The following is a 55,981-nucleotide window of genomic DNA, read 5'->3' as shown; positions in this document are numbered from 1 at the left end:
CGACGGGTCGGACGGCGTGCTGCCGACGCCCGGTACCCCGGTGCTGCTCGACGACAAGCCCGTCGGTCGGCTGTCGGCGTCCGCGATCCACCACGAGCTCGGTCCGATCGGGCTCGCCGTGGTGAAGCGCTCCCTCGACCCCGCCGCGACCCTGCGGCTCGAGGCCGACGACGTCGTGGTGACGGCGGCGCAGGAGACCATCGTCCCGCCCGAGGCCGGTGCGACGGCGAACGTCCCGCGCCTTCCCCGCCTCGGAGCCGTGAAGCGCTCCTAGCCTGCGCGTTGACGATCGCAAAACACCGGTGTTCGCTGGTCGCACCGCGGTTCGCGGGTGTTCGGAGCGCGAACACCGGTGTTTTGCGGCGCGGGGCCTAGGCGGGGGCGACGGCCGACCACGGCACGCTGAGCTCACCGAGTCGCCAGCGCGGTACACCGTGCAGCACCGGCCACCCGCGGTCCCGCATGCCGCGGACCGTGGCGATCCACCGCTGCCGGGGCCCGTACGTCCCGAGCGGTGCGGCGACCGCCCACGACAGGTCGAGGTCGCGCAGGAACGTGTGCACCCGCTCGCCCGGCACGTTGCGGTGGATCAGGGCCTTCGGCAGGCGCTCGGCGACGATGCTCGGCACGTCGAGGCCGGCGAGCCGGAGCGACACCGTGAAGGTCCGTGGTGCGACGTCGTCGAGCGTCACCCACGAGGCGACCCGTCCGACCTCGTTGCAGGTCCCCTCGACGAGTGCGCCGCCGGGTTGCAGCCGGTCCTGCATGATCCGCCACGACCCGACCACCGCGGCCTCGTCGTACTGCCGCAACACGTTGAACGCGCGGATCACGGCGGGACGCCGCTGCCCGGGCGTCGGGGTCTCGAAGCCGCCCAGACGGAAGGTCACGCCGTCGCGGGTGCCGGCGTTCGCCAGGGCCACCCGCGACGGCTCGATCTCGATGCCGGTGACCTCGACGTCCGGTCGGACCGCTGCCAGGCGGTCCCGGAGCTCGAGGGTGGTGGTCGGGGAGGCCCCGTAGCCGACGTCGGCGACGAGCGGGTCGTCCGTCCGGCGCAGCACCGGCAGGGTCGCGATCCACCGGTCGACACGGCGGAGCCGGTTGTACCCGGTCGTCCCGCGCGTCACGTTCCCGATGGGCATGCGTCCAAGGGTACGGGGCCGGTACCGCTCGGTAGACTCGCAGGCATGACCTCCACGCTCGTCCTGCTCCGTCACGGCAACAGTGACTGGAACCAGAAGAACCTGTTCACCGGTTGGGTCGACGTCCGGCTCAGCGAGCTGGGCGAGAAGGAGGCGAAGCGTGCCGGCGACCTCATCGCCGAGTCCGGCATCGTCCCCGACGTCCTGTACACCTCGCTCCTGACCCGTGCGATCCAGACGGCGGACATCGCGCTGCTGCAGGCCGACCTGGCCTGGCTGCCGGTGAAGCGCGACTGGCGCCTCAACGAGCGCCACTACGGCGACCTGCAGGGCAAGGACAAGGCCCAGACCCTGGCCGAGTACGGCGAGCAGCAGTTCATGGAGTGGCGCCGTTCGTTCGACGTCCCGCCGCCCCCCATCGCCGACGACGCCGAGTGGTCGCAGTTCGGTGACCGCCGCTACGCCGAGCTCGGTGACCGGCTGCCCCGCACCGAGTCGCTCAAGCTCGTGATCGACCGTCTGCTGCCGTACTGGGAGTCCGACATCACGAAGGACCTCGCCGCCGGCAAGACCGTCCTGGTGACGGCGCACGGCAACTCGCTCCGTGCGCTCGTGAAGCACCTCGACGGCATCTCCGACGACGACATCGCCGGCCTGAACATCCCGACGGGCATCCCGCTGGTGTACGAGCTCGACGACGACTTCACGCCGACGAAGCCCGCCTACTACCTCGACCCCGAGGCCGCCGCAGCCGGTGCCGCCGCCGTGGCTGCCCAGGGCGCCAAGAAGTAGCAGTACCCCCGAAGAGCGCCCCGTCCGGCATCCGGGCGGGGCGTTCGTGCGTGAGCGGGCCTTCGCGAAAGCGACAGTGTGCCGCGAACGTTCCGCCGACTTCTGTCGCTCCGCCGGGAGGAACGGATCGCCGTTCCGACGACCTGTCGCTTCGGCAGCATGGTCGGCTCGACGACCGGCGGGCGCTCACACGAAGTGCGACGCGATCTCCTGCACCAGGGCTCCGACGTCGTACGGCTTCGTGGTGTCGACGCGGATCACCGGGACGCCGGGCAGCCCGACGGGCCGGGCGTCGTCGCCGTGCTCGTCCCAGAAGGCGAGCACCTCGGCCAGGTCCCCGTGTACCTCGTGGCGCACCGGCACGGTGCCCGGTTCGTACCGGTCGCGCAGTCGCTCCTCGGCGGTGGCGCGGTCCGTGTCGCACCACACCTCGACGGCGCGGGGCGACCCTGCGGACGCGAGCCCGGCCTCCAGGCGGTCCCGGTCTCGGGACGGCAGCCAGACGGCGTCGAGGACGACCCCGTTCTCGACGGCCCGCGCCATGGACCACATCGTGTCCATCGCGATCCCGCCGAGCGGACGCGAGGCGATCATCGGGCCGACGACGTCGGCGAGGGGCTCCTTGATGCGGTCCTTCGACAGGAACGGGCAGCCGAGCACCTCGGCGAGTGCCGTGCCGATCGTGCTCTTGCCGGAACCGGGCATGCCGTTGACGATGATCGCGACCTGGGCCATGCCACGATCCTCGCAGACCGATCGGGTCGGGTCAGACCGCCGCGGTCGAGGTGGACGCGCCGGTCCAGTCGCCGGTCGCCAGGTACTCGACCTTCTTCGCGATCGACACCGCGTGGTCGGCGAAGCGCTCGTGGTAGCGGGAGGCCAGGGTGGCGTCGACGGTGTCGACCGGCCCGCCCTTCCAGGCCTCACCGAGCACGAAGTCGAAGACGCTGGCGTGCAGCTCGTCGACGGCGTCGTCCTCGTCGCGGATCTCCGCGGCCAGGGCGATGTCCTCGGAGGCGAGCAGGCGCGTGAGCTTCTGCGCCATCGCGACGTCGTGCGCGCCCATCTTCTTGAACGTGCCGCGCAGCCCCTTCGGCACCACCTTCTCGGGGAAGCGCTGGCGGGCGAGCTGCGCGATGTGCTCGGCCATGTCGCCCATGCGCTCGAGCGAGGAGCTGACGCGCAGGGCGGTGACGACGACGCGGAGGTCGCGGGCGACGGGCGCCTGGCGGGCGAGGATGTCGATCGCGATCTCGTCGAGGCTGTTCGCCGCGAGGTCGATCTTCTCGTCGTCGGCGATCACCTCTTCGGCGAGGGCCACGTCGGACTCGCTGAAGGCCTGCGTGGCCCGGGTGATGGCGGACTCGACGAGCCCGGCGATCTCGGTCAGTCGCTCCTGGACGTCCTGGAGTTCCTGCTGGAAGACTTCGCGCATGGGGGAGTACCTCTCTCTGCGTACCGGACGAGTGTCGTCAGCCCAGGTGAACGAACGGTGACGCGGGGCTGAACGCTTCGCGATCTGGCCTTCCGCGGACGGTGAACGGTACCGGAACCCCGCATGACCATCCCTACACTGGCCGCATGGACAACGCGTGGCTCGTGCCACTGTCGATGCTCCTCGGCGGGGTCTTCGGCGCGGGCGTCGTGGTGCTGATCATCACCGCCGAGCGCACGGCACGTGCTGCCGACGTGGCGGAGCGCACCCTGCCGGACGGCGTCGCAGCGGTCATCGCGACGATGCACAACCCGGCGGTCGTCATCGACCCGTCGAACACCGTCGTCGCAGCGTCGCCCCAGGCACTCACCGCCGGGCTCGTCGTGCGCCGGCGGCTGGTGCACCACGAACTGCTCGACCTGATCGACCGGGTGCGCAAGAGCGGCGAGATGGGGTCGGAGGACCTCGAGCTGCCGCGCGGCCGCCACGGGGAGCTCATCGGCTACCTCAGCTTCCGTGCCGCCCAGCTCGGCAACCGCTACGTCCTGCTCACCGCGGACGACCTGACCGAGAGCCGGCGCATCGACGAGGTCCGGCGCGACTTCGTCGCCAACATCTCGCACGAGTTGAAGACCCCGATCGGCGCCATCGGCCTGCTGTCCGAGACCCTCGTCATCGCGGCCGACGACCCCGCGCACGTGAAGAAGTTCGCCGCGCAGCTCATCACCGAGTCCGAGCGGCTCGGTGCGTTGACGAAGGACATCATCGAGCTGTCGCGCCTGCAGTCGGTCGACGCGTTGGAGAACAGCGAGGAGACCGGGATCGACAAGATCGTGCAGGCCGCGATCGACGCGAACGAGGTCGTCGCCCGGGCCCGCTCGATCGAGATCATCCGCGCCAAGAAGTCGAAGCTGCGGGTGATGGGTGACCCGGGCCTGCTGCAGGTCGCGGTGTCGAACCTCATCGCCAACGCGGTCAAGTACTCGCCGGACAACACCCGCGTCGGTGTGGGCGTCCGGTCGGCGAAGGGCTTCGTCGAGATCGCGATCACGGACCAGGGCGTCGGCATCCCCGAGGCCGACCTCGACCGCGTCTTCGAACGCTTCTACCGTGTCGATCCCGCACGGTCGCGCGCCACCGGTGGCACCGGCCTCGGGCTCGCGATCGTCAAGCACGTCGTCGGCAACCACGGCGGCGACGTGCGCGTCTGGTCGCAGCCCGGCAAGGGCTCGACCTTCACCATCCGTCTGCCCGAGGCGGATCCCGAACTGACCACAGCCCTCGAAGAGCAACTGGAAGAGCAGCCATCGTGACCAAGATCCTCATCGTCGACGACGAGCCGGCCCTGAGCGAGCCCCTGGAGTTCCTGCTGCAGCGTGAGGGGTACGAGACCTCCGTCGCTGCCGACGGCGTGACCGCGCTGTCGAAGTTCGACGCGGAGAACCCCGACCTGGTGCTCCTCGACCTCATGCTGCCGGGCCTGAGCGGCACCGAGGTGTGCCGGCAGATCCGGACCCGGTCGAACGCGCCGATCATCATGCTGACCGCGAAGGACTCGGAGGTGGACATCGTCGTCGGGCTGGAGCTCGGCGCCGACGACTACGTGACGAAGCCGTACTCGACCCGCGAGCTCCTGGCCCGGATCCGCGCCGTGCTCCGCCGTCGTACCGAGGACGACCCGGCGGACAGCGGCATCCTGCAGGTCGGCGGCATCCGGATGGACGTCGAGCGGCACACGGTGTCGGTCGACGGGTCCGAGACCCCGATGCCGCTCAAGGAGTTCGAGCTGCTCGAGCTGCTGCTCCGGAACGCCGGTCGCGTGCTCACCCGCGGGCAGCTCATCGACCGGGTGTGGGGCTCCGACTACTTCGGCGACACGAAGACCCTCGACGTGCACATCAAGCGCATCCGCTCGAAGATCGAGCGGGTCCCGTCGACCCCCGAGATCCTGGTCACGGTCCGCGGTCTCGGGTACCGCATCGAGGCCTGAGGCGCACGGACAGGAGGCCCGGTGCGAGTCCCTGGGACTCGCACCGGGCCTCCTGTGCGAACGATCCGGGTGCGGTGTCAGCCGCGCCCGATGGCGTCAGTTCGTGCCGTTGTCGCCCTCGGACGAGTCCGTCTGGGAGTCACCCGGCTGCGTGCCGGGCGGCACGGCCTCGCCGGTCGGCTGCGAGCCGCTCTCGGACGGGGACGTCGAGGTGGGCGTCGGGGTCGGGGTCGGCGCGAGGGTCTGGTACTCCTCCTGCGCGCTGGTGAGCACCGGCACGTTCGCCGAGACGCCCTCGGCGTCGGGGTAGCTGAAGTACACCTTGACGAGCGAACCCGGGGTGGCGTCCGCGTCGTCGAACAGGACCGGCTCGGCGTCGGCGGCGGTCGTGCCCTGGGTGGTGTCGCCCTCTTGCACGCTCGACTCGTCGTCGCTGCCGGCACCAGCGGCCATGGCGAGGTCCACGTGGGTGTTCGCCGGGACCTCGACGGTCTGGGTGTCGCCGCCGATCTCGATCGAGACCGTGTAGTCGTCCTGGTCGTCGTTGTTCACGAGCGTGCCGATGAAGCGGGCGCTGGCACCGTCGTCGGAGATCAGGAGTGCGTTCCGCACGTCGACCTTGCCGGTCGAGACGTCCACGCCGTCGGTGATCTGCTTGATGTCGACGGTGTGGGCCGGCGACATGAACTCGCACCCGGTGGCGCCGAGCGCGATGGTTGCCGCAACGGCGACGGACACGAGTACCCGAGGTCGCAAGAGATTCCTCCGTAAGTCACGATGGGGACCGGGCGGTCCCCGCGTCCATCCTAGCGATCACCTGACAGTGCGAGCGTTGAGGGTCCCCTTACCCGAACGGCCCCTGTGGTAAACTGGATGTCTGGGAACGGAGCCTGATACATGCAATTCGAGGTCGGCGAGACCGTCGTCTACCCCCATCACGGGGCGGCAACCATCTCTGAAGTCAAGACTCGCGTCATCAAGGGCGAGGAAAAGGTCTACCTGAAGCTTCGGGTGACGCAGGGCGACCTGACGATCGAGGTCCCGGCGGACAACGTCGACCTGGTCGGCGTCCGCGACGTGATCGGCAAGGAAGGTCTCGACAAGGTGTTCGAGGTCCTCCGGGCACCGTTCACGGAAGAGCCCACCAACTGGTCGCGCCGGTACAAGGCGAACCTCGAGAAGCTCGCTTCCGGTGACGTCATCAAGGTGTCCGAGGTCGTCCGCGACCTCTGGCGACGCGACCAGGACCGCGGGCTCTCCGCGGGTGAGAAGCGGATGCTGGCCAAGGCCCGGCAGATCCTGATCTCCGAGCTCGCGCTGGCCGAGAAGACCGACGAGGACAAGGCATCGACCGTCCTCGACGAGGTCCTCGCTTCCTGAGCCTGACGACAGCGCACTGAACGCGACAGCACGAACGACGACCGCGCGGTTCCCCGAGGGGGTGGACCGGGCGGTCGTCGTCGTTGCGGCGGGGTCCGGCACCCGGCTCGGCATCGGGACCGCGAAGGCGTTCGTGCCCGTCGCCGGATCGCTGATGCTCGCCCGGGCGCTGGAACCCCTGTTCGCGTTGCCGTCGCCGACGCTCGTCGTCGTGGTCGCACCGGCGTCGCACCTCGACGAGTGCCGGCGGGTGGTCGCCTCCGTCGCCGGTGCCGCGGTCGCGTACACGGCCGTCGTGCCGGGAGGTGCGGATCGCCACGGTTCGGTCGAGTCCGGCCTGGCCGTGCTGCCGGACTCCGTCACCACGGTGCTCGTGCACGACGCGGCGCGCTGCCTCACGCCGACGGCACAGTTCTCGCGGGTGTTCGACGCCGTCGCCGCCGGGGACGGTGCGGGCTTCGTGCCGGCGCTCCCCGTCACGGACACCGTGAAGCGGGTCGACGGCGACGTCGTCGTGGAGACCGTCGACCGCGCCGCGCTCGTCGGGGTGCAGACGCCGCAGGGCTTCCCGCTTGCCGCGCTCCGGCGTGCGTACGCGGTGGCGTCGCAGTCCGAGACGGACGACGCCGGGGTGTTCCAGGCCGCCGGCGGCACGGTCCGGTTCGTCCCGGGTGACGCCGACGGCTTCAAGATCACGACGCCGTGGGACCTCGGTCGGGCCGAGTCGGTCGTGCGGGCGCGGACCGAGGCTGGTGCTGGTGCTGGTGCTGGTGCTGGTGCTGGTACTGGTACTGGCGCGGCGGACGCTGTCGCCGCGGTCCGGCTCGGACTCGGTGTGGACGTGCACGCCTTCGACGACGTCTCGCCCTGCCGCGTCGGGCTGCTCGACTTCCCCGGCGAACCCGGGCTCTCCGGGCACAGCGACGGTGACGCGGTGGCACACGCGGTGTGTGACGCCCTGCTCTCCGCGGGGGGCCTCGGTGACATCGGTGGCCGCTTCGGCACCGCCGACCCGCAGTACGCCGGTGCCACGGGCGACGTCTTCGTCCGGGGTGCCGTCGCGCTGCTCGCCGAAGCCGGGCTCGTGCCGGTGTCCGTGACCGTGCAGGTCATCGGCAACCGGCCGCGCATCGGTCGTCGTCGTGACGAGATGCAGGACGCCCTGTCCGCCGTCGTCGGAGCACCCGTGGCGGTGTCCGGCACCACGACCGACGGGCTCGGGTTCACCGGCCGTGGCGAGGGGCTCGCGGCGATCGCCACGGCACTCGTGCGTCCCTCCTGAAACCGGGCGTGCCTGCCGATTAGGGTTGAGGCGTGACCGTTCGCCTCCACGACTCCCGCGCCGCAGCCGTCGTCGACCTCGTGCCCCTGGTCGACGGACACGTGAGCGTCTACGTCTGTGGACCGACGGTGCAGTCGTCGCCGCACATCGGGCACCTGCGCTCCGCGCTCGTCTACGACATCTGGCGCCGGTGGCTCACCCACCGCGGGTACCGGGTGACCCTGGTGCGCAACGTCACGGACATCGACGACAAGGTCCTCGACCTCGCGGCCGGTACCGACGAGGAGTGGTTCGCCCGCGCCTACCGCGTCGAGCTCGAGTTCACGGCCGCGTACAACGCCCTCGGGATCCTGCCGCCGACGTACGAGCCCCGGGCGACCGCGAGCGTGCCGCAGATGCACGAGATCATCCAGCGCCTCATCGACCGCGGGCACGCCTACGCCGCCGACGACGGCTCGGGTGACGTCTACTTCGACACCGGCAGCTGGGCAGAGTACGGCGTGCTCACCCGCCAGCGCCGCGAGGACATGGTCGAGGCGTCCGACGCCGACCCCCGCGGCAAGCGCGACCCCCGCGACTTCGCGCTGTGGAAGGGTGCGAAGCCCGGCGAGCCGTCGACCGCCAACTGGGACTCCCCGTGGGGCGCCGGCCGCCCGGGTTGGCACATCGAGTGCTCGGCGATGTCACGCCGGTACCTCGGCCCCGCGTTCGACATCCACGGCGGCGGGCTCGACCTGCGCTTCCCGCACCACGAGAACGAGCTCGCGCAGTCCACGGCCGCCGGTGACCCGTTCGCGTCCTACTGGCTGCACAACGGCCTCGTGACGGTCGACGGGCAGAAGATGTCGAAGTCGCTCGGCAACTCGATCTTCGCCGCGGACTTCCTCGGCGCCGCCCGTCCCGCCGTCGTCCGCTACTTCCTCGGCGCCGCCCACTACCGCTCGTCGATCGACCACCACGAGGGGTCCCTCGCCGAGGCCGAGGCGGCGTACGACCGCATCGCCGGGTTCCTCGAGCGCGCGGAGACCCGGCTCGCCGGCGTCCACCTCGCCGACGCCCCGGCCGTGCCCGAGGCCTTCGCGGCTGCCATGGACGACGACCTCTCCGTGCCCCAGGCCCTCGCCGTGCTGCACGAGACCGTCCGCACCGGGAACGCCGCCCTCGACGCCGACGATGCGGAAACGCTCGGGACCGCGTACCATCAGGTGGCTGCGATGGTGGAGGTGCTCGGCATCGACCCGCGAGCCGCCCACTGGTCGGGCGGCGGCCACGACACCTCGGCAGGCCCGCTCGCCGCCCTCGTCGAACGCCTCGTGCAGGAGCGCGCGGACGCCAGGGCAGCACGGGACTTCACCGCGGCCGACCGCGTGCGCGACGACCTCGCCGCCGCGGGCATCACGATCGAGGACACGCCGTCCGGAACACGCTGGAGCATCGCCTGAACACGGCAGTGCCGAACAGGAGCTACGCATGAAGAACGTCTCGGGAAACAAGAAGGGCCGGCCCGGCGCCGTCCGTTCCGGTCGCAAGGGCAACAAGCAGGTCGGTTCCGGCGGTCAGGGCGCGCAGGCGCTCGAAGGGCGCAAGCCGACCCCGAAGGCCGAGGACCGGCCGTACCACCCCGCCGGCAAGCGCAAGGCCGCGAAGGACCGCTTCGAGGCGGCCAAGGGTCGTCACGGTTCCTCGAGCACCCCGCAGGGCCGCACGGGCCGTCCGCCGGCACGCAAGACCGACGACTCCGAGCTCGTGACCGGGCGCAACTCCGTGCTCGAGGCGCTGCGCACGAAGACCCCCTCGTCGACGCTCTACATCGCGTCTCGCATCGAGGTCGACGACCGCGTGAAGGAGATCCTCACGCTGGCCAACCACCGCGGGGTGCCGATCATCGAGCTCATGCGTCCCGAGCTCGACCGCATCACGGGCCACGACAGCGTGCACCAGGGCGTCGCGCTCAAGGTGCCGGCGTACCAGTACGCGGTGTCCGAGGACATCGTCGAGCAGGCGTTCTCGCGCGACCAGGTCCCGCTGCTCGTCGCGCTCGACGGCATCACGGACCCCCGCAACCTCGGTGCGATCATCCGCTCGACCGCGGCCTTCGGTGGACACGGCGTCATCGTGCCGCAGCGTCGCTCGGTCGGCGTGACGGCCTCGGCGTGGAAGACCTCCGCCGGTGCCGCGGCCCGCACGCCCGTCGCGATGGCCCCGAACCTCACGCAGACCCTGAAGTCGCTCAAGTCGATGGGCCTGTTCGTCCTCGGGCTCGACGGCGACGGTGACGTGGAGCTCGACGGCCTCGAGCTGGCCGACCGTCCGATCGTGATCGTCGTCGGTTCCGAGGGCAAGGGCCTGTCGCGCCTGGTCACCGAGACCTGCGACGCCATCGTCTCGATCCCGATCTCGAGCGCCACCGAGTCCCTGAACGCCGGCATCGCCGCCAGCGTCACCCTGTGGGAGGTCGCGCGGCGCCGTCGCAGCGCGTAGCCCCCAGGGCTCGCTCACTTCGTGAGCAGGAACGGTCGCCTCCCCACCCGGGAGGCGACCGTTCCTGCTCACGGTGCTGGCCGGGCGGGCCCGAAGGGTCAGGACACGTCGGACGGTGCCTGCCGTGTGGTCACGAGTCGTCGCTGCGCGACGCCGCAGGCGACGGTGCGTGACCGGTCGACGTTCGCTGGCGGGGCGTCGTGACCGCTCGACATGCAGCGTCACCATCGGCGGTGTCGGCGTGACGGTCTGGAGGGCCGGCGCCGGTCTCCGGGACGCGGGCCGGGCCTCCAGGCGGTCGCGTTCTCGATCCCCGAACGATCAGGACACGTCGGATGGTGCCCGCCGTGTGGTCACGAGTCGTCGCTGCGCGACGCCGCAGGCGACGGTTTGCGACCAGTCGGCGCCCACCTGGCGGGGTGTCCTGACCGAGCGGGGACCGCGTCAGACCGTGGCGCGCCAGTCGTCCACGTCGTCGGACTCGTCGGCGTCGTCGTCGTCGTCCCCGACCGGGATCGGCACGGTGATCGACGAGGTCGGCGGGTTGATGAGCAGGCGCTCGTCGCGACGGTGACGCAGCACGTCGTTGATGTAGGCGGTGGTGGCCTCGGGCAGGGAGACGGAACGCTCCTCCTGCTGGGACATGAACCAGCGGTGCTCGAGCAGCTCGTGGAAGACCTCGGCGGGTTCGAGCCGCCCGCGCAGGTCACGGGGGATCGAGCGGACGACGGGCTCGAAGACCCGCGACACCCACTCGTGCGCCACCATCTCCTCGTCGAGTTCGTCACGGCCGTTGCGGGCGCGGTACGAGTCGAGGTCGTTGAGCAGGCGGCGGGCCTGGTTCTCGCCGGCATCGAGTCCGGTGAGTCGCAGCAGTCGGCGCTGGTGGTGCCCGGCGTCGACGACCTTCGGCTGGATCCGCACCTGCGAGCCGCCCTCGGTCGTGTGGATCGACAGCTCCTCGATGTCGAAGCCGAGCTCGTTCAGGCGCTCGACGCGGTCGTTGATGCGCCAGCGTTCCTTGATGTCGAACTGCTCGGTGCCGGTGAGCTCTGTCCAGAGCGTCCGGTACTGGGCGACGATGCGGTTCGAGACGTCGACGGGGTCGGCGTTCTCGTCGAGCCGGCCGCCGGCTTCGAGGTCGAGGAGTTCGCCGGCGATGTTCACGCGGGCGACCTCGAGGTCGTTCTCGCGCTGGCCGTTCGACAGGCCGCCCGGGTAGAGCTTGCCGGTCTCGGCGTCGACCAGGTACGCGGCGAAGGCTCCGGCGTCTCGGCGGAACAGTGTGTTCGACAGGGACACGTCGCCCCAGTAGAAGCCGATGACGTGCAGGCGGACGAGCAGCAGCGCGAGCGCGTCGACGAGACGGGTGGCGGTCTCGGGGCGCAGCGTCTGCGAGTAGAGCGCGCGGTAGGGCAGGGAGAACCGCAGGTGGCGCGTCACGAGCACCGGGTGCAGCGGTTCACCGTCGGCGTCGACGCGGTTCGTGATGACCGCGACCGGGTCCACGCACGGCACGTCCATGCGCTGCAGGGTCCGGAGCATCTCGTACTCGGAGCGGGCGACCTCTTCGCCGGTCTCCTTCACGGCGGCGACGTACCCGCTCAGGTGCACGAACCGCACGAGGTGCCGCGAGATGCCCTTCGGCAGCGCGACGATCGTGTCGTCGGGCCAGTCGGCGAGGGGCAGGTCCCACGGCAGGTCGAGCAGGCCGGGGTCGACGGTGGCGGCGGTGATGGACATCGAGTCGGGCACGGTGGTTCCTCTGGTGTCGGGGACAGCCGAGAGCCCGCGTCCGCCCTTGTGAGGCGGGCGCGGGCTCTCGGGGAGTGCGCTGGTTACGCGCTGACGACGGCCTTGTCGTCGAGACGCTCGCCCGACTCGGTGTCGAAGGCGTGCACGTGGCCCTGCTTCGGCGTGATGACGATGGTGTCACCGATCGACGGGTGCGCACGACCGTCGACACGGGCGACGATGTCGGCGCGCTGGCCGTTCACGTCGGCGTGACCGTAGAGGTAGCCGTCGGCGCCGAGCTCCTCGACCACGTCGACCGTGACGGGCAGGCCCTCACCCGTCTGCGAGACGATGACGTCCTCGGGGCGGATGCCGACCGTGATCTGGGCGGAACGGGCGTTCGACAGGGTGTCGCGGTCGATCGGGTGGTTGAGCGTCCCGAACTTGATGCCGCCCTCGATCACGTCGGCCGGCAGCAGGTTCATGGCCGGCGAACCGATGAAGCCGGCGACGAACACGTTGTTCGGCTTCTCGTACAGGTCGCGCGGGGTGCCGACCTGCTGCAGGATGCCGTCCTTGAGCACCGCGATGCGGTCACCCATCGTGAGGGCTTCGGTCTGGTCGTGCGTGACGTAGACCGTGGTGACGCCGAGACGACGCTGCAGCGAGGCGATCTGCGTGCGGGTCTGGACGCGGAGCTTGGCGTCGAGGTTCGACAGCGGCTCGTCCATGAGGAACACCTGCGGCTGGCGGACGATCGCACGGCCCATCGCGACGCGCTGACGCTGACCACCGGAGAGGGCCTTCGGCTTGCGGCCGAGGTAGTCCTCGAGGTCGAGGAGCTTGGCGGCTTCCTGCACGCGGGTGGCGCGCTCTTCCTTGCCGACGCCGGCGATCTTGAGCGCGAAGCCCATGTTCTCGGCGACGGTCATGTGCGGGTACAGCGCGTAGTTCTGGAACACCATCGCGATGTCGCGGTCCTTCGGCGGGACGTCCGTGACGTCGCGGTCGCCGATGCGGATCTGGCCGGAGTTGACCTCTTCGAGGCCGGCCAGCATGCGGAGGGAGGTGGACTTGCCGCAACCCGAGGGGCCGACGAGGACGAGGAACTCGCCGTCGGCGACGTCCAGGTCGAGGGAGTCGACCGCGGGACGGTTGCCTCCGGGGTAGAGACGGGTTGCCTTGTCATAGGTGACGGACGCCATGAGCGTTCGGTCCTTCCTTCACCGGCAGGTACGTGCCGGACGATCCGAGTGAAGCGGTGTGCCCGTACGGGCCCCGGACAGTCGCCGTCGACTGTCGAGGTTCATACAACACGAGTTCACCCGGGTGCGCCAGTGTTTTCCCCCTGGTCGGCAGCTTCCCAGAGCGCCCCACTACAATCGCCGGGTCCGTCCGCCGAGCAGGGGAACGCCGAGCGGACACCGATCAGGAGGACGACGCACCGATGACCAACCGCCCCGAGGGTGACGCCCGCGCCGCGCGGAACGCACGCCGTGAAGCCGCCCGCCAACGAGCACAGCGTGCCCGGACCCAGCAGAAGCGCCGTCAGCGCGGCGTCCGACTCGGCCTGCAGATCGGGCTCGGGGTCGTGCTGCTCGCCGCGGCGACGATCGTCACGCTCGTCCTCGTCGACTCCGTGAAGCCCGCGGGCCCCGGCCCGTCGACCATGTCGCAGGGCGGCATCACGATCGGGCAGGACCTGAAGCCCGTCACGGCTGCCGCGTCCGGTTCCACCTCGGCATCCGCGTCGCCGGACAGCGCCGCGACGGCCGGTGCCGGCACCGTCCGTATCACCCTGTACGTCGACTACCTCTGCCCCGGCTGCGGGCAGTTCGAGCAGGCGAACGGTGACTACATCGAGGACCTGGTCGACTCCGGCGCCGCCACCGTGGACATCCACCCCGTCGCGATCCTGTCGAACCGGTCGCAGGGCACGAAGTACTCGCTCCGCGCCGCGAACGCCGCGGCCTGCGTCGCCGAGCACTCGCCGAACCAGTTCTACGCGGTGAACCAGGCGCTCTTCGCGAAGCAGCCGGACGAGGGCACCCCTGGTCTGACGGACGCGGAGCTCACCGACGTCGTCACCGGCGTGCAGGGGCTCTCGGAACGCAGCGCCGTCCGGAGCTGCATCGCGGACCAGGACTACGCCAAGTGGGTGGACGAGCAGACGACCGCGGTGTCCGAGGGCACGATCCCCGGATCGACGCTGAAGGAGTTCCCCGGCACACCGCTCGTGCTCGTCAACGGTCAGCGGTACGAGCTGACCTCCCCGGTCACGAACGACGACTTCCGCACGTTCGTGGTGACGGCAGCCGGGGCGACCGACGCCACCCCGACGCCCACGCCGAGCGCGACCCCGTCACCCACGCCGACCAAGCGCTGACCTCCGGACGAGCGCTGACGCGCTGACCACGGACGGGAGGCCCGGTGCCAGCTGGCACCCCTCCCTCGCAGGCTCGGTCGGCGCGCCCCGCGCGACGCTTCGCGTCGCCGCTGAGCGGGTCGCGCCCGTCCGTCAGCGGTCCGACTACAGGGCCGAACCCGGGATGCTCAGGGTGTCGCAGCTCGTCGCGCCCTGCTGGTAGCCCCGCAGGAACCAGCGCTGTCGCTGCTCGCTCGACCCGTGCGTGAACGAGTCCGGGTCGACGCGGCCGGTCGCACGCTCCTGGATGCTGTCGTCACCCACGGCGCTCGCGGCCGACAGGGCGTCGGTGATCTGGGCGCGGGTGATCGGCTCGAAGAAGGTCTCGCCGTTCGCGTCCTCGGTCGTCGCGGCGTCCCCGACCCAGGCCCCGGCGTAGCAGTCCGCCTGCAGCTCGACGCGGACACTGCCCGACGACGCACCCGTGCCGGAGCGGTCGGTGCTCGCGAAGGAGCCCTGCAGCTGCTGCACGTGGTGGCCCCACTCGTGTGCGACGACGTACATCTGCGCGAGCGGACCACCGGACGAGCCGTACTGCGACTGCAGGTCGTCGTAGAACGCGGTGTCCAGGAAGATCGCACGGTCCGGCGGGCAGTAGAACGGGCCGGTCGCGGCGGAGGCCTGCCCGCACGCGGTGTCGGTGGAGTCCTGGAACAGGAAGAACTCGGGCCCCGAGTACGTGATGCCGAGCGACCGGGCCTCAGACGTCCAGTAGGCGTCGAGCGACTCGGCCGCACCCTCCATCCGGCACTCGACGCGCAGGTTGGCGTCGCGCCCGGTCCGGCACTCGGGGGCGGCGTCGGGCGACTCGCCCTCCTGCTGGATCGTCGTCAGGCCGTTGCCGCCGCCGACGATCCCGCTCAGGTCGACGCCGGTGAACTGCATGATCAGGAACACCACGATGGCGCCGACACCCACGGCGCCTCCGCCGATCGCTGCGGTGCGACCCCGCCGCTTGACCTTGCCACCCCGGAGTTGCGAGTCGTCGTTGAACGTCATGGTCCCGAACCTACCGATCAGCACCTACTGATCAGCGGCCCCGCGTACCGTCGGCGGCGTCGGTCACCCCCGACACCTGTCGTACACCTGTCGTACAACCGGAAGGAACCGCACAATGGCCACTCCCATCAGCACCGTGATGAGTCCCGCGCGCTACGTCCAGGGCAAGGACGCGATCACCCGCGTCGGCGAGTTCGTCGCCCCGATCGGCACGCGGCCCCTGATCGTCGCCGACGACGTCGTCTGGGGCATCGTCGAGACCGCCGTCACCGAGAGCTTCCGGTCCGCCGACCTGCCCGTCGAGCGCGTCGGGTTCGGTCGCTTCGCCACCCCCGAGGCTGTCGACGAGCTCGTCGAGCACATCGCCGCGAAGGACGCCGACGTCATCGTGGGGCTCGGCGGCGGATCCGCGATCGACGCCGCGAAGGCCGCCGGGCACCTCGCCGGCATCCGCTGGGCCAGCGTCCCCACGGCCGCGTCCACCGACGCCCCGACCTCGGCGCTCGCCGTCATCTACACCGCCGAGGGTGAGTTCATCGAGTACCGGTTCTTCCCGCACAACCCGGACCTCGTGCTCATCGACACCCGACTCGTCGCAAACGCGCCCGTGCAGTTCCTGGTCGCGGGCATCGGCGACGCCCTCGCCACCTGGGTCGAGGCCCGTGCCGCGAAGCGTGCCAACGCCGACACCATGGCCGGCGGGCTGCAGACCGAGACCGGTGTCGCGCTCGCCGAGCTCTCCTGGAAGCTCCTGCACGAGAACGCCCTGCAGGCCATCGAGGCCGTCAAGGCGAAGGTCGTCACCCCGGCGCTCGAGAAGGTCGTCGAGGCGAACACGCTGCTGTCCGGCCTGGGCTTCGAGTCCGGTGGGCTCGCCGCCGCCCACGCGATCCACAACGGGCTGACCGCGGCTCCGCAGGCGCACGGCCTGGCGCACGGGCAGAAGGTGAACATCGGGACGATCGCGCAGCTCGTGCTCGAGGGCGCCCCGGCCGAGGAGATCGAGGACTTCGTCGTCTTCACCACGAAGGTCGGCCTGCCGAACACCCTCACCGAGATCGGGTTGACGGTCGACGACCGCGACGTGCTGCGCGCCGTGGCCGAGGCCGCCACCGTGGAGGGCGAGACCATCCACAACATGCCCTTCCCGGTGACGCCGGAGCTCGTGGTCGACGCCCTGGTCGCGATCGAGGGCATCGCACGCAGCATCCGCGCCGAGCACGGGCTGCCGGAGCCCGTGCTGTACGAGCACCACTGACCGCGGACCAGCACGCGCGGGGTCAGGTGCGGATCAGCGGCTCCATCGTCGCCAGGTCCGCACCGATCCCGACGTCGACGAGTTCGATCCGGCCGGCGAGGGTGGCTGCCGGCCCGGTCAGCAGGCCGGCCTTCACGCCGCCGAAGGTGACGGTGACGTCGGCGTGCAGGACGTGGTCGTCCGCGACACCGCCGGTGTCCACGTCGATGCCGCTCGGCACGTCCACCGCCACGACGAACGGCGCCCGCTGGTCGCGGGCGAGCTCACGGATGGCGTCCACGACCTCCCGCGCGGGGGAGCGCAGCGCGTTCGCGCCGTGCACGCCGATGCCGAGGACGCCGTCGAGCACCAGGTCGGCCTCGAGTGCCGCATCGGTCGCGACGTCCGCCAGGCGCTCGCCGTCGCTCCGGCCGGCGGCCCGCAGGATGTCGGCCGCTCCGCCCGCGTTCGGTCCCGAGGCGCCGGACGGGCCGTCCAGCAGTCGCGCGCCGGCGTCCAGCGCCGCTGCCAGACCGGCCTCGTGGACACGGGAGCCGACGCGCAGGACCGCCACGTGCCTCCCGTCCGCCGCCAGGCGAGCAGCCGCGAACAGGGCGTCGCCGCCGTTGTCGCCGCTGCCGGCGAGCACGAGGACGGAACCCGGTCCGTCGACCGGCCGCACGGCCGGGTCGTCGAGCAGGTCGCCGACGATGCCGGCGAGCCCGTCCGCAGCCCGCTGCATGAGGGGTTCGCCCGCATCGAGGTGGGGGCGTTCCGCCGCCCGGATCTGATCGCCGCCGTAGCCGTCCATGGCCACCACACTGCCCCGATACGCTTGAGAGGACATGTCACTCGTCCCCGAAGCGCCCCGCCCCCGGTTCGTGATGTCGCCCGACGGCCTGCGACTCGCCACCTACGACTTCGGCGACCCCGACGCCCCCGCCGTCATCGCGGTGCACGGCTTCGCCTCGGGGGCGGTGCTCAACTGGCACGCCTCGGGCTGGACGCGCGACCTCGTCCGCGCCGGCTACCGCGTGCTGGCACTCGACCAGCGCGGTCACGGGGCGAGCGCGAAGCCCCACGACCCGGGCGCCTACTCGATGGACCTCCTCGTCGCCGACGTCACCACCGTCATCGACACGTACCTGCTCGACGACGTCGCGTTCCTCGGCTACTCGCTCGGTGCACGGGTCGGCTGGCACACCGCCGAACGGCTGCCCGGCCGGATCTCGCGCGCGGTGTTCGGCGGGATCCCGGATGCTGACCCGATGCGCCGCGTCCGGGTCGACCAGGCGAAGGCGTACATCGCCGACGGCACCCCGATCGAGGACCGCGTCACGAACGGGTACCTGACGATGGCCGGCAACGTCGAGGGCAACGACCTCGGCGCCCTCGTGGCGATGGTCGAGGGGATGCGGAACAGCATCGAACCGACCCCGCAGAACGCACCAGCGCAGCCGCTCCTGATGGCAGCCGGCAGCGAGGACGGCATCCGCGACAGCGCGGTCCGGCTCGCCGAGGCCGCGCCGAACGCCACCTTCTTCGAGATCCCGGGGCGGAACCACTTCAACGCCCCCACCTCGCGCGCCTTCCGCGAAGCGGCGCTGCGGTTCCTGTCCGCGCCGCGCTGAGCGGGCTGCCCCGACCTGACGGGTACTGCCAGGTCCCCTCGGGACCAGCACGCCGGGCGTACCGTCCCGGCCATGGACTACAGACTCCTCGGCAACAGCGGGACATCGGTGTCGACGCTGACCCTCGGCACCATGACGTTCGGCAGCGAAGCCGACGAACCCACCTCACACGCCATCCTCGACGCCTTCGTGGCAGCCGGTGGCACGCTCGTCGACACGGCGGACGTCTACTCCGGCAACGAGTCCGAGCGGATCATCGGCCGCTGGCTCGCAGCACATCCCACCGAGGCCGCGCAGGTCGTCCTCGCCACCAAGGGCCGGTTCCCGCAGGGCGACGGCCCGAACGACCTCGGCCTGTCCCGACGACACCTGCGTGTGGCCCTCGACGCCTCGCTCGAGCGGCTCGGCGTCGACCACATCGACCTCTACCAGATGCACGCGTGGGACGCCCTGACGCCCATCGACGAGACCCTGCGGTTCCTCGACGACGCCGTGTCCGCCGGCAAGATCGGCTCGTACGGGTTCTCGAACTACCTCGGCTACCAGGTCACCAAGGCCGTCTACGAGGCGAAGGCCCACGGCTGGGCGCCCCCGGTCACCCTGCAGCCGCAGTACAACCTGCTGGTGCGCGACATCGAGCACGAGGTCGTGCCCGCCTGCCTCGACGCCGGGATCGGCCTGCTGCCCTGGTCGCCGCTGGCCGGCGGTTGGCTCTCCGGCAAGTACCAGCGCGACGAGGCTCCGTCCGGCGCCACCCGCCTGGGGGAGAACCCGGAGCGCGGCATGGAGGCGTGGGAAGCCCGCAACGGCGACGAGCGCACGTGGGAGGTGCTCGACGCCGTGTCCGAGGTCGCCGACGCCCACTACGCCTCGAAGTCGCAGGTCGCACTCGCCTGGCTGCTGGCCCGTCCCGCGGTCACGAGCGTGATCCTCGGCGTCCGCACCCTGTCGCAGCTCGAGGACAACCTCGGTGCCGCCGACCTGGTGCTCACCGCCGACGAGCTCGCACGGCTGACCGACGCGAGCGCGCCCCGCATCGACGACTACCCCTACGGCGCCGCCGGTGTCGCGCAGCGGGAGCGGAAGATCACCGGCGGACGCTGAGCGGACAGGACCGCTGCGCGATCGTGCACATCGTGCGGATTTCCGCGGATGTGGGGTCAGGGTGTGGACGCGCGGGTCGGTGAGGTGTCATCCTCGTCGCACGACCGGCTGGTTACCGCGTCCAGCGCCCGGAACGCCCCCTGATCCGCGTTCCGTGTGCCGATGCCCCGGGCGAGACCTCGCCCGGGGCATCGCCTGTCCGCGGGAGCGCGGGTCCCGTCACACGACCGCCGGCTGCGGTCCCTGGACCTGGTCCGTCGCCGGGAGCGTGCGCCCCGTCGCCCACGGCGCGAGCCGGGTGCGGTCGAGGAGGAGCGCGACGGTCCAGGGCACGACCGTCGCGGCGACGAACACGAGGGGCGTCGGGAGGACGGGCTCCGCGACCCAGATGACCGCTGCGTGGAGCAGCACCACGGTGATCCCGACCGACGCGAGTCGTGACACGACCGTGGCGGTGCGCCCGTGCACGACCTCGTCGAGGGCGAGCCCGACCAGGACGAGTCCGCTGCACAGGACGATCGCCGTGACGACGCTGAGGAGGGGCGTGCCGAAGTCGGCCCGCTTGAGGTCGAGCGGCCGGCTGCCCAGCGCCACCGCGGTGCCACCGGCGATCAGGCACACCGCACCGACGAGTGCGGGACGTCCGATCCGTGGCAACCACCGGCGCGCGACCGACCCGGCCAGGACGAACACCAGGGCGGCGATCGCGGTGCCGGCGCTCTCCGGTGGGAGCCGGACGACACCCGGCGCGACGGTGGCGACGGTGACGGCTGCGAGCGCGACGGCCCACGGCACCCATGCTCGCCAGCGTTCGAGGAAGCGCAGCACGACCGTGGCGACGGCGAGGGCGGTGACGAACCAGAACGCCGAGTACGGCCGGCCGACGTACTGCCCACCGAGGAGCGGGCGGAGGAGGTCCAGGGGCTGCCGGGCGGCGTCCGAGGCGATCGCCCACGGGAACCAGGCGAGGCTGATCACGACGAACCATCCCAGGTAGGGACGGATCAGCGTGCGCCACCGCCCCCGGACCTCAGTGGGGAGCGGTCGGCCGGGCTTCCAGAACCAACCGGTGAGGAAGAAGAACACCGGCACGTGCCACGGGTAGAGCGTGGCGACGGTGAACTCGTTCGTCCAGACGTGCCCGGCGACGACGGCGGCGACGCCGAGCACACGGACGACGTCGATACCTGCGGAACGCGATATTTCGGCCATATGACCGATGGTATATCAGTGGCCTGAGGGTGAAGAGGGCCGGCAGCGGGACTTGAACCCGCAACCCCCGTATTACAAGTACGGTGCGCTACCAATTGCGCCATGCCGGCTGACGCCGCTCATCTTACCGATGCGGGCGCCGGGGGCTCTATTCGCCGGACTTCTCGGAGAAGTTCAGCGAGATCGAGTTCATGCAGTACCGGTCACCCGTGGGGGTGCCGAACCCGTCCGGGAACACGTGACCCAGGTGCGAACCGCAGTTCGCGCAGCGGACCTCGGTGCGGGCCATGCCGAGCGAGTTGTCCTCGATGAGCTGGACAGCGTCCGGGTTCACCGACTCGTAGAACGACGGCCAGCCGCAGCCGGAGTCGAACTTCGTGCCGCTCTTGAACAGCTCCGCGTTGCAGGCCGCACAGGTGTAGACGCCGGCGCGCTCCTCGTCGAGGAGTTCACCGGTCCACGGTCGTTCGGTCCCCGCCTGGCGGAGGACGGCGTACTGGTCCGGGGAGAGCTCCTCGCGCCACTGGGCGTCGGACTTGTCGACGTTGTATGCCATTGGTTCCTCCTGCTTCCGGCCGGGCTCTTCCGGGCACTCCCGACCACTTCACTAAACTCGCCACGATGTCCGAGCATTCCGTGCACCACGCCCGCTGGACCCGTCTGACGACGGACGAACTGTACGGCATCGTCGTGCTCCGCAACCGCGTGTTCGCGCTCGAGCAGCGGGTCACCGCCGAGGACTTCGACGGCCGTGACCGCGAGCCCGACACCGAGCACTGGTGGTTCGGCACCGACACCGAAGCGGTTGGGTACCTGAGGCTCATCCGGCCGGCGGCCGACGAGGTCCACCCTGACGGCGCGGAGTCGCCGGCGTGGGTGATCGGCCGCGTCGCGACCCATCCGGAGCACCGTGGGCAGCGGATCGCCGGTCGGCTCGTCGAAGCCGTGCTCGACGACCACGGACACGACCCGTTCGTCCTGCACGCCCAGGAGTACGTCGCCGCCCTCTACGAGCGGTACGGGTTCGTGCGGTTCGGGGAGCCCTACGACGAAGCCGGCATCCGCCACGTCGGCATGCATCGGCCCGGGCGCTGATGGACACCCGCGCCCGGTACGACGCGTACGCCGACCGCATCCGGGCCGTCTCGCCGTCGTACGCCGCCTGGGCACGGTCGCTCGACGACGAGCTCGTCGCGCTCCTCGCCGAGGTGCCCGAGCAGCAGCGGCAGCCGGAGCTGTTCTTCGCCGTCGCGCGGCGGCTGGGCGCGGACCCGTCGGACCCGGGTGCGCTCCGCGCGATCGGACGGGAGGCCCGCCCCGCGCTGGTCGCGGCCCTCGCCTCCGCCACGGTGCAGGCCAACGACCCGCGGCGGCTCGCCCCGGTCGTCCCGTTGTTCGCGGCACTCGCCGAACGGTCCGCGCGCCCGCTCGGCCTGGTCGACGCGGGAGCCGCCGCGGGGCTGTGCTCGATCCCGGACCGGGTGACCCTGGACTACCGGGTCGGTTCCGGGGCCGCGGTCCTCCGGATGCACACGGCGGTGGCCGACCCCTCGGTCCGGCTCGTCGCGGACGCCTCCGGGGCCGTCCCCGCACCGGCGACCGTCCCGATCAGGATCGGCGCCAGGGTGGCCCTCGACCCGAACCCGATCGACCTGTCGGTCCCCGGTGCGTTCGACCGGCTGGTCGAGGCCGTCCCGCCCGAGGCGTCGGACCGGACCGCCCTGATGCGTGCGGCGGCGTCCGCGACGCTCGCCGTGCCTCCAGACCGACTCGTCGGCACCCTGCCAGGTGACCTCGACCGCGCACTGGACGCCCTGCCGGACGACGTCGAACCGGTCGTGCTGACCACCGGGACCCTGGTCTACGTGCCGGGCGCGGACCGGCAGCGGTTCGTGGACCGGATCCGTGAGCGGGGCGTGCACTGGATCGCCCTCGAGCGCACCGGGATCCTGCGCGGGGTGGCGGCGACGCTGCCGGACGACGTCGATGCTGCGGACCCGGACGCCTTCGCGACGGCCTCGCTCGACGGGGTCGCGACGGCCGTCTCCGACCCGTTCGGCACGCGCGTGCGGTGGTTCCGTGCGCCGAACCTGTGACCGGTGTTCGCGACAGTCCAGCACCGTGCCAGGGTCCGGATCGACTCCACCCCTACGATGTGCGAGACCCGTTACCCGATACGTGATCGGAACCGCCGTGACCAGCCCCACCGACGAACGCCGTGTCGACGAGCATCGTGTCGACGACCGCCGTGTCGACGACCGCCGTGTCGACGAACTCGGTGACCTCGCCAAGCGCGTGCTCTCGTTCGAGCACGACCGGGCACGGCACGACCGCACCAAGGAAGCGGAGATCCGGGTGGAGTTCGAGATGTCGGCCGCGCGCTACTACCAGGTGCTGAACCGCGTCATCGACTCACCCGCGGCACTCGCGTACGACCCGCAGCTCGTCACCCGGCTGCAGCGGCTCCGTCACGCGCGCACCAGCGCCCGGGCCACGCGCAGCTTCGTCGCGCCCGGTGCGGCTCCCGAAGGACGTGAAGAGGAACGATGAGCACGAGATTCCCCCGAGACCGGTTCGACGACGTCGCCGACGGCCCGCGGGTCGGTGCCCACCGCGGTGCCCAGCGTCGCGGCCGTGGCTGGATCGCCTTCGCCTGGGCGGCACTCGCGACCGGTGTCCTCGTCGGCATCGGCGTCCTCGTGCTCGCACTGCTGAACGGCAGCTACTCGTTCAACGGATCGGACTCCCCGTCCGCGTCCACCTCGGCGTCCGCGACCGCGAAGCCCTCGGCGACGTCGAAGCCGTCCGCGTCCTCGTCCGCCGGTTCCGGTTCGGCGGGGTCGGACAGCGCCGCGGCCGCGACGCCGGCGCAGCAGGGCACGACCACCGTCGTCGTCCTGAACGGCACGACCACCACGGGGCTCGCCAGCCGGGCCAGTGCGGCGCTGACCGGCGCCGGCTGGCAGGTCGCCTCCACCGGAGACGCCGGCACGACGGGCTCCACGTCGACGATCGTCTACTACCAGCAGGCGTCGCAGGCTGCGGTCGCGCAGGGCATCGCGAAGCAGCTCGGCGTCACGGCCGTGCAGCAGTCGGCGGCGTTCCCGAACGCCGACGTGAGCGTCGTCCTCGGCGCCGACTACACCGGCTGACCGGGTGCGGCACCACGTCGAGCCGGTCGTCGCGCCGCGTTTTCCGCGCATTGTGTGACGGCTGTGTTTCGAACACGTTGATTTCTGACGGAATCGACGTGAAACAACGTCACACCTCTTGCCTGATCGTGCCCGTTCGGTCAGAGTCCCATGCAGACGACGATCACGTCGTTCCGCACTGCAGTACCAGGGAGCAAGAGATCATGGCCAACGGAACCGTGAAGTGGTTCAACGCTGAAAAGGGCTTCGGCTTCATCACCGTGGATGGAGGAGGCCAGGACGTGTTCGTGCACTACTCGGCCATCGACATGTCGGGTTACAAGGTCCTCGAGGAGGGCCAGGCCGTCGTGTTCGACGTCGGCACCGGGTCGAAGGGCCCGCAGGCAGAGTCCGTCCGCCCCGCCTGAGCACGACCACTTCGAGGAACGCGCCGTCCCGTCAGGGGCGGCGCGTTCGTCGTGTGCGGGGCGGTGATCGGTGCCGGGAGCGCGACCGCGGCGGTGGCGCGGGGTCCGCCGGACGCGAGGTGGCCTGGGAAGTCGTCACGAGCCTCCCGACTGTGTTGCACTCACACCCGGCGAGTGCCAGAATCGGCGTTGGCACTCGCTCACGCTGAGTGCCAGCACGACCCCCAAGACGACGTCCGGGAGGGACGAAAAACCACATGGCTAAGATCATTGCTTTCGACGAGGAGGCCCGCCGTGGCCTCGAGCGCGGCCTGAACCAGCTGGCCGACGCCGTGAAGGTGACGCTCGGCCCGCGCGGCCGCAACGTCGTCCTCGAGAAGAAGTGGGGCGCCCCCACGATCACGAACGACGGTGTCTCCATCGCCAAGGAGATCGAGCTCGACGACCCGTACGAGAAGATCGGCGCGGAGCTCGTCAAGGAGGTCGCCAAGAAGACCGACGACGTCGCCGGTGACGGTACGACCACCGCGACCGTCCTCGCCCAGGCGCTCGTCCGCGAAGGCCTCCGCAACGTCGCCGCCGGTGCCGACCCCGTGTCGCTCAAGCGCGGCATCGAGAAGGCCGTCGCCGCCGTCTCCGACCAGCTCCTCGCCAACGCGAAGGACATCGAGACCAAGGACCAGATCGCCGCGACCGCGTCGATCTCGGCCGCTGACCCGACGATCGGCGCGCTCATCGCCGAGGCCATCGACAAGGTCGGCAAGGAAGGCGTCGTCACCGTCGAGGAGTCGAACACCTTCGGCACCGAGCTCGAGCTCACCGAGGGCATGCGCTTCGACAAGGGTTACCTGTCGCAGTACTTCGTCACCGACCCCGAGCGTCAGGAAGCCGTCTTCGAGGACGCCTACATCCTGATCGTCAACTCGAAGATCTCGAACATCAAGGACCTCCTGCCGGTCGTCGACAAGGTGATCCAGGCGGGCAAGCAGCTCCTGATCATCGCCGAGGACGTCGACGGCGAGGCCCTGGCCACGCTCGTCGTGAACAAGATCCGCGGCATCTTCAAGTCCGTCGCCGTCAAGGCCCCGGGCTTCGGCGACCGCCGCAAGGCCATGCTGCAGGACATCGCGATCCTCACCGGTGGTCAGGTCATCTCGGAAGAGGTCGGCCTCAAGCTCGAGAACGCGACGCTCGACCTGCTCGGTCGTGCCCGCAAGGTCGTCATCACCAAGGACGAGACCACGATCGTCGAGGGTGCCGGCGACGCCGAGCAGATCGCCGGCCGTGTCCGCCAGATCCGTGCCGAGATCGACGCGACCGACTCCGACTACGACCGCGAGAAGCTCCAGGAGCGCCTCGCGAAGCTCGCCGGTGGCGTCGCCGTCATCAAGGCGGGTGCCGCGACCGAGGTCGAGCTCAAGGAGCGCAAGCACCGCATCGAGGACGCCGTCCGCAACGCGAAGGCTGCCGTCGAAGAGGGCATCGTCGCCGGTGGTGGCGTCGCCCTCATCCAGGCCGGTGCCGTCGCACTCGAGGCCCTCGAGCTCGAGGGTGACGAGGCGACCGGTGCGAACATCGTCCGCGTGGCCATCGACGCGCCGCTCAAGCAGATCGCGCTGAACGCCGGTCTCGAGCCGGGTGTCGTCGCCGCCAAGGTCCGCGAGCTCGAGTCGGGTTGGGGCCTCAACGCCGCGACCGGCGAGTACGTCGACCTGATCGCCGCCGGCATCATCGACCCCGCGAAGGTCACGCGCTCGGCGCTGCAGAACGCTGCGTCGATCGCCGGTCTGTTCCTGACCACCGAGGTCGTCGTCGCCGAGAAGCCCGAGCGCACCCCTGCTGCTCCGGCTGGCGACCCGACGGGTGGCATGGACTTCTAGTCCTCCTGACGGAAGGGCCCCGCACGCTGCGCGTGCGGGGCCCTTCCGTGTTTGCGGGGGTGGGCGGCGGCGGGAGCGTGGGGGCGGCGTGCGGGCTTGCGGCGGCTTGCGGCGGTGAGGTTCCAAAATCTCGGCATCCCAACGCCGTAGGTAGCGAGGCGTGTCACTTCGGCATCCGACTGGCGGCGTGTCCTGGAACCTCGGCTCAACACGTGGTCCCGTCGGCCTGGAGGCCCGTCCCGCGACGTTCTCCACAGTTGCGGCCGGACGCGTCCGACTCCGGCGCCGCGTGCACGAAGCTCTCGTCATGACAAGCGGAGCACTGCGCGACGAACACTCAGCGAGGCCGTTCCGCGTGCGGGAGGCATTGTCAGCGGGGGTTCCCGCGTCGAGGTTGACCCGTCGCGATCTGCAGTCCCCGGTCCACGGCGTGCGCGCTCGAGCGGGGGTCGCGATCACCCTGGTCGAAGCCATCGCGCTCGTGCTCCGCGATGACCAGTTCATCAGCCACACGACGGCGGCCCGGCTCTGGGGTGCGCCCCTGCCGTCCCGCCTGGACGACGAACTGGTCCACGTCAGTGCCATCGGCACAGCGCCGATCATGCGCCGCCCACAGGTCATCCCGCATCGGCTGCGGCTCGAGGGGTTCCAGCCGAGCCGGGTCCGCGGGATCCCGGTGAGCCCTCCGGCGCGAGCCTGGTTCGAGTCCGCGTCGGTACTCACATCGGTCGAACTCGTCGTCCTCGGCGACTTCTTCGTTGGTCCGAGCGGGTTCGCGACCGTCGACGGGTTGGCGGCGGCGATCGTGACGGGCAGCCGTGCGGCCCGGAGGGCACGCGCGGCGCTCGACGATGTACGCACCGCTGTGGAGTCGCCGATGGAGACCCGTCTTCGCCTCGGCGTCATGGGAGCGGGCTTCCCGGAACCCGAGATCAACCTGGACGTCGTCGACGACCGCGGTCGGTTCCTCGGCCGCGCCGACCTCGCGTGGCCCGAACTCCGGATCGCTCTGGAGTACGACGGCGACCACCATCGCGACCGCCGGACGTTCCATCACGATCAGCGCCGGGCGAACGGGTTCGCGGTCAACGGCTGGATCGTGGTCCATGCGACGTCAGCGGATGCCGGGCGTCCCGCTGTCCTGTTCGAGCGACTCCGGCAGGCGTTCGTGCAACGCGAGGTCGAGGCTCGGACCCTCCGATCAGCCTGATCCTGCGCGGGCGGCGTGGTCATTGGCGGCCCGCTGTCACCGAGGTTCCAGAACACGCCGTGCGTCCGCCGACGAGGTTCCGGACGATGACGCCAAGCCCGCCGAGATGCCGAGATTTTGGAACCTCGGGGCGAGGGGCGAGGGCCCGGCCCCGCGGGGGTCAGGCGGCGAAGTCGCGCGGGAGCAGGGGGAGCCAGACGCGGAAGGTGGCGCCGCCGCCCTCGGTGTCGAATACCTCGACCGAGCCGTTGTGCGCCGCGACGATCCCGGACACGATGGCGAGCCCGAGGCCCGAGCCGCCCGTGTCCCGGGCGCGCGAGGTGTCGGCACGCCAGAAGCGCTGGAAGATCTTCTCGCGCAGCTGCGGCGGGATGCCCTCGCCGTGGTCGATCACGTCGAGGTGCGCCATGCCGCGCTCGTCGTCCACGCCGATGCCGATCTCGATCGGGTCGTCGTGCGCCGTGAACCGCATGGCGTTGCCCATCAGGTTCGTGACGATCTGGCGGATCTTGTTCTCTTCTGCCAGGACGATCGGCGGGCGCTTCGGCAGCACGACCGTGGGCAGCGGGGTGGTCTCGTCGGTGGGGGCGGCACCGGCGTCGATGTTCATCGCACGGGTTCGGCGGGCACGTAGGCGCGCGATCGTCTGGCGCGAGAACGCGATCGGTCCGGTGGTGTTCGCCGAGGTCGGCGACACGGGCGGTGCCTCGCCGGTGTCCGGGGAGGCGATGGAGGTCCCCGACGGACGGACCGCCTGGGGCACGCTCTCGCCGGTCAGGGCGTCCTCGACGAGGACCTGGATCTCACGGTCGGGGTTGGAGGCCATGGTGTCGAGCGCCGAGTCGCGTGCGATGGCGACCAGGTCGACCGGGCCGAGCTCGAGGGGCTTCGACTCGTCGATCCGGGCGAGCTGCAACAGATCCTGCACGAGCAGGCCCATCCGCTGCGCTTCCTTCTCGATGCGTTCCATCGCCTGCGCGACGTCCTCTTCCTTGCGCAGGGCGCCCATCCGGTAGAGCTCGGCGTACCCGCGCAGGGACACGAGCGGTGTGCGGAGCTCGTGGGAGGCGTCCCCGACGAACCGGCGCATCTGGGCGATGGTGCGGTCGCGGTCCTCGAACGCCGAGTCGATCCGCTCGAGCATCACGTTGAGGGAGCGGTTGAGCCGACCGACCTCGGTGTTCGGGGTGTCGGCTTCGAGGCGCTGGTTGAAGTCACCCGCGGCGAACCGGGCGGCGGTGTCCTCGACGTCACGCAGCGGGTCGAAGGTCGCGGTGACGAGCAGCCGGGTGAGCATCGCGCCGAGCAGGATGACCGATGCACCGAAACCGAGGAAGATCGCGGTGAACTTGGCGATCGTCTCGTCGGTGCCGGCGCTCGAGACGGCGATGAGCACGTAGCCGGTCTCGGTGGTGCCGTCGGACTGGTTCTGCAGGGACGCCGGGATGATCTGCGCACGCCACTCGTGGTTGTGCTGGCTGTCGTAGAGCGAGACGCGCTGGTTCGTCTGGGCGGCGTCGACCAGCATCGCCTGGCGGACGTCGGGTCGGCTGGAGGCGGGCGTCTGGCAGATCTGGTCGCCGTCGGCGTCGTACGCGGCGACGTAGGCGCTCTGCGACACCACGACGGAGAGCTTGCAGTACTGCTCGCCGTCGCTGATGTTCTGGCCCTCGAGCTGCTCGGTCGTCTGCTTGACCGTGTTGTCGAGCTGCTGCATGAGGTAGGTGGACAGCACCGTCATCGTGCCGAGCCCGGCGACGAGCAGCCCGAGCGCGACCAGGAGCACCGTGATCCCGGTGATCTTGGTGCGCAGGGAGATCCCGTCCCACCAGTGGTTCATTCGCGTGTGCATGCTGCCCCAACGATAGACAGCGGCCGCCCGGTGAAACCGGACGACCGCCGTGAAGACGTGATGGTGCTACGAGGCCTTGGACGCCTTCAGCATGTAGCCGAAGCCGCGCTTGGTCTGGATGATCGGCTCGGCCGAGTACTGGTCGAGCTTGCGGCGCAGGTACGAGATGTAGCTCTCGACGATGCCGGCGTCGCCGTTGAAGTCGTACTCCCACACGTGGTCGAGGATCTGCGCCTTCGACAGCACGCGGTTCGGGTTGAGCATGAGGTAGCGGAGCAGCTTGAACTCGGTGGGGGAGAGCTCGATCTGCGCGTCGCCGATCGTGACCTCGTGCGTGTCCTGGTCCATCGTGAGCTCACCGGCGCGGATGATCGCGTCTTCCTCGTCGTTCATCGTGCGACGGAGGATGGCCTTGATGCGGGCGACGATCTCGTCGAGCGAGAACGGCTTGGTGACGTAGTCGTCGCCGCCGACGGTGAGGCCGGTGATCTTGTCCTCGGTGTCGTCCTTCGCCGTGAGGAACAGGATCGGCGAGGTGTAGCCAGACGACCGCAGGCGCTTGGTGACGCCGAAGCCGTTCATGTCGGGCAGCATCACGTCGAGGATGATGAGGTCCGGCTCTTCTTCCAGCACGGCGGAGATCGCCTGTGCCCCGTTGCCCACCGCACGCACGGCGAAGCCGGCGAAGCGCAACGAGGTCGTCAGGAGGTCGCGGATGTTCGGCTCGTCGTCGACGATCAGGATCTTGGGGCCATCGCTCATGGCTCTATCTTCTGACCGTTCCCTCGGGGTTTCCTGAGAGCGGTTCGTGCGTCAGCCCACGGGCGTCTGGACCTGGTCGGCGTCCAGGATCGTGTAGGAGTACCCCTGCTCCGCCAGGAACCGCTGCCGGTTCTGCGCGAAGTCCTGGTCGACGGTGTCCCGCGCCACGAGCGTGTAGAACGACGCGGGCAGGCCGTCCTTGTTCGGACGGAGGAGCCGACCGAGCCGCTGCGCCTCTTCCTGCCGTGATCCGAACGATCCGGACACCTGGATGGCGACGGTGGCGTCGGGCAGGTCGATCGAGAAGTTCGCGACCTTCGAGACGACGAGCACGTCGACCTCGCCGGACCGGAACGCGTCGTACAGCCGTTCGCGTTCGTCGACCGGCGTCGCCCCGGTGATCTCCGCGGCGTCGAGTGACGCGGCCAGTTCGTCGAGCTGGTCGATGTACTGGCCGATCACCAGGATCTGCTCGCCGCGGTGCTTCTCGATGAGCTCCCGCACCACCGGGGTCTTCGCCGGGGACGTCGCGGCGAGCCGGTAGCGCTCGTCGTCGCTCGACGCCGCGTACTCCAGGCGGTCCTGGTGCGGCAGGTCGATGCGGACCTCGTAGCAGGAGGCCGGCGAGATGTAGCCCTGCGCCTCGATCTCCTTCCACGGGGCGTCGTAGCGCTTCGGCCCGATGAGCGAGAAGACGTCGCCCTCGCGGCCGTCCTCGCGCACGAGCGTGGCGGTGAGACCCAGGCGTCGGCGAGCCTGCAGGTCGGCGGTCAGCTTGAACACCGGCGCCGGCAGCAGGTGCACCTCGTCGTAGACGATGAGGCCCCAGTCGAGGGCGTCGAGGAGCGACAGGTGCGTGTACTCGCCCTTCCGGCGGGCGGTGAGGATCTGGTACGTCGCGATCGTGACCGGCCGGATCTCCTTGACGCTGCCCGAGTACTCACCGATGTCCTCCGGCGTCAAGGTCGTGCGCTTGAGGAGCTCGGTGCGCCACTGCCGCGCCGAGACCGTGTTCGTCACGAGGATGAGCGTGGTCGCCTTCACGGTCGCCATCGCACCGGCGCCGACGAGGGTCTTGCCGGCACCACAGGGCAGCACGACGACGCCGGAGCCCTGGGCGAAGAACGTGTCGACCGCCTGCTCCTGGTACGGCCGCATGTGCCACTCGGCGGTGTCCAGGTCGATCGGGTGCGGCTGCCCCGGCGTGTAGCCCGCCAGGTCCTCTGCCGGCCACCCGAGCTTCACGAGCTCCTGCTTGATCTGCCCGCGCGCCCACGGCTGCAGCTCGACCTCGGACGGGGACCGCATGTCACCGAGCAGCGGCTTGATGCGCTTCGACCGGATGACCTCGGCCAGCACCGACGGGTCTTCCGCGGTGAGGAGCAGGACCGGCAGCTGCTCGAGCTCCTCGGTCGGGGAGTTCGCGATGACGGGGGCGTCGGGACGCTCCTCGCGCCGGATCACGAGGCGTCCGTAGCGCGAGACCGTGTCGCGGATGTCGACCGTGACGCTCTGCGGCACGGGGAACTTCGCGAAGCGTTCGAGGGTGGCGATCATCGCCTCGGCGTCGTGGCCCGCGGCGCGCGCGTTCCACAGTCCGAGGCGGGTGATCCGGTAGGTGTGCACGTGCTCGGGAGCGCGCTCGAGCTCGGCGAAGGCCGCGAGCTCGTGGCGTGCGTCCTCGGCGTCGGGGTGCGCGACCTCGAGGAGCACGGTGCGGTCGCTCTGCACGATCAGCGGTCCGTTCATGACCTGCCAGCCTAGCCGTCGCCGCCTGCGTGCGGGTGACCGCGGCTCAGGCGTCGCTCTCGACCGACACGACGAGCGACAGCGGCAGGGTGCGTTCGACGTCGACGGCGGTGTCCCGCCCGCGGACCCGTCCGGCCGCGACCGAGGTCGGCACGATCGAGAACGGCCGTTCCGAGCCGTCCGGCATCCGTACGGTCACACGGATCGGCGTCCGTCCGCGCACGGCGAGGTCGATCTGCCGACCGAGCCACTCCTGCTCCGGCTCCGCGTCGCCCCGCTGCGTCGTCAGGCGGAGTCGTTCGACGAGTGCCTGCGCCGCCTGCTCCGGCGAACGTCCGGTGTGGCTGCGCCGGCCGGGAGGCCCGTGGTGCGTCTCGGGGCGGGCTGCGGTCGTCAGGACGGCCGGGTAGCGCTGGTCCTCCAGCGCGGAGTGCACGACGTGCGGTGGGTAGCGGGTGGTCAGCGTCGTCAGGTCGGGTCGCTCCCACGCGAGCTGCCGGAGTTCGGCGTCCACCCCGACGAGGTCGAGCTGGTCGGGGGTGCCACGGACCTCGGTCCCGACGCCGCCCGGTCCGCGGTCGACGACGATGCTGCCGTCGCGTCCGGCCACCTGGTCGATCAGGTAGGCGAGGGGCTGGGGGATCCCGGTGGCCGACAGCCGCCCGAGCAGGGTCAGCAGGTCGTCGCGGGAGTGTCCGGCCCGGAAGGCAGCACGGAGCGTGTCCTCGGAGATCCGGTACCGCGCCGCGAGTCCCGGTGCCTCGAGCACGGCGACGGTGCGCAGGGCGTCGTCGTCCACCGGAGCGAGCGGGCCAGGGGCGATGACGGTGAGGTCGTGCTGCAGGTAGACCCGCTCCACGGTGCCCGGCAGGTCGTCGGCGGCCTGCTCGGCGTCGCCGTCGAGGAGCGCCCGGCCGGTGCTCGTGACGATCCCGTCGACGGCCAGGCCGAGCGAGGCCGCCGTGCCGGCGACGTCGAGCAGCAGGGCGTCGAGCCAGCGGGACCCCGCCGGGTACGCCCAGCGCCCGAGCGGCACGAGGTCGCGGAGGTCGCCGTCGGCCAGCTCGAGGACTTGATGCACGGCGGGCGGGAGCGTGTCCGACCACGCCGACACCAGCGAGACCCAGCGCTCCGGCCAGCCGGCGAGCAGCCACGCGTGGCCGGCGTCGGTGACGATCCACCGGCCGGTGTCGGGATCGGCGAACCCGATGTCGTCGAGCAGCGCCAGGCGACCGGCGACGAGCTCGGCGTCGGTGCCGATGCGCTCGGCGAGGGTGCGGGCGAGCGGCATGCCGATCCCGCCCTTGACGAGTTCACGGACGGCGCCGGCGTCGACCGCGCGCAGCAGCTCGGCGAGCACGGTCATCGTCGCGAACGCCTGCTCCGCGCCGGTGGTGCGTGCACGCTCGAGCGCCGTGACGTCGAAGGCGGGAGCAGCGGGGCGGACCTGCTCCGGGCCTCCCGGCTGCTCGTCGAGCGAGGCGAGGTCGGGGTGGGCGGCCACGCGTGTGGCGACCGCGTCGTCGACTGCGCCGTCCTCGTCGGCGAGGCCGAGCGCGATCGCGGGGCCGAGCGCGTCGACGGCGCCGCCGTCACGCAACGCGAGGATCGTGGCGCGCGGCAGGTGCTCGACGGCTGCGTCCACGGCGTCGTCGGTGCGGAGCGCCTCGGCGAGGTCGAAGAAGTCGGTGATGCGCTGCGGGCCCGTCTCGGCGAGTGCAGCGGTGGGGAGTCGCCTCGCCGCGACGAGGCGCTCGAGCGCGTCGTCCGGCATCGCCCGGAGTCGGGCGGCGAGGTCGGCGGTGGTCGTCATCGTCCGGTGCCAGCGTCCGGGGCGGACGTCAGCGAGCCGTCCGGTTCGCTCGTGCGCGACGTGTCCAGGTGATGCCGAGGAGCGTGAAGACCAGCACCATGGCGATCGGGAAGCCGAAGAGCGGGATGGCCATGATCACCGGCCACGGCATCGAACCCCGTGCGGTGGGCGCGGTGAGCCACATGATGATCATCGCGACGAAGCAGAGCAGGCCGAGGATGATGATCCCACCGATCATGAACGCCAGAGCGCGTTCGGTACGATTGAACGTCACCGGGGGTTCTGCGGAATCCTGCGGGTTCCCGGTTGATCGGGTCGGATTGGCCATCGACCCAGGATATCCGACGCACCACGGCCGTACCACGACCTCGAGGAGTCCACGCATGCCCACCGGCAAGGTCAAGTTCTACGACGACGACAAGGGCTTCGGCTTCATCACCGGAGACGACGGCGACCAGGTGTTCCTGCACGCGTCCTCGCTGCCCGACGGCGTCGTGACCGTCAAGGCCGGCACGCGGCTCGAGTACGGCGTCGTCCAGGGGAAGAAGGGGTCGCAGGCGTTGTCCGTGCGGCTGCTCGAACCCCAGCCGTCGCTGTCCCGGATGACCCGTCGCTCCGCGGACGACATGGCCGTGATCGTCGAGGACCTGGTGAAGGAACTCGACCGGATCAGCGGAGACCTCCGCCACGGCCGCTACCCGAAGAACGGCGATCGCATCGCCGCCATCCTGCGGCACGTCGCAGACCAGTTGGAGGCGTGACCCCATGACCGAGTCCGAGACAGCAGGGGCCGACGCCCTTCCCGACTACACCGACCTGGCGCGCGAGGCGTTGCTCGAGGTCACCCCCGAGTCGACGGTCGGTGCCCCCGTCGGCACCGTGGACGAAGGGGACGGCGTCGTGTCCGTCCTGTTCGCCAACCGGCTGCCCGGCTACCCCGGGTGGCGCTGGACCGTCAGCGTCGCCAAGATCGGCGACGACGAGCCGACCGTGCTCGAGGTCGAGCTGATGCCCGGCGACGGCTCGCTCGTCGCGCCCGAGTGGGTGCCCTGGTCCGAGCGTCTGGCGGAGTACCGGGCGGCGCAGGAGCACGAGTCCGAGGACGAGGACGAGGACGAGGACGACTCCGACGAGGACGACTCGGACGACGATGACTTCGACGACGACTCGGATGACGAGGACGACTCCGACGAGGACGACTCGGATGACGAGGACGACGACTACGACGACTCGGATGACGACGAGGACGACGACGAGTCCGACGACGACGATGATGACGACTTCGATGCCGACGAGGACGACCTCGACGAGTCGGACGACGACGACATCGAGGGCGTGGACGTCGACGCACTCGCCGACGTGAGCGACACCGCCGACGCCGCAGCTGCCGACGACGCCCCCGAGGACGAGGCCCCGCAGCCGCCCCGTGGCCGTCGTCGTGCCCGCCGCGTGCAGCCGTTCGAGCCCGACGCCGATCTCGAGGTCGACCGGCTCGACGCCGGCGAGGCCGACCCGGGCTTCCACCGCGCCTGACCCACCCGGACCGACGAACGGGCCCGGCACCACCGATGCGGTGGTGCCGGGCCCGTCCTCGTTCCGGGCGCGGGTCAGCGCTGGGAGAACGTCAGCGCAGGGCGTCGACCGTGAAGTCGATCGCGCGCACGAGCTTCGCGACGTCGTCCGGGTCGATGGCGGTGAACGTGGCGACGCGCAGCTGGTTGCGTCCGAGCTTCCGGTACGGCTCGGTGTCGACGATGCCGTTGGCGCGCAGGGTCGCGGCCACGACCTTGGCGTCGATGGAGTCGTCGAGGTCGATCGTGGCGACGACCTGCGACCGGGCTGCGGGGTCGGTGACGAACGGGGTGGCGTAGTCGCTCGCCTCGGCCCAGTCGTAGATGGTCGACGACGACGTCTTGGTGCGGAGGTCCGCCCACGCCAGGCCACCGGACTCGTTCATCCACCGCACCTGCTCGTCGAGCAGCAGCAGCGTGGAGATCGCCGGGGTGTTCAGCGTCTGGTCCAGGCGCGAGTTGTCGACGGCGTTCTTGAGCGACAGGAACTCCGGGATGTACCGGCCGGAGGCGGCGATCCGCTCGATCCGCTCGATCGCGGCGGGGGAGAGCAGCGCGAGCCACAGGCCGCCGTCCGAGGCGAAGTTCTTCTGCGGGGCGAAGTAGTAGACGTCCGTGGCGCTGACGTCGAACAGGGCGCCACCGGCGGCACTGGTCGCGTCGACGACCGTGAGGGCGCCGGCGTCACCGGCCGCGCGGACGACGGGGGCCATGACACCCGTCGAGGTCTCGTTGTGCGGGTAGGCGTAGACGTCCACGCCCTCCACCGGCTCGAGTGCGGCGAGGGAGCCACCCGGTGCCTCGACGACGTGCGGTGCCTCGAGCCACGGGGCCGCTGCGGCCTTGGCGAACTTCGACCCGAACTCGCCGAACGACAGGTTCTCGGCACGGCGCTCGATGAGGCCGAACGCGGCGGCGTCCCAGAACGCGGTCGAGCCGCCGTTGCCGAGGACGACCTCGTAGCCCTCGGGGACCTGGAACAGGTCGGCGAGACCGGAGCGGACGCTGCCGACCAGGTCCTTCACGGGCTTCTGGCGGTGCGAGGTGCCGAGGATCGTGGCGCCGCGCGTCACGAGGGACTCGAGCTGTGCGCCGCGGATCTTCGACGGGCCGCAGCCGAAGCGACCGTCGGTGGGGAGGAGTTCGGCCGGGATGACGATGTCTGCCATGCACCGATCCTAACGACGACGATCCGACCGCTCCCGCCCGTGTACCGGCCGGACGGGGAGGGTCAGGCGCACCCGTCCACCGCGTCCGATGACCCTTTCTCACGTGCACCCGGGCGCCGGTCGGTGATCGTCGGTGCGAACAAGTAGTGTGGTCGGCGCTGGGCCCAGACATGAGAGGCGGACCGTGACCGATCTCGTCGACACCACGGAGATGTACCTTCGCACCATCCTCGACCTGGAGGAAGAGGCGATCGTGCCGCTGCGCGCGCGCATCTCCGAGCGCCTCGGACACTCGGGCCCGACGGTCTCGCAGACCATCGCCCGGATGGAGCGCGACGGCCTGGTCGTCGTCTCGGGTGACCGGCACCTGGAGCTCACCGACGAGGGCCGTTCCCGCGCCACCCACGTGATGCGCAAGCACCGTCTGGCCGAGCGTCTGCTCGCCGACGTCATCGGGCTCGACTGGGCCTTCGTGCACGACGAGGCCTGCCGCTGGGAACACGTCATGAGCGAGCAGGTCGAGGTCCGGCTGCTCGAGATGCTCGGCAACCCCACCGAGTCGCCCTACGGCAACCCGATCCCCGGTCTGCCCGAGATCGGCGGCCCCGCGGCTGCCGGGTTCCTCGACGGGGTCCAGAACATCGTCGCCGCGACCGAGGGCACCGACGCCGTCGCGACCGGGGTCATCCGACGCCTCGGCGAACCCGTGCAGTTCGAGCCCGAACTCCTGCACCAGCTCCGCACCGCCGGTGTCATGCCCGGCCGGGTGGCGAGCGTGCAGCGCGCCGGCGCCTACGTCGCGGTCCGTGTCGACGGCGAAGAGTCCGGCATCGAGCTGCCCATCGAGGTCGCGCAGCACGTCTACATCGAGCGAGACTGACCGCTCCCGGCACTCCCTGAGAGTGTTTACCGTTTCGTTACCTGCGGGGCGTTTTGTCTCGACTCGGTAACGACGCCTCCGTACACTCGTCCGAGTCCCCGCGCTGCCCCTGAGCCGGAGACCCGTGGCAGGACGTCTCGAACCCGTCTCCTGCCTCGATCGGAAACGATGACGAACGGATGGGGTTGCACGACGCCGGACACCCACGGCGGCGTGATGACGAGACGCCGGAGACCCACCTCTTGACGCAGACCGGTACCGCCGCGGACGACCAGACGCCCGTGAACCCGACGAACACCGAGAACGCCACCACCAGCCCGCTCACCCGGCGGGCCGTGCGCGAGGCCGAGGGCCGACCGGTCCGCAAGGTCGTGCCGGTGCGCTCCGCCCCGCTGCCCGGCGGCCGTCGTGCCGCGCAGGCCGCGACCGCCGCGAGCGTCGCCAAGGCGAGCGCGACGTCACGGAAGCGCAGGTTCCTCGCGCCGGTCGTCCTCACCGTGGCCGCCGGCATGTTCGGTACGGTCGCGGTCGCCCCGGCCTTCGCCGCGACGACCTCCAGCAACTCGACCGCCGTCGCCGACGCCCAGCGTCAGGCCCGTGCCACGCAGAGCCAGGAACTGTCGGTCTCGGACGCCGTGGCTCTGGCCGACACGAGCCGCGACGGCTTCGGCGCGACCTCCACCGCGACGCTCGACGCCGAGAAGGCCGCGAAGCAAGCCGCCGCCGACCAGGCCGCCGCAGCGAAGGAAGCCGCCGAGCAGGCCGAGCAGACCCAGACCGCCCGCGCCGCGACCGCGAAGCAGTACTCCTCGTACACCGGGCCCACCGCTGCCGAGTACGCGGCCAGTTCCTCCGCCGCCGACACCCCGTTCTCGCTGCCGGCCGTGGCCGCCACGGGCAAGCAGTACATCGGCACCCCGTACGTCTTCGGTGGCGCGGACCCGTCGGGCTTCGACTGCTCGGGCTTCATCATGTTCGTGTACGCCCAGTACGGCATCGACCTCGCGCACTCGGTGCCGCTGCAGGACCAGGCCGGCACCACGATCCCCGAGTCCGAGGCGCAGCCCGGAGACGTCGTCATCTTCAACAACGAGGCGCACGACGGCTTCTACATGGGGAACGGCATGATCATGGACGCCCCGAAGCCCGGCGGCACCGTGCAGATCCGTCCGATCTGGACGAGCGACTACCACATCGTCCGCTTCGGCATCTAGCGAACACTGCCCACGGGGGAGTGTGAACTTCTCCACAACCGGCCCGCACACCCTCGTGCCGGGCCGGTTTCTGGGTTAACCTGACGCTGCACCGGTCCGCACCGGCGCGAACAGGAGACCCTCATGTCGATGTTCCGCACGACCCGCACCATGGGTCGGCGCGCGCGCGTCGACATATGGTCGAGCACAGCCTGCGTGCACCAGCACGCCCCTGCATGACGAGAGCACTGCCCATCCGGGTGGTGCTCTTCGTGGTTCCAGGGGTGTGAACAGGTCGTCCTCACCCGTTCGCGTCGTCGGCCCGACGCACCCGCAGCGCCTGGAAGCCGTCCAGGCACGTCGGAAGGGAACCCATGCGCACTCTCGTCCTCAACGCCGGTTACGAGCCCCTCGCGGTGATCTCGTTCCGACGAGCCCTCGTGCTGGTCATGAACCAGAAGGCCGCCATCGTCGCCGCCGACGTCGAACACCCGGTCACCGGGTCGACGTCGAGCTACGACCGTCCGTCCGTCATCATCCTCACCCGCTACGTGCGCATCCCGCACTCCAGACTCGTGCCGGTGTCCCGTCGCGGTGTGCTGCGTCGGGACGGCAACCACTGTGCCTACTGCGGCCGGCACGCCACCACGATCGACCACGTGCAGCCGCGGTCGCGCGGTGGGCAGGACTCGTGGGAGAACCTCGTCGCCTGCTGCCTGGCCTGCAACAACACCAAGGGTGACCGCACCCCGCAGGAGATGGGGTGGCGCCTCCGGTTCCCGCCGAAGGTGCCGCACGGGTCCTCGTGGGTCGTGCGCGGCATCGAGCGCCCCCAGGCGGAGTGGGACGAGTACCTCGTGGCCGCGTAGCGGCCGCCGCCGCGTTCGTGAGCAGCAATGGTCGGCTCGACCAGGCGGACCCGACCGTTGCTGCACACCATGTGACGGACTGGAGGCCCGTGGTGACGCCGCCACGGGCCTCCAGTCCGCCTGTCGGTGGCGCTGACTAGCGTCGCCGACATGGGCGAGACACCGCACATCGACGACGCGACCATCGACGACCTGCGCGCTCGGCTGCGCGCCACGCGCTGGCCGGACGCGCCCGCCGGGGTCGCCTGGTCGCTCGGCGTGGACCTCGACGTCCTGCGCCCGCTCGTCGAGTACTGGGCCGGCGGGTTCGACTTCGACGCGCACCGTGCCGAGCTCGCCGCGCTGCCCTCGCGCCGTGTCGTCGTGGACGGGATCGGCATCCACGTGCTGCACGCCCGCGCTCCGCGGCCCGACGCCCTGCCGGTCCTGCTCGCGCACGGCTGGCCGGACTCCGGGTGGCGGTACCGCAAGGTGCTGCCGATGCTCGTCGACGCCGGGTACGACGTCATCGTGCCGGACATGCCCGGGTACGGCTTCTCGGATGCGCCGCCGCAGGTGCTCGACGCCCGGCAGGTGGCCGGCATGTGGGCGACGCTCATGACGGACCTCGGGTACGAGCGGTTCGCGGTATCCGGCGGCGACATCGGCACGCACGTCGCCCGGTACCTGGCACTCGACCACCCCGACCGGGTCGTCGCCGTGCACCGCATCGACGGCGGGCTCGCCTGGCCGGGGCTCGATGCGTCGACGCTGTCCGCCGCCGAGCGGGAGTTCGTCGCCGCGACCGATCGGTGGCGCACCGCCGAGGGTGCCTACGCGATGCTGCACCGGACGAAGCCGCAGACCGCCGCCGTCGGGCTGAACGACTCACCCGCGGGTCTCGCTGCCTGGATCGTCGAGAAGCTCCGGGCGTGGAGCGACTGCGGCGGGGACCTGTGGTCGGTCTACACGCGCGACGAGGTCCTGGCGCTGCTCACCGAGTACTGGGTCACCGCCACGATCGGCTCGGCGGTGCGGATGTACCACGCGAACGCGGCGATCCCGGCGGAGCAGCTGGAACGACGGGTCGAGGTGCCGTCCGGGTTCTCGATCTTCCCCGGCGACATCGTGCGGGTGCCGCGCGAGTGGCTCGAGCGCACCACGAACCTCGTGTTCCACCACGAACTCGACCGCGGTGGGCACTTCGCGCCGTTCGAGCAGCCCGACCTGTTCGTCGACGAACTGCACGCGTTCCTGCAGGGCTTCCGCCGCTAGAGTGGACGGGCCAGCCTCTGTAGCTCAATGGAAGAGCAGTTCCGTCCTAAGGAAACGGTTGGGGGTTCGAGTCCCTCCAGGGGCACCAGCAGGTCGAAGGGGTTCGAGTCCCTGCGGTGCTGTCCAGGGGCACCAGCAGGTCGAAGGGGTTCGAGTCCCTGCGGTGCTGTCCAGGGGCACCAGCACGTGACCGGAAGGCCGCACTCCGGCGGTGCAGTTCTCCACAACCGTCGCCCTGGACGGTAGCCCGGCCCGCTGGCCCCGTACGATTGACCCCGTGTCCAAGGTCCTGAGCAGTCTCCCCGTCGGCGAACGAGTCGGCATCGCGTTCTCAGGGGGTCTCGACACCTCCTGCGCCGTTGCCTGGATGCGCGAGAAGGGAGCGATCCCCTGCACCTACACGGCCGACATCGGCCAGTACGACGAGCCGGACATCGACGCCGTCCCGAGCCGCGCCCACGAGTACGGCGCCGAGATCGCCCGACTGGTCGACGCGAAGAGCGCCCTGGTCGAAGAAGGCCTGGTCGCCCTGCAGACCGGCGCGTTCCACATCCGCTCCGGTGGCAAGACGTACTTCAACACGACGCCGCTCGGCCGCGCGGTGACGGGCACGATGCTCGTCCGCGCGATGAAGGAAGACGGCGTCGACATCTGGGGCGACGGCTCCACCTACAAGGGCAACGACATCGAGCGGTTCTACCGCTACGGCCTGATGGCCAACCCGCGTCTGCGCGTCTACAAGCCCTGGCTCGACTCCGAGTTCGTCGAGGAGCTCGGCGGCCGCAAGGAGATGAGCGAGTGGCTCGTCGCCCGCGGGTTCCCGTACCGAGACTCCACCGAGAAGGCGTACTCGACCGACGCGAACATCTGGGGCGCGACGCACGAGGCGAAGAGCCTCGAAGAGCTGTCGAGCGGCCTGGACATCGTCGAGCCGATCATGGGCGTCGCCGCGTGGCGTGACGAAGTCGAGGTCGCGACGGAGATCGTCAGTGTCCGGTTCGAAGCCGGTCGCCCCGTCGCGATCAACGGCGTCGAGTACACCGACGCGGTCGCCCTGGTCTACGAGGCGAACGCCATCGGTGGCCGCCACGGCCTGGGTGCGTCCGACCAGATCGAGAACCGCATCATCGAAGCGAAGAGCCGTGGCATCTACGAGGCTCCGGGCATGGCGCTGCTGCACATCGCCTACGAGCGCCTGCTCAACGCGATCCACAACGAGGACACGGTCGCCTCGTACCACAACGAAGGCCGTCGTCTCGGTCGCCTGATGTACGAGGGCCGCTGGCTCGACCCGCAGTCCCTCATGCTCCGCGAGTCGCTGCAGCGCTGGGTCGCCTCCGCCGTCACCGGCGAGGTCACGCTGCGCCTGCGTCGGGGTGACGACTACACGATCCTCGACACCACGGGCCCCGCGCTGTCGTACCACCCGGACAAGCTGTCGATGGAGCGCGTCGGCGACGCCGCCTTCGGCCCGGACGACCGCATCGGCCAGCTCACCATGCGCAACCTCGACATCGCGGACTCCCGTTCGCGGCTCGAGCAGTACGCCGCCGCCGGCCTCATCGGTGGCGCGACGGCCGAGCTCGTCGGGGAGCTCGAGGCGGGCGAGGCCGAGGAGATCCTCGGTGGCGCGATCGTCGCCTCCGACGCCGAGGACGCGATGGGTCGCCGCACCGACCTCGCGTCCGAGGGCGCGGCCTTCGACTCCGGCACCGACTGATCGAGCGGACCCGCGCCCTGGGCGCGACGCCCTGATGACGGGAGGCCCGGTGCCAGCTGGCACCGGGCCTCCCGTCCGTCACGGGCTGGTCGGCCGAGAAGCGCACTGCGTTCGACGCAACGCGCCCCACCACCTAGCGTGGAGGTACCGGGTCAGACATCAGGGACTCGTCGTCACGATGCTCCTCACGATCTGTGGGGTCTGGCACAGCGGGTCGACCCGGACGGATCCGAGATGCGCATCATCTCGATGAAGGGCTGGTCGTCATGACCGCCACCACGCAGAACGCCTGGCACCGCCACGGCCTCCGTTCGCCCGAGGACCTCGCCGCCCTCGTCGCCGAACGCCTCGAAGGTACCGGCCACCAGCTCGTCAGTGTCAGCGAAGCGCGCTACGAGCCGACGTACGCGGACTTCCTCGGCGAGCAGCTCTGACCCCCAGCGGGCTGCCGCTCGACCGTCGGTAGAGTCGGCGCATGCGCACAGCCCGAACCACGGCGGCGGCACTGGCGATCGTCGCGGCGGGACTGCTGACGCTCGTCGGTGTCCAACCCGCGTCGGCCCACTCGGCCCTGACCAGCAGTACCCCGGCTGACGGGGCGGTCGTCACCGAACCGCTCGAGTCCGTCGACCTGACCTTCTCCGAGGCGCCGCTCGCCGGCCTCGACGCCGGCCTCCGCATCCAGGTCACGGATGCGTCCGGCACCGATGTCGCCACCGGCGACGTGTCCGTGTCGGGGACGACCATGAGTCGCGCGGTCGACCTCGACCGGGGGAACTACACCGTGCTCTGGCGCTACGTGTCGCCGGACGGGCACCCGATCGAGGGCACGCTCGCGTTCGAGTACCGGGCAGCTGCTGCGTCGCCGACCGCGACGGTCACACCGAGGCCGACTCCGACAGCGAGCGCCCTGCCCACGCCGAGTGCCACCGCGACGGCCACCGGGGCTTCGGATGGTGCACCGTCCTCGTCGCCGGGCATCGCGCCGGGCGTGTGGATCGGCCTCGGCGCCGGAGCCATCCTGGTGGCCGGCGCGGTCGTCGTGCTGCTCCTGCGGCGCAGCCGCGGCGCGTAGGGCGTAGCGCGCACTTCGTGAGCAGAAATGGTCGGGTCGCACGCGCACACCCGACCATTCCTGCTCACGAAGCGCACGCACGCGGCGAACGCGGCGCTCGGAACGCGACCACCAACGGACGGGAGGGCCGGTGCCCGACCGGCACCGGGCCTCCCGTCCGCACGCGGTGCGTGACGCCGGGGGCGACGCGCCTCACGCCACGGGGGCGGCCTCCAGCGCGGCGTCCGCGCGTGCCGCGCTCCCCTCGGCCAGGCCCCGGGCGATGCGGCCCCGCGTCGCCAGCCAGAGGACGACGGCGGCGACGAACACGATGCCCTCGGTGACGGTGAGCGCCCAGATGATCCCGGCGAGCCCGAACCACACGTTGCCGGCGATCACGATGGGGACGAACAGCACGCCCTGCGCCATCGACAGCACCATCGCGGGCATGACCATCCCGGTCGCCTGGAACAGCGAGGTGAGCAGCCCCGTGAACCCGTTGACGACGGCGGCGACGAGCTGTGCCGTCAGGATCGTCATCCCGATCGCGAGCACCGAGTGGTCACCGGAGAAGATCGTGAAGACCTGCTCGCGGAACACGAACACGGTGCCGGAGAAGACGAGCACGATGCCGCCGACGGTCAGGGCCGCGGCGCGCAGGCCGGAGCGCAGTCGAGCTGCGTCACCCGCTCCGAACGCGTAGGCCAGCAGCGGCAGCACGCCGATGGTCACGCCCATCACCAGGAACTCCGGCACCTGAGCGATGCGGACCGCGACGCCCATCGCCGCCAGCGGGTCGTCGCCGTAGGCGGCGGCGAGGTTGTTGAGGACGAGTGTCGTGACGATGAGGAACGCGGACTGCAGGAGTTCTCCGACACCGATGCCGAACACGGGCTTCAGGATGTCCGCACGCAGGGTGAACCACTTCGGCGCGAAGCTGACGTTCTCGCTGTTCCGCTGCAGCCACGCCACCCAGTAGGCGATCGAGACCACGTTGGCCAGGCCCACCGCGAGTGCGGCGCCGCCGACACCCCAGTGCAGCCCCAGGATGAACAGGACGTCGAACACCAGGTTGCCGACCGTGGAGAGGACCAGGCCGATCATCGCCTGGCGGGCGGCGCCCTCGGAGCGGACGATCTGTTCGAGCGCGAAGGACGCGGCGAGCACCGGGACGAACGCGAGCATCACGGCGACGTACTCGCTCGTGGCGGGGACCGCTGCGGCGTCGGCGCCGAGGACGGCGACGAGCGGGCGGAGCAGCAGGAGTCCGACGACGCCGAGCACGGCTCCGGTGACGACCGCACCCCACAGGGCGAACGAGGCGACGTGCTTGATGTCCCGAGCCTTGTCGGGATCGTGTTCCGATGCTCCGAGCAACCGGGACATCAACGCGCTGCCGCCGACGCCGAACACCCCGCCCACGGCCATCACGAGGCCGAGCAACGGCGTGCCGAAGGTGATCGCGGCGAGCAGGGACGTGTCGTGCTGGGCGCCGATGAAGCCCGCGTTGATGACGTTGTACAGGGCGCTGACGACCATCGCCGCCGCCATCGGCACACACAGGTGCACCAGGGCTCGGGCGATCGGGGCAGCGGAGAGGTACCAGCGGTTCGTCGCCGCAGCGGTGGTGGTGGAGGACATGACGGTTCCCTTCCGGGCATGGCGGTGGGCGCGCCGACGAACGCCGGCACGGCAGGGTGGAGCGCGCGTCGACGGGTGCCGGCGCGGCAGGGTGGAGCGCGCGTCGACGGGTGCCGGCGCGGCAGGGCGGAGCGCGCGACCGGTGGGGTCACGGGCGGCGTGACCGGGGAGGGTCGCGTGGGCGCGCCGGCGGATCCGACCGGGAGGCGCGTGGTGCGTGGAGCGGGTCGGTGCGGTGGTTCGGCGGTGCGGCTAGCGGGTCGGTGGCGCGAGTTCCGCGGTCACCTTGAGCAACAGTTGTCGCAGGGTGGTGCGCTCGTCCGCGTCGAGCGGTGCGAGCAGGGAGTCGTCGAGGGCGATCATGGCGTCGGTGAACCCGGCGATGAGGTCGATGCCTGCCTGGGTGGCGTGCACCGTCTTCGTCCGCCCGTTCGTGGCGTCCGGTCGTCGTTCGATCAGGCCGCGCCGCTCGAGCCCCTGCAGGAGACTCGAGACGCTGGCCGCGCTGGTCCGGGTGGCCTCGGCGACGTCCCGCTGGATGGCGCCGGGGTGTTCCTGCAGGTACCCGAGCACGAACGACTGCTCGTGGGTGAGGTCGCGCTCACGGACCCACTCCTCGGCGCCCTTGCGCTGTGCCCATCCGATCCACCGCATGAGCTGGAGCGGTGTCGTGAAGTCCGGTGCCTGCATGGTCAGGACTCTAACTGTTAGACATCGAACTGTCAACGATGCGTGCTTCGCGGCCCCACAACGGGGGCGTCACCGCGTGATCCGATCCTGGTAACTTGCACAGGAAGCGGCCCCACCAGCCGCGTTCCGGCCCGACTCTCGGGCCCTCACATCCCTCGGCTCACCACCGGGGGCGGATCAGCGGCGGGCCCCGTCGGAGGAAGAGGCATCGTGCAACACCACGGAGCACCCACCGCGATCCCGGCGCGACCACCCCGTCGCGCCTGACCAGGACGGGCGCCGGCGGGTACCGGCGTCCGCCCACCGGGTCCGCGACGCGTTCGGGTCGTCGCGGATCCCCGGGGCGGTGGTGATCGGGTCACCACCGCTCCGGGACCTCCGCCGGTCAGTTCGTCCGCCGGGTTCGGGACGGTTCCGGTCCACGGAGCCGGATCGGCGTGATACTGGGGTGGTGCGTGAACTCCAAGCCGCCATCGCAGCGGACCTCAACGTCCAGCCGACCATCGACCCGGAGCAGGAGGTCGCCCGTCGCGTCGGGTTCCTGCGCGACTACCTGCTGACGACCGGGGCGAAGGGGTACCTCCTCGCGATCAGCGGCGGGCAGGACTCCACCCTCGCCGGCCGCCTGACCCAGCTCGCGGTCGAGTCCCTCCGTGCCGAGGGACACCCCGCCGAGTTCACGACCGTCCGCATGCCCTACCGCGTGCAGGCCGACGAGGACGACGCCCAGCTGGCCCTGCAGTTCATCGCGGCCGACCCGGGCATCACCGTGAACATCGAACACGGGGTCGACGGGGTCATGGAGGACACGGCGGCGTCCGGCGTCGAGCTGAGCGACTTCGTGAAGGGCAACGTCAAGGCTCGCATGCGGATGGTCGCCCAGTACGCGGTCGCCGGGCAGCGCGGTCTGCTGGTGGTCGGCACGGACCACGCGGCCGAGGCCGTCACGGGCTTCTTCACCAAGTACGGCGACGGCGGCGTCGACCTCACTCCGCTCACCGGGCTCTCGAAGAGCCAGGGGCGGCAGCTGCTCGAGCACCTCGGAGCACCCGCCCGCCTGTACGAGAAGGCGCCGACGGCCGACCTGCTCGACGAGCTGCCCGGGCAGACCGACGAGGCGAACCTCGGGCTCACGTACGCCGAGATCGACGCCTACCTGCAGGGACACGACGTGCCGGTCGAGGTCGCCGAGGCGATCGAGTCGCGCTACCGCGCGACGGAGCACAAGCGCCAGGTTCCGGCGACCCCGTTCGACGACTGGTGGCGTGCGGGGGCGTAGGCGCTGACGCAACCCCGGCCTGGAGGCGCGGTGCAGGTGATCCTGCGCCGCGCCTCCTGTCTGTGGACAAGTCCGCTGCCGTCGGTGCGCGCTCCTAGGATGGGAGCCAACGGAACAACAGATGCGGAATCCAGGCTGGCGCCTGGTCCGTGAGGGGGAGTCATGGAAGTCCTGTTCGCGCTCGGAGCCGTCCCGCTGATCATCGTGGGGATCATCGTCCTCGCCGTGATCGCGCTGATCTACGCCAAGGTCGTGTACCGCAACGCCGGCGCCGACGAAGCGCTCATCATCACCGGCAAGCGCTCCCGCAAGGTCAAGAACGACGACGGCACCGAGACCGTCGAGTCCGGCATCAAGGTCGTGCTGGGCGCCGGCGTGCTCGTGCGCCCCTTCTTCGAGAAGGTCGCGAAGCTGTCGCTCAGCTCGCGGGCGATCGACATCAACGTCAACGCGCAGGACTCCCGCGGCGTCACCATCGATGTCGAGGCGGTCGCGCTCGTGAAGGTCGGCGAGACCGACGCCTCGATCCGGGCGGCCGCGCAGCGGTTCCTCGGGCAGGAGAAGAAGATCGACGACTTCGCGCGCGAGGTGCTGTCGGGTTCGCTCCGCGCCTCGATCGGTGCGACCGACGTGTCGACGATCATCCGCAAGCGCGACCAGCTCACCGTCGCGGTGCTCGACGTCGCCAAGGACGCCCTGCACAGCCAGGGTCTCGACGTCGACTCGTTCGAGATCAAGGGCATCTCGGACCGCAACGAGTACATCAGCGACCTCGGCCGTGCCGAACGTGCGCGTGTGCGACTCGAGGCCGAGAACGCCGAGGCCCAGGCCGACCGTGAAGCGCGAGAAGCTCGTGCGACCGCCGACCAGGCGATCGCCGAGGCCGAGAACACCCTGGCGATCCGTCGTGCGGCGCTGCAGCTCGACGCCGATCGCGCGTCGGCCGAGGCCGCCGCCGCCGGCCCGCTCGCCCAGGCCCGCGCGTCCCAGGGCGTCGTCGAGCAGGAGCAGATCACGGCGCAGAAGCGTGCCGAACTGCGTCGCGCCGAGCTCGAGTCCGAGGTCTCCGCCGTCGCCGAGGCGCAGGCGCGCAAGACCCGGGTCGAGGCCGAGGCCGCCGCTGGGGCCCAGGTCGAGACCGCACGCGCCCAGGCCGAAGCCCGTCGGATCTCCGCCGAGGCGATCGCTGCCGAGGCGAAGGCCGAGTCCGAGGCGCGCAAGCTCGCCGCCGACGCGTCACGCGCCGAGGGCGAGGCAGCTGCCGATGCGATCCGTGCGAAGGGTCAGGCCGAGGCCGACGCCACCAAGGCGCAGGCCGACGCACTGGCGCAGCACTCCGAGGCCGTCCTGCGGGTCAAGGCGATCGAGGCGCTGCCGAGCATCGCCCGCGAGCTCGCCGCGCCGATGAGCAACATCGACACGCTCACCGTGGTGTCCTCGGACGGCGCGGGTGCGCTGTCGAAGAGTGTCGTCAGTCAGTTCAGCGAGGTCGACGCGCTGCTCGGTGCCACCGCCGGGTTCACCCTGAGCGACATCGTGAAGAGCACGACGACCGGTCAGGCCGCCGCTCGTGCCGTCGTGCGCGAGCAGTCGGTGCCGGCCCAGGTCGAACCGGCCGAGTAGCCGACGGGACGCACGCAGCGGGCGTGGCGGGGGTTCAGCCCTCGTCGCGCCCGTTCTCGTTCCGCGGGTCGCGCTGCTGCGCACCGGCGTCCTCACGCTCCTGCGACCCGGCGTCTTCGCGCTCGTCGGCAAGTCGTTGCTGCCACAGGACGCTGCGCGCCGCGCCCTCGAGCACGTCGTCGACGCTGCGGCCGCTCTGGGCGGCGAGGGCACCGCTCAGTCCGGCGGTGAGCGTGCCACCGGCCGAAGCGAGTCGTTCGACGACCTCCTCCTGCCGCGGGGTCAGGGGCTCGTCGACCAGCTCGTCGATCGTGTCGCGGATGTTCTGCTCGCTCGCGTCCAGTGCCGCCTCGTCGCCGGACTGCAGGGCTGCTGCTTCTCCGACGACCACGAGACCGAGGCGCGCGGCGTCGTCTTCGGGACGCGGGGTGCGGTGCTCATCAGTCATGCGGTGGACCGTACGCTCCGGTGCGCTGCGCTCCCTGGACAGGCGCGTCCCCCGGGTCACCCTGAGAACCCGTACACGAACGTGCACCATCGGCAACTTTGCGTTGGTGGCAAAGGTGCTGGCGGTGTAAAGTTGCAGAGCCTGCAAGGTTGACCCTCGTTCGGGGTCCCGCCCGGGCCGACGACCACCACGCCACATCCCCTGTGAGGAACCCCGCATGTCCACTGCCACCGCACCCGTCGAGGTGTCGCGCGGACGACAGGACTCCCCGGCGAACACGCCGGGCAAGCCGATCATGTCGCACCGCCAGATCCTGCTCGTCATCTACGGCCTGATGGCGGGCATGTTCCTGTCGTCGCTCGACCAGACCATCGTCGGCACCGCGATCCGCACCATCGGCGACGACCTGCACGGCCTCGACCAGCAGGCCTGGGTCACGACCGCGTACCTGATCGCGTCGACCATCACGACCCCGATCTACGGCAAGCTGTCGGACGTCTTCGGCCGCCGCCCGCTCTACATCTTCGGCATCGTGGTCTTCATCCTCGGCTCGCTGCTGTCGACCATCTCGACGTCGATGACCATGCTCGCCGCCTTCCGCGCGTTCCAGGGCGTCGGTGCCGGTGCGCTGATGTCGCTGCCGCTCGCGATCATGGGCGACATCCTCGCCCCGCGTGAGCGCGCGAAGTACCAGGGGTACTTCCTCGCCGTGTTCGGTATCTCGTCCGTGATCGGCCCGCTCATCGGTGGCCTGTTCGCCGGCGCGAGCTCGATCATCGGCATCACCGGCTGGCGATGGGTCTTCCTGATCAACGTGCCGATCGGCGTCGCCGCGCTGCTCATGGTGATCGCGTTCCTGCACCTGCCGAAGTTCGGCGAGGCGAAGGCCAAGCCGCGCATCGACTGGTGGGGCGCGACCTCGGTCATCGTCACGCTGGCGCCGCTGCTCCTCGTCGCGGAGCAGGGTCGCACGTGGGGCTGGGGCTCGGCGAGCGCGATCGCCTGCTACGTGATCGGTGTGCTCGGCCTCGTCGCGTTCCTGGTGATCGAGACCCGCATGCAGGACGACGCGATCATCCCGCTCAAGCTGTTCCGCTCGAGCACGTTCTCGATGGCGACGATCCTGGGCTTCCTGGTCGGCTTCGCGATGTTCGGCGCGATGCTCACCATCCCGCTCTACCTGCAGATCGTCACGGGTCTGACCCCGACGCAGTCCGGGTTCGCGACCCTGCCCATGATCGGCGGCCTGATGATCGCCTCGATCGCGTCGGGGCAGATCGTGGCGCGCACCGGCCGCTACCGGATCTTCCCGGTCATCGGCACGGCCCTCGTGTCGCTCGGCTACGTCGTCCTGACGTTCATGACGATCGACAAGCCGCTGTGGTTCCTGATGATCGGCATGTTCCTGATCGGCCTCGGGCTCGGACAGCTCATGCAGAGCATCACCCTGGCTTCGCAGAACTCGGTGCAGCCGCGGGACATGGGCGTCGCGACGTCGTCGGCCACGTTCTTCCGGCAGATCGGTGGCACGCTCGGCACCGCCGTCCTGCTCTCCGTGCTGTTCTCGCTCATGCCGACGAACATCCTGCACGCCACGGCGGACGAGTCGAACCTGAAGCCCGCTCTCAGTGCGGCGCTCGACCCGGAGGTCGCCAGCGAGAAGGCCAACCAGGGTGTGATGGACCAGATCTGGGACCCGATCGTCACCCCGCTGCAGCAGCAGGTGCAGTCCGGCCTCGACACCGCCACCGACCGGGTGACCCAGGCCACCGCCGGGGCTCCCGACGCCGTGCAGCAGCAGGCACTCACCGCCGCCGCGGACAAGGCGCACGCCAGCGTGCAGGACGGCCGGCTCGTCGTCGACTGGTCCGACTCGGCGCAGCGCACCTACTGGGTCGACCAGCTCGCACCGGAGTTGTCGAAGCAGATCGACAAGGGCGCGAACGACTCGAGCGACTCGAACGCCGAGACGAGTGACACGTCGTACCTCAACGGTGCGGACGCAGCCCTGACCCGGCCGTTCATGTCCGGGTTCAACGCCTCGGCCGTGACGGTCTACTGGGTCGGCTTCGCAGTGATCCTGCTCGCGTTCGTCCTGAGCTTCTTCTTCAAGGCGCCGCCGCTCCGCAAGAGCTCGGCCCTGCAGGAGCAGGCGGACGACGCCGGCACCGCCGACGACCTCGAGGTGCAGGCCGTGCGGGCCGCGGACGCGATGGGCTCGCCCACCGCGCCCGGCACCGGTTCGATCCCGGTCCAGCGTGACCGCGCGTAGGACCCGACCGGGGCCTCCCGCCACCCGGCGGGAGGCCCCGCCCAGCAGGACCCGTTCCACCCGAGGAGCAGCACGTGAGCACCACCGAAGGGCCGACGACCGGCGAGTGCGGCCTGCGGGAGCGCAAGAAGCAGCAGACCCGGCAGGCGATCCACGAGGCCGCGCTGGCACTGGTGTCCGACCGGGGCCTGGCCGGCGTCACGGTCGAGGAGATCTGCGCCGACGCCGGAGTCTCGCCCCGCACGTTCTTCAACTACTTCCCGTCGAAGGGTGACGCGGCCCTCGGGCTCCCCGACAGCTCGGTCCCCGAAGCCGCTCGGCAGGCGTTCCTGACCGCCGAGGGCCTGCTGGTGTCGAACCTCTGCGACCTCGTCGCCGACACTGTGACACTGCCCGCTGACCGGCGCCGCATGAAGGAACTCGTGCAGGCGCGGCCGGAGATCGTGCCCGCGATGCTGCAGTGGATGGCCCGGGCCAGGCTCGCCGTGTTCGAGGTCGCTGCTGAGCGGACCGACGTCGACTCGGCGCGGACGGCGGTGACGCTCGTCATGGCGGCGCTCGTCGAGTCGGCGCACCGCTTCGCCGACGGCTCGCGCGACGAGCTGGCGGACCGCCTCCGCGGCGTGGTGGCCGAGATGGGCCGGCTCGCCACCGCCTGAAGCGCGCCCACGGACGGGAGGTGGGATGCGGTTCGGACCCGCACCGCGCCTCCCGTCCGTGGTCTGGTCGCACCCCCTTTGCCGAAGCGACAGGTGTGCGTGCTCCGCTGTCGACGGTCCCGCGAGCGCGACAGATCCCCCCGAACAGTTCGCGGGGATCTGTCGCTTTCGCGGATCGGCCACAGGGATCGACGGGCCGGCGCACCCCACGCCAGTCATCGGACGGTTGCGAGCCGACTTTCGCCAAAACGGCATGAACAGGCCTCTTGACGCGCAAGACATCGGATGTTTTGATTGCACCGTTCGGTCGACGGAGACCGGACGGCAGGAGACACAGATGAGCCGCATCACCGGTCTGCACGTGCACGACATCCGGTTCCCGACCTCGCGGGAGCACGACGGGTCCGATGCCATGAACCCCGCACCCGACTACTCCGCCGCCTACGTCGAGATCACCACCGACGCGCTCGACGGCCTGGTCGGCACCGGCTTCGTCTTCACCATCGGCCGCGGCAACGAGGTGCAGGAGTCGGCGATCGCGGCGCTTCGTGGCTACGTCGTCGGTGCCGAAGCCGAGGCCGTCCTCGCCGACATGGGCGGCACCTGGCGCGCGATGGTGCACGACTCGCAGCTGCGGTGGCTCGGGCCGGAGAAGGGCGTGATGCACATGGCGATCGGCGCCGTCGTGAACGCCCTGTGGGACCTCCGGGCGAAGCGTGCGGGGCAGCCGCTCTGGGCACTGCTCGCCGACCTGCGCCCCGAGGAACTCGTCGACCTGGTGGACTTCCGGTACCTGACCGACGCGATCACCCCGGCCGAGGCGCTCGAGCTGTTGCGCGCCGCCGAACCGCTGCGCGCCGAACGCCGAGCCCGCCTGGAGCGCGAGGGCTACCGCGCCTACACGACGACCCCGGGCTGGCTCGGCTACGACGACGAGAAGCTCGCGCGGCTGTGCCGGGAAGCCGTGGACGACGGGTTCACCCAGATCAAGCTCAAGGTCGGCGGCGACGTGGACGAGGACGTCCGCCGGATGGGCATCGCCCGCGCCACCGTCGGCCCGGACGTCCGGATCGCGATCGACGCGAACCAGCGCTGGGACGTCGACGAGGCCGTCGCGTGGATCGACCGGCTCCGCCCCTTCGACGTCGCGTGGGTCGAGGAACCGACGAGCCCGGACGACATCCTCGCCCACGCCGAGATCGCCCGACGCATCGCCCCGATCCCGGTCGCGACGGGGGAGCACATGGCGAACCGGGTGATCGCGAAGCAGCTGATCCAGGCCGGGTCGATGTCGGTGCTGCAGATCGACGCCACCCGGGTCGCCGGGGTGAACGAGAACCTGGCGATCCTGCTCCTCGCCGCCAAGCACGGCGTCCGCGTCTGCCCGCACGCCGGCGGTGTCGGCCTGTGCGAGGCGGTGCAGCACCTGTCGATGTTCGACGCGGTCGCCCTGACCGGTGACCTCGACACCCGTTGCATCGAGTTCGTCGACCACCTGCACGAGCACTTCGTGACCCCGGTCGACGTCCACGACGGCCGCTACTGGCCGCCGACCGCGCCCGGCGCCGGCACCGAGCTGCTCGCAGACACCCTGACCACCCACGCGTTCCCGGACGGCCCGGTCTGGGGCGAGTCCGATCCCGATCGGGTGCCGGACGCCGTCCGGGTCGCCTGAACACCCCACCGCACACCCCATCACCACGACGAAGTGGAGACACCGATGCAACGACGACGCACCGCCGGACTGGCGGCAGCAGCAGCTGCCGTGCTCGTGCTCACCGGCTGTTCCGCTGGCAGCAGCGCCAGTGACGGCCAGTCCGAGGACTCCCTCACCTGGGCCATGTGGATCGCCGGGAAGGAGGACAAGGCCGCGTGGCAGAAGGTCGCGGACACGGTCAAGACCGACGACGACGTGGACGTCTCGATCCAGGGTTCCCCCTTCAACGACTACTGGACCAAGCTCCGCACGCAGTTGTCCACCGGCACCGCACCCTGCATCGTGAGCATCCAGTCGCTCCGCGCCGCGAACTACACGGACGTGCTCGTCCCGATCGACGACATGGCGAAGCAGGCCGACCTCGACCTGAGCGAGTACGACCAGACCGGGCTCGACGGCATGGAGGTCGACGGCAAGCTCTACGGGCTGCCGTACGACACCGGGCCCATGGTCATGTTCTACAACAAGGACATCTTCGAGAAGGCGGGCGTCGACGAGCCGAAGCCGGGCTGGACGGTCGACGAGTTCGAGGACGCCGCGGAGCAGCTCAAGGCCGCTGGTACGCCGATCTGGGGCACGAGCGTCGAGGACATCCCCCTCGAGTCGATGATCCTCGGCTACAACGGTGGCCGGGTGATCGACGCCGACGGCACGCTCGACGCGACGAACGCGGAGTTCGCCGAAGGGCTCGACTGGATCGGCGGTCTGGTGAAGGACGGCTACGCCACGCAGGCGAGCACCGACGGCTCCACCGACGACAACGCGTTCGTGTCCGGTGACGTCGCGATGTACAGCGACGGCCCCTGGTCGATCATCAGCCAGAAGGCCAAGGTGCAGTTCGACCTCGGCATCACGACGATCCCCTCGGGCACGGACGGACCCAGCTCGTTCGCCGCCGGGTCGGGTTTCGGCATCTCGAAGCAGTGCAAGTACCCCGAGCAGGCGTTCAAGGCCATCACCACGATGACGAACGAGGCCACGCTCACCTCGCTCGCCGAGCAGGGGCGCGCCTTCCCGGCGCGCACCGCGGCGCAGCAGGCCTGGTACGACAACGCCGGCATCGACGGGGTCGAGGACGCGTTGAAGACCGGGCTCGAGAACGCCACCCCGCTGCCCGGCAACAAGCAGAGCGACCAGCTCAACCAGCTCTTCGCGCAGTACGCCCTGCAGGCGGTGAACGGACAGACCTCCGGCAAGGAGACGATGTCGTCCATCGCGAGCCAGCTCGGCTCGCAGTGACGGGCGTCACCCCCTGACGGACGGGCGCGGCCCGCTTCGAGCGACGCGAAGCGTTGCGCGGGCCGCGCCGACGGAGCCTGCGGAGGCGCGGGTCGACCCCGCCCCGCGCCTCCCGGTCCGTCCCATCCCCTGACCAGGACCGCGCGAACGACGAGGAGGTCGTCGCATGACCACCATCCAGGACCCACCCGCCGAGGCGGCGCTGCCCGCCCCCGCGGTCGCGGTCGCGACCGGCGCGGCCCCGCGCCGGAAGGACAGCGGCACCGACGCCGAGCTCGGCCGCCGCTCCTGGTGGGGCGCCGCCTTCGCCGCTCCGCACTCGATCGGCCTCGTCGTGTTCACGGCGTTCCCGATCCTCGCGTCGCTCGTCGTCAGCTTCATGAACTGGCCGATGCTCGGCGAACGCTCGTGGGCCGGCCTGTCGAACTACGCGCAGCTGTTCTCCGACCCGATCTTCCGGACCGTGACGCTGAACACCGTGCTGTTCGTCGTGCTCTACGTGCCGCTCAACCTGGTCGTGTCCCTCGGGCTCGCGGCCTGGCTCACGCCGAAGATCCGCCACCGACACGTCTTCCGGGTGTTGTTCTTCATCCCGACCATCACACCGATCGTCGCGAACGTCGTCGTCTGGCGGATGCTGTACCAGCCGGGCGGTGCCATCGACGCGACGCTGCAGTCGACCGTCGGCGTGAACGCCCCGAACTTCCTGGCCGACGACGACTGGGCCATGCTCGCCGTCGTCGCGATGAGCGTCTGGCAGGGGTTCGGCTACAACATGCTGATCTTCTCGGCGGCGCTCGACTCGGTGCCCGAGAACCAGATCGAGGCTGCGCAGCTCGACGGGGCGAACGCCTGGCAGATGTTCTGGCGGATCAAGTTCCCGCTCATCTCGCCGTCGATCTTCTTCGCGACGATGATGACCCTGATCACCTCGTTCCAGGTGTTCGTGCAGCCGTTCGTCCTGACGAAGGGCGGCCCCGGAACCGCCACCGAGACCCTCGTGCAGTACATCTACAACACGGGGTTCCAGA

54 protein-coding genes and 2 tRNA genes (2 of these 56 running past the window's edge) are annotated in these 55,981 nt (G+C 70.6%); 36 read left to right on the top strand and 20 right to left on the bottom strand.

Annotation, left to right across the window (positions count from 1 at the left end; all coding sequences use genetic code 11):
* Positions 1–274, top strand: the 3' portion of a protein-coding gene (gene ygfZ / locus KK087_RS08405) for a CAF17-like 4Fe-4S cluster assembly/insertion protein YgfZ (RefSeq protein WP_214564817.1). The gene continues 809 nt to the left of window position 1, outside the view; the window shows 274 of its 1,083 coding nt (coding positions 810–1,083); its start codon lies off the left edge, out of view; its stop codon occupies positions 272–274.
* Positions 275–371: 97 nt separating this feature from the next.
* Here ygfZ and KK087_RS08400 read toward each other — a convergent pair whose 3' ends face one another.
* On the bottom strand, positions 372–1,145 hold the full coding sequence (locus tag KK087_RS08400; protein WP_214528752.1) for a class I SAM-dependent methyltransferase: 774 nt from the start codon (positions 1,143–1,145) through the stop codon (positions 372–374).
* Positions 1,146–1,190: 45 nt separating this feature from the next.
* On the opposite strand from KK087_RS08400, the gene KK087_RS08395 reads away from it, so the two are divergent.
* Positions 1,191–1,937 (top strand): phosphoglyceromutase, encoded by a 747-nt coding sequence (locus KK087_RS08395; protein WP_111029059.1) that lies wholly within the window; start codon positions 1,191–1,193, stop codon positions 1,935–1,937.
* A gap of 186 nt (positions 1,938–2,123) precedes the next feature.
* On the opposite strand, the gene KK087_RS08390 is transcribed toward KK087_RS08395, so the two are convergent.
* Both KK087_RS08390 and phoU read right to left on the bottom strand, forming a co-directional pair.
* A complete protein-coding gene (locus KK087_RS08390; protein ID WP_214528751.1) occupies positions 2,124–2,672 on the bottom strand; it encodes a P-loop nucleotide/nucleoside kinase family protein in 549 nt (182 codons plus the stop codon).
* Positions 2,673–2,703: 31 nt separating this feature from the next.
* Positions 2,704–3,372: a phosphate signaling complex protein PhoU gene (gene phoU, locus KK087_RS08385; RefSeq protein WP_214564816.1), complete on the bottom strand. Its 669-nt coding sequence runs from the start codon at positions 3,370–3,372 to the stop codon at positions 2,704–2,706.
* A gap of 146 nt (positions 3,373–3,518) precedes the next feature.
* On the opposite strand from phoU, the gene KK087_RS08380 reads away from it, so the two are divergent.
* Positions 3,519–4,685, top strand: coding sequence for a sensor histidine kinase (locus KK087_RS08380; RefSeq protein ID WP_214528749.1), 1,167 nt, complete (start codon positions 3,519–3,521; stop codon positions 4,683–4,685).
* On the top strand, positions 4,682–5,362 hold the full coding sequence (locus tag KK087_RS08375) for a response regulator (protein ID WP_027466611.1): 681 nt from the start codon (positions 4,682–4,684) through the stop codon (positions 5,360–5,362). The genes KK087_RS08380 and KK087_RS08375 overlap by 4 nt, the downstream gene beginning before the upstream one ends.
* Before the next feature lie 96 nt (positions 5,363–5,458).
* Here the strand turns inward: KK087_RS08375 and KK087_RS08370 are convergent, their stop codons facing one another.
* Positions 5,459–6,118: a hypothetical protein gene (locus KK087_RS08370; RefSeq protein ID WP_214544267.1), complete on the bottom strand. Its 660-nt coding sequence runs from the start codon at positions 6,116–6,118 to the stop codon at positions 5,459–5,461.
* 141 nt (positions 6,119–6,259) lie between these two features.
* On the opposite strand from KK087_RS08370, the gene KK087_RS08365 reads away from it, so the two are divergent.
* The 4 genes from KK087_RS08365 to rlmB all read left to right on the top strand — a co-directional run bounded on the left by KK087_RS08365 (position 6,260) and on the right by rlmB (position 10,505).
* A complete protein-coding gene (locus KK087_RS08365; RefSeq protein WP_017888066.1) occupies positions 6,260–6,742 on the top strand; it encodes a CarD family transcriptional regulator in 483 nt (160 codons plus the stop codon).
* 61 nt (positions 6,743–6,803) lie between these two features.
* Entirely contained in the window at positions 6,804–8,024 is a 1,221-nt protein-coding gene (ispD, locus tag KK087_RS08360) for a 2-C-methyl-D-erythritol 4-phosphate cytidylyltransferase (protein ID WP_214564815.1), read from the top strand.
* Positions 8,025–8,056: 32 nt separating this feature from the next.
* Entirely contained in the window at positions 8,057–9,466 is a 1,410-nt protein-coding gene (gene cysS, locus KK087_RS08355; RefSeq protein ID WP_214528746.1) for a cysteine--tRNA ligase, read from the top strand.
* A 28-nt stretch (positions 9,467–9,494) separates the two neighbouring features.
* Positions 9,495–10,505, top strand: coding sequence for a 23S rRNA (guanosine(2251)-2'-O)-methyltransferase RlmB (rlmB, locus tag KK087_RS08350; RefSeq protein WP_214528745.1), 1,011 nt, complete (start codon positions 9,495–9,497; stop codon positions 10,503–10,505).
* 444 nt (positions 10,506–10,949) lie between these two features.
* Here the strand turns inward: rlmB and KK087_RS08345 are convergent, their stop codons facing one another.
* Together KK087_RS08345 and KK087_RS08340 are read right to left on the bottom strand one after the other, a co-directional pair.
* Complete coding sequence (locus KK087_RS08345) at positions 10,950–12,260, bottom strand: DUF4032 domain-containing protein (RefSeq protein WP_214564814.1); 1,311 nt, start codon at positions 12,258–12,260, stop codon at positions 10,950–10,952.
* Positions 12,261–12,343: 83 nt separating this feature from the next.
* Complete coding sequence (locus KK087_RS08340) at positions 12,344–13,444, bottom strand: ABC transporter ATP-binding protein (RefSeq protein WP_214528743.1); 1,101 nt, start codon at positions 13,442–13,444, stop codon at positions 12,344–12,346.
* 242 nt (positions 13,445–13,686) lie between these two features.
* Between KK087_RS08340 and KK087_RS08335 the strand changes: the two genes are divergently transcribed.
* On the top strand, positions 13,687–14,625 hold the full coding sequence (locus tag KK087_RS08335; protein WP_214564813.1) for a DsbA family protein: 939 nt from the start codon (positions 13,687–13,689) through the stop codon (positions 14,623–14,625).
* A gap of 144 nt (positions 14,626–14,769) precedes the next feature.
* Here the strand turns inward: KK087_RS08335 and ypfJ are convergent, their stop codons facing one another.
* Positions 14,770–15,663, bottom strand: coding sequence for a KPN_02809 family neutral zinc metallopeptidase (gene ypfJ / locus KK087_RS08330; protein ID WP_214564812.1), 894 nt, complete (start codon positions 15,661–15,663; stop codon positions 14,770–14,772).
* A gap of 115 nt (positions 15,664–15,778) precedes the next feature.
* On the opposite strand from ypfJ, the gene KK087_RS08325 reads away from it, so the two are divergent.
* Complete coding sequence (locus KK087_RS08325) at positions 15,779–16,921, top strand: glycerol dehydrogenase (RefSeq protein ID WP_214528740.1); 1,143 nt, start codon at positions 15,779–15,781, stop codon at positions 16,919–16,921.
* Between the two features lie 22 nt (positions 16,922–16,943).
* On the opposite strand, the gene KK087_RS08320 is transcribed toward KK087_RS08325, so the two are convergent.
* Positions 16,944–17,747 carry an NAD(P)H-hydrate epimerase gene (locus KK087_RS08320; protein ID WP_250892769.1) on the bottom strand — a complete coding sequence of 268 codons (804 nt, stop codon included), beginning with the start codon at positions 17,745–17,747 and terminating at the stop codon, positions 16,944–16,946.
* Between KK087_RS08320 and KK087_RS08315 the strand changes: the two genes are divergently transcribed.
* Positions 17,746–18,531 (top strand): alpha/beta fold hydrolase, encoded by a 786-nt coding sequence (locus KK087_RS08315; RefSeq protein WP_214528739.1) that lies wholly within the window; start codon positions 17,746–17,748, stop codon positions 18,529–18,531. The two genes, KK087_RS08320 and KK087_RS08315, sit on opposite strands and share 2 nt — an antisense overlap.
* Before the next feature lie 72 nt (positions 18,532–18,603).
* Positions 18,604–19,635 (top strand): aldo/keto reductase, encoded by a 1,032-nt coding sequence (locus KK087_RS08310; RefSeq protein ID WP_214564811.1) that lies wholly within the window; start codon positions 18,604–18,606, stop codon positions 19,633–19,635.
* A 219-nt stretch (positions 19,636–19,854) separates the two neighbouring features.
* Here KK087_RS08310 and KK087_RS08305 read toward each other — a convergent pair whose 3' ends face one another.
* From KK087_RS08305 to msrB, 3 genes are all read right to left on the bottom strand, one after another.
* Entirely contained in the window at positions 19,855–20,847 is a 993-nt protein-coding gene (locus tag KK087_RS08305) for an acyltransferase family protein (RefSeq protein ID WP_214564810.1), read from the bottom strand.
* A 37-nt stretch (positions 20,848–20,884) separates the two neighbouring features.
* Positions 20,885–20,957 (bottom strand) — tRNA-Thr (locus tag KK087_RS08300).
* Between the two features lie 38 nt (positions 20,958–20,995).
* Positions 20,996–21,403: a peptide-methionine (R)-S-oxide reductase MsrB gene (msrB, locus tag KK087_RS08295; RefSeq protein WP_027466599.1), complete on the bottom strand. Its 408-nt coding sequence runs from the start codon at positions 21,401–21,403 to the stop codon at positions 20,996–20,998.
* Positions 21,404–21,468: 65 nt separating this feature from the next.
* On the opposite strand from msrB, the gene KK087_RS08290 reads away from it, so the two are divergent.
* From KK087_RS08290 to KK087_RS08260, 7 genes are all read left to right on the top strand, one after another.
* On the top strand, positions 21,469–21,942 hold the full coding sequence (locus KK087_RS08290; RefSeq protein WP_214564809.1) for a GNAT family N-acetyltransferase: 474 nt from the start codon (positions 21,469–21,471) through the stop codon (positions 21,940–21,942).
* Entirely contained in the window at positions 21,942–22,943 is a 1,002-nt protein-coding gene (locus tag KK087_RS08285; RefSeq protein WP_214564808.1) for a DUF2332 family protein, read from the top strand. Before KK087_RS08290 ends, KK087_RS08285 begins: the two co-directional genes overlap by 1 nt.
* A gap of 97 nt (positions 22,944–23,040) precedes the next feature.
* A complete protein-coding gene (locus KK087_RS17905; RefSeq protein ID WP_214528734.1) occupies positions 23,041–23,397 on the top strand; it encodes a DUF3263 domain-containing protein in 357 nt (118 codons plus the stop codon).
* On the top strand, positions 23,394–23,999 hold the full coding sequence (locus tag KK087_RS08275; RefSeq protein ID WP_214528733.1) for a LytR C-terminal domain-containing protein: 606 nt from the start codon (positions 23,394–23,396) through the stop codon (positions 23,997–23,999). The genes KK087_RS17905 and KK087_RS08275 overlap by 4 nt, the downstream gene beginning before the upstream one ends.
* A 203-nt stretch (positions 24,000–24,202) precedes the next feature.
* Complete coding sequence (locus KK087_RS08270) at positions 24,203–24,406, top strand: cold-shock protein (protein ID WP_017888049.1); 204 nt, start codon at positions 24,203–24,205, stop codon at positions 24,404–24,406.
* Between the two features lie 257 nt (positions 24,407–24,663).
* Positions 24,664–26,286 (top strand): chaperonin GroEL, encoded by a 1,623-nt coding sequence (gene groL, locus KK087_RS08265; protein WP_214528732.1) that lies wholly within the window; start codon positions 24,664–24,666, stop codon positions 26,284–26,286.
* Positions 26,287–26,716: 430 nt separating this feature from the next.
* Positions 26,717–27,496: a putative endonuclease domain-containing protein gene (locus tag KK087_RS08260; RefSeq protein WP_214564807.1), complete on the top strand. Its 780-nt coding sequence runs from the start codon at positions 26,717–26,719 to the stop codon at positions 27,494–27,496.
* Positions 27,497–27,656: 160 nt separating this feature from the next.
* Here the strand turns inward: KK087_RS08260 and KK087_RS08255 are convergent, their stop codons facing one another.
* The 5 genes from KK087_RS08255 to KK087_RS08235 form a co-directional block, all read right to left on the bottom strand.
* A complete protein-coding gene (locus KK087_RS08255; RefSeq protein ID WP_214564806.1) occupies positions 27,657–29,348 on the bottom strand; it encodes a sensor histidine kinase in 1,692 nt (563 codons plus the stop codon).
* A 66-nt stretch (positions 29,349–29,414) separates the two neighbouring features.
* Positions 29,415–30,110 (bottom strand): response regulator transcription factor, encoded by a 696-nt coding sequence (locus KK087_RS08250; protein WP_017888045.1) that lies wholly within the window; start codon positions 30,108–30,110, stop codon positions 29,415–29,417.
* Positions 30,111–30,161: 51 nt separating this feature from the next.
* Positions 30,162–31,859, bottom strand: a complete 1,698-nt coding sequence (locus KK087_RS08245) for a DNA repair helicase XPB (RefSeq protein ID WP_214544254.1) — start codon at positions 31,857–31,859, stop codon at positions 30,162–30,164.
* Between the two features lie 46 nt (positions 31,860–31,905).
* Entirely contained in the window at positions 31,906–33,672 is a 1,767-nt protein-coding gene (locus KK087_RS08240; RefSeq protein ID WP_214564805.1) for a helicase-associated domain-containing protein, read from the bottom strand.
* A 28-nt stretch (positions 33,673–33,700) separates the two neighbouring features.
* Entirely contained in the window at positions 33,701–33,946 is a 246-nt protein-coding gene (locus KK087_RS08235) for a hypothetical protein (RefSeq protein ID WP_214528727.1), read from the bottom strand.
* Positions 33,947–34,055: 109 nt separating this feature from the next.
* Here KK087_RS08235 and KK087_RS08230 point away from each other — a divergent pair, with 109 nt between their 5' ends.
* Positions 34,056–34,433: a cold-shock protein gene (locus KK087_RS08230; RefSeq protein WP_017888041.1), complete on the top strand. Its 378-nt coding sequence runs from the start codon at positions 34,056–34,058 to the stop codon at positions 34,431–34,433.
* 4 nt (positions 34,434–34,437) lie between these two features.
* The gene (locus tag KK087_RS08225; RefSeq protein WP_214564804.1) at positions 34,438–35,205 is read left to right on the top strand and encodes a DUF3027 domain-containing protein; all 768 of its coding nucleotides are present in this window, start codon (positions 34,438–34,440) and stop codon (positions 35,203–35,205) included.
* A gap of 91 nt (positions 35,206–35,296) precedes the next feature.
* Here the strand turns inward: KK087_RS08225 and serC are convergent, their stop codons facing one another.
* Positions 35,297–36,412 carry a phosphoserine transaminase gene (gene serC, locus KK087_RS08220; protein ID WP_214564803.1) on the bottom strand — a complete coding sequence of 372 codons (1,116 nt, stop codon included), beginning with the start codon at positions 36,410–36,412 and terminating at the stop codon, positions 35,297–35,299.
* Between the two features lie 184 nt (positions 36,413–36,596).
* On the opposite strand from serC, the gene KK087_RS08215 reads away from it, so the two are divergent.
* From KK087_RS08215 to KK087_RS08180, 8 genes are all read left to right on the top strand, one after another.
* Complete coding sequence (locus KK087_RS08215; RefSeq protein WP_214528724.1) at positions 36,597–37,292, top strand: iron-dependent transcriptional repressor DtxR; 696 nt, start codon at positions 36,597–36,599, stop codon at positions 37,290–37,292.
* A gap of 242 nt (positions 37,293–37,534) precedes the next feature.
* Entirely contained in the window at positions 37,535–38,506 is a 972-nt protein-coding gene (locus KK087_RS08210; protein WP_214564802.1) for a C40 family peptidase, read from the top strand.
* 353 nt (positions 38,507–38,859) lie between these two features.
* Entirely contained in the window at positions 38,860–39,354 is a 495-nt protein-coding gene (locus KK087_RS08205) for an HNH endonuclease (RefSeq protein ID WP_027466591.1), read from the top strand.
* Between the two features lie 150 nt (positions 39,355–39,504).
* Complete coding sequence (locus tag KK087_RS08200; RefSeq protein ID WP_214564801.1) at positions 39,505–40,608, top strand: epoxide hydrolase family protein; 1,104 nt, start codon at positions 39,505–39,507, stop codon at positions 40,606–40,608.
* A gap of 13 nt (positions 40,609–40,621) precedes the next feature.
* Positions 40,622–40,696: transfer RNA gene (locus tag KK087_RS08195), tRNA-Arg, on the top strand.
* 189 nt (positions 40,697–40,885) lie between these two features.
* Positions 40,886–42,328, top strand: coding sequence for an argininosuccinate synthase (gene argG, locus KK087_RS08190; protein WP_214564800.1), 1,443 nt, complete (start codon positions 40,886–40,888; stop codon positions 42,326–42,328).
* 266 nt (positions 42,329–42,594) lie between these two features.
* Positions 42,595–42,762 (top strand): hypothetical protein, encoded by a 168-nt coding sequence (locus tag KK087_RS08185; protein WP_214564799.1) that lies wholly within the window; start codon positions 42,595–42,597, stop codon positions 42,760–42,762.
* Positions 42,763–42,803: 41 nt separating this feature from the next.
* Positions 42,804–43,403, top strand: coding sequence for a copper resistance CopC family protein (locus KK087_RS08180; RefSeq protein ID WP_214564798.1), 600 nt, complete (start codon positions 42,804–42,806; stop codon positions 43,401–43,403).
* A 192-nt stretch (positions 43,404–43,595) separates the two neighbouring features.
* Here KK087_RS08180 and KK087_RS08175 read toward each other — a convergent pair whose 3' ends face one another.
* Together KK087_RS08175 and KK087_RS08170 are read right to left on the bottom strand one after the other, a co-directional pair.
* Positions 43,596–45,023, bottom strand: coding sequence for an MATE family efflux transporter (locus tag KK087_RS08175; protein WP_214564797.1), 1,428 nt, complete (start codon positions 45,021–45,023; stop codon positions 43,596–43,598).
* A 252-nt stretch (positions 45,024–45,275) separates the two neighbouring features.
* Positions 45,276–45,713 (bottom strand): MarR family winged helix-turn-helix transcriptional regulator, encoded by a 438-nt coding sequence (locus KK087_RS08170; RefSeq protein WP_214564796.1) that lies wholly within the window; start codon positions 45,711–45,713, stop codon positions 45,276–45,278.
* A gap of 451 nt (positions 45,714–46,164) precedes the next feature.
* Here KK087_RS08170 and nadE point away from each other — a divergent pair, with 451 nt between their 5' ends.
* Both nadE and KK087_RS08160 read left to right on the top strand, forming a co-directional pair.
* Positions 46,165–46,992 carry an NAD(+) synthase gene (nadE, locus tag KK087_RS08165; protein WP_111041248.1) on the top strand — a complete coding sequence of 276 codons (828 nt, stop codon included), beginning with the start codon at positions 46,165–46,167 and terminating at the stop codon, positions 46,990–46,992.
* A 162-nt stretch (positions 46,993–47,154) separates the two neighbouring features.
* A complete protein-coding gene (locus KK087_RS08160; RefSeq protein WP_214528717.1) occupies positions 47,155–48,615 on the top strand; it encodes an SPFH domain-containing protein in 1,461 nt (486 codons plus the stop codon).
* Positions 48,616–48,649: 34 nt separating this feature from the next.
* Here KK087_RS08160 and KK087_RS08155 read toward each other — a convergent pair whose 3' ends face one another.
* Positions 48,650–49,063, bottom strand: a complete 414-nt coding sequence (locus KK087_RS08155) for a hypothetical protein (RefSeq protein ID WP_214528716.1) — start codon at positions 49,061–49,063, stop codon at positions 48,650–48,652.
* A gap of 217 nt (positions 49,064–49,280) precedes the next feature.
* Here KK087_RS08155 and KK087_RS08150 point away from each other — a divergent pair, with 217 nt between their 5' ends.
* From KK087_RS08150 to KK087_RS08130, 5 genes are all read left to right on the top strand, one after another.
* The gene (locus KK087_RS08150) at positions 49,281–51,335 is read left to right on the top strand and encodes an MDR family MFS transporter (protein WP_214564795.1); all 2,055 of its coding nucleotides are present in this window, start codon (positions 49,281–49,283) and stop codon (positions 51,333–51,335) included.
* Positions 51,336–51,409: 74 nt separating this feature from the next.
* A complete protein-coding gene (locus KK087_RS08145) occupies positions 51,410–51,994 on the top strand; it encodes a TetR/AcrR family transcriptional regulator (RefSeq protein ID WP_214544241.1) in 585 nt (194 codons plus the stop codon).
* 337 nt (positions 51,995–52,331) lie between these two features.
* A complete protein-coding gene (locus KK087_RS08140) occupies positions 52,332–53,669 on the top strand; it encodes an enolase C-terminal domain-like protein (RefSeq protein ID WP_214564794.1) in 1,338 nt (445 codons plus the stop codon).
* A 45-nt stretch (positions 53,670–53,714) separates the two neighbouring features.
* Positions 53,715–54,950: an ABC transporter substrate-binding protein gene (locus KK087_RS08135; RefSeq protein ID WP_250900937.1), complete on the top strand. Its 1,236-nt coding sequence runs from the start codon at positions 53,715–53,717 to the stop codon at positions 54,948–54,950.
* Positions 54,951–55,116: 166 nt separating this feature from the next.
* Positions 55,117–55,981, top strand: partial view of a carbohydrate ABC transporter permease gene (locus tag KK087_RS08130; RefSeq protein ID WP_214564792.1) — the 5' portion only. 110 nt of this gene lie beyond the right edge of the window; the window shows 865 of its 975 coding nt (coding positions 1–865); its start codon is at positions 55,117–55,119; its stop codon lies beyond the right edge, outside the window.

The sequence above is a fragment of the Curtobacterium aurantiacum genome, assembly GCF_018598555.1.
In the GTDB taxonomy this organism is placed as follows: domain Bacteria; phylum Actinomycetota; class Actinomycetes; order Actinomycetales; family Microbacteriaceae; genus Curtobacterium; species Curtobacterium aurantiacum.
Note: the sequence above shows the minus strand (reverse complement) of the source record. Positions and strands in the feature narration are given on the sequence as shown.

What these genes read in the sequence shown, in the direction of transcription:
- KK087_RS08400 (WP_214528752.1), bottom strand. Translation starts at nt 1,145, where the DNA reads ATGCCCATCGGGAACGTGACGCGCGGGACGACCGGGTACAACCGGCTC.
- KK087_RS08395 (WP_111029059.1), top strand. Translation starts at nt 1,191, where the DNA reads ATGACCTCCACGCTCGTCCTGCTCCGTCACGGCAACAGTGACTGGAAC.
- KK087_RS08390 (WP_214528751.1), bottom strand. Translation starts at nt 2,672, where the DNA reads ATGGCCCAGGTCGCGATCATCGTCAACGGCATGCCCGGTTCCGGCAAG.
- phoU (WP_214564816.1), bottom strand. Translation starts at nt 3,372, where the DNA reads ATGCGCGAAGTCTTCCAGCAGGAACTCCAGGACGTCCAGGAGCGACTG.
- KK087_RS08380 (WP_214528749.1), top strand. Translation starts at nt 3,519, where the DNA reads ATGGACAACGCGTGGCTCGTGCCACTGTCGATGCTCCTCGGCGGGGTC.
- KK087_RS08365 (WP_017888066.1), top strand. Translation starts at nt 6,260, where the DNA reads ATGCAATTCGAGGTCGGCGAGACCGTCGTCTACCCCCATCACGGGGCG.
- rlmB (WP_214528745.1), top strand. Translation starts at nt 9,495, where the DNA reads ATGAAGAACGTCTCGGGAAACAAGAAGGGCCGGCCCGGCGCCGTCCGT.
- KK087_RS08340 (WP_214528743.1), bottom strand. Translation starts at nt 13,444, where the DNA reads ATGGCGTCCGTCACCTATGACAAGGCAACCCGTCTCTACCCCGGAGGC.
- KK087_RS08335 (WP_214564813.1), top strand. Translation starts at nt 13,687, where the DNA reads ATGACCAACCGCCCCGAGGGTGACGCCCGCGCCGCGCGGAACGCACGC.
- ypfJ (WP_214564812.1), bottom strand. Translation starts at nt 15,663, where the DNA reads ATGACGTTCAACGACGACTCGCAACTCCGGGGTGGCAAGGTCAAGCGG.
- KK087_RS08325 (WP_214528740.1), top strand. Translation starts at nt 15,779, where the DNA reads ATGGCCACTCCCATCAGCACCGTGATGAGTCCCGCGCGCTACGTCCAG.
- KK087_RS08315 (WP_214528739.1), top strand. Translation starts at nt 17,746, where the DNA reads ATGTCACTCGTCCCCGAAGCGCCCCGCCCCCGGTTCGTGATGTCGCCC.
- KK087_RS08320 (WP_250892769.1), bottom strand. Translation starts at nt 17,747, where the DNA reads ATGTCCTCTCAAGCGTATCGGGGCAGTGTGGTGGCCATGGACGGCTAC.
- KK087_RS08310 (WP_214564811.1), top strand. Translation starts at nt 18,604, where the DNA reads ATGGACTACAGACTCCTCGGCAACAGCGGGACATCGGTGTCGACGCTG.
- KK087_RS08305 (WP_214564810.1), bottom strand. Translation starts at nt 20,847, where the DNA reads ATGGCCGAAATATCGCGTTCCGCAGGTATCGACGTCGTCCGTGTGCTC.
- msrB (WP_027466599.1), bottom strand. Translation starts at nt 21,403, where the DNA reads ATGGCATACAACGTCGACAAGTCCGACGCCCAGTGGCGCGAGGAGCTC.
- KK087_RS08290 (WP_214564809.1), top strand. Translation starts at nt 21,469, where the DNA reads ATGTCCGAGCATTCCGTGCACCACGCCCGCTGGACCCGTCTGACGACG.
- KK087_RS08285 (WP_214564808.1), top strand. Translation starts at nt 21,942, where the DNA reads ATGGACACCCGCGCCCGGTACGACGCGTACGCCGACCGCATCCGGGCC.
- KK087_RS08275 (WP_214528733.1), top strand. Translation starts at nt 23,394, where the DNA reads ATGAGCACGAGATTCCCCCGAGACCGGTTCGACGACGTCGCCGACGGC.
- KK087_RS08270 (WP_017888049.1), top strand. Translation starts at nt 24,203, where the DNA reads ATGGCCAACGGAACCGTGAAGTGGTTCAACGCTGAAAAGGGCTTCGGC.
- groL (WP_214528732.1), top strand. Translation starts at nt 24,664, where the DNA reads ATGGCTAAGATCATTGCTTTCGACGAGGAGGCCCGCCGTGGCCTCGAG.
- KK087_RS08255 (WP_214564806.1), bottom strand. Translation starts at nt 29,348, where the DNA reads ATGCACACGCGAATGAACCACTGGTGGGACGGGATCTCCCTGCGCACC.
- KK087_RS08250 (WP_017888045.1), bottom strand. Translation starts at nt 30,110, where the DNA reads ATGAGCGATGGCCCCAAGATCCTGATCGTCGACGACGAGCCGAACATC.
- KK087_RS08245 (WP_214544254.1), bottom strand. Translation starts at nt 31,859, where the DNA reads ATGAACGGACCGCTGATCGTGCAGAGCGACCGCACCGTGCTCCTCGAG.
- KK087_RS08240 (WP_214564805.1), bottom strand. Translation starts at nt 33,672, where the DNA reads ATGACGACCACCGCCGACCTCGCCGCCCGACTCCGGGCGATGCCGGAC.
- KK087_RS08230 (WP_017888041.1), top strand. Translation starts at nt 34,056, where the DNA reads ATGCCCACCGGCAAGGTCAAGTTCTACGACGACGACAAGGGCTTCGGC.
- KK087_RS08225 (WP_214564804.1), top strand. Translation starts at nt 34,438, where the DNA reads ATGACCGAGTCCGAGACAGCAGGGGCCGACGCCCTTCCCGACTACACC.
- serC (WP_214564803.1), bottom strand. Translation starts at nt 36,412, where the DNA reads ATGGCAGACATCGTCATCCCGGCCGAACTCCTCCCCACCGACGGTCGC.
- KK087_RS08205 (WP_027466591.1), top strand. Translation starts at nt 38,860, where the DNA reads ATGCGCACTCTCGTCCTCAACGCCGGTTACGAGCCCCTCGCGGTGATC.
- KK087_RS08200 (WP_214564801.1), top strand. Translation starts at nt 39,505, where the DNA reads ATGGGCGAGACACCGCACATCGACGACGCGACCATCGACGACCTGCGC.
- KK087_RS08185 (WP_214564799.1), top strand. Translation starts at nt 42,595, where the DNA reads ATGACCGCCACCACGCAGAACGCCTGGCACCGCCACGGCCTCCGTTCG.
- KK087_RS08180 (WP_214564798.1), top strand. Translation starts at nt 42,804, where the DNA reads ATGCGCACAGCCCGAACCACGGCGGCGGCACTGGCGATCGTCGCGGCG.
- KK087_RS08175 (WP_214564797.1), bottom strand. Translation starts at nt 45,023, where the DNA reads ATGTCCTCCACCACCACCGCTGCGGCGACGAACCGCTGGTACCTCTCC.
- KK087_RS08170 (WP_214564796.1), bottom strand. Translation starts at nt 45,713, where the DNA reads ATGCAGGCACCGGACTTCACGACACCGCTCCAGCTCATGCGGTGGATC.
- KK087_RS08160 (WP_214528717.1), top strand. Translation starts at nt 47,155, where the DNA reads ATGGAAGTCCTGTTCGCGCTCGGAGCCGTCCCGCTGATCATCGTGGGG.
- KK087_RS08155 (WP_214528716.1), bottom strand. Translation starts at nt 49,063, where the DNA reads ATGACTGATGAGCACCGCACCCCGCGTCCCGAAGACGACGCCGCGCGC.
- KK087_RS08150 (WP_214564795.1), top strand. Translation starts at nt 49,281, where the DNA reads ATGTCCACTGCCACCGCACCCGTCGAGGTGTCGCGCGGACGACAGGAC.
- KK087_RS08140 (WP_214564794.1), top strand. Translation starts at nt 52,332, where the DNA reads ATGAGCCGCATCACCGGTCTGCACGTGCACGACATCCGGTTCCCGACC.
- KK087_RS08135 (WP_250900937.1), top strand. Translation starts at nt 53,715, where the DNA reads ATGCAACGACGACGCACCGCCGGACTGGCGGCAGCAGCAGCTGCCGTG.